Source organism: Veillonella rodentium (genome assembly GCF_900187285.1).
Classification (GTDB): Bacteria; Bacillota; Negativicutes; order Veillonellales; family Veillonellaceae; genus Veillonella; species Veillonella rodentium.
In genome coordinates this window covers 165,172-222,842 of the sequence record NZ_LT906470.1, presented here as the reverse complement: position 1 = coordinate 222,842, position 57,671 = coordinate 165,172, and the positions used below count along the sequence as shown (strand labels likewise).

At 45.7% G+C, this 57,671-nt stretch carries 57 protein-coding genes and 1 tRNA gene (2 of these 58 only partly in view); 12 read left to right on the top strand and 46 right to left on the bottom strand.

All coding sequences use genetic code 11. From position 1 onward, the window contains the following. The 3 genes in view from CKV62_RS00825 to CKV62_RS00820 are tightly spaced (each overlapping or abutting the next) and all read right to left on the bottom strand, a layout consistent with a single transcriptional unit that may run on beyond the window. Positions 1-1,673, bottom strand: partial view of a hemagglutinin repeat-containing protein gene (locus tag CKV62_RS00825; protein ID WP_231968340.1) — the 5' portion only. The gene continues 2,656 nt to the left of window position 1, outside the view; only the first 1,673 of its 4,329 coding nucleotides appear in the window; it begins with the start codon at positions 1,671-1,673; the stop codon falls past the left edge of the window. Beyond that, entirely contained in the window at positions 1,636-1,932 is a 297-nt protein-coding gene (locus CKV62_RS09525) for a ShlB/FhaC/HecB family hemolysin secretion/activation protein (RefSeq protein ID WP_231968339.1), read from the bottom strand. The genes CKV62_RS00825 and CKV62_RS09525 overlap by 38 nt, the downstream gene beginning before the upstream one ends. Next, positions 1,929-2,639: a POTRA domain-containing protein gene (locus CKV62_RS00820; protein WP_231968338.1), complete on the bottom strand. Its 711-nt coding sequence runs from the start codon at positions 2,637-2,639 to the stop codon at positions 1,929-1,931. The genes CKV62_RS09525 and CKV62_RS00820 overlap by 4 nt, the downstream gene beginning before the upstream one ends. Before the next feature lie 169 nt (positions 2,640-2,808). On the opposite strand from CKV62_RS00820, the gene CKV62_RS00815 reads away from it, so the two are divergent. Further along, positions 2,809-3,987: an MFS transporter gene (locus tag CKV62_RS00815; RefSeq protein WP_095064894.1), complete on the top strand. Its 1,179-nt coding sequence runs from the start codon at positions 2,809-2,811 to the stop codon at positions 3,985-3,987. Between the two features lie 51 nt (positions 3,988-4,038). Here CKV62_RS00815 and CKV62_RS09415 read toward each other — a convergent pair whose 3' ends face one another. The 18 genes from CKV62_RS09415 to queF form a co-directional block, all read right to left on the bottom strand. Then, a complete protein-coding gene (locus CKV62_RS09415; RefSeq protein WP_157728905.1) occupies positions 4,039-4,188 on the bottom strand; it encodes a hypothetical protein in 150 nt (49 codons plus the stop codon). Positions 4,189-4,255: 67 nt separating this feature from the next. Further along, positions 4,256-5,500 (bottom strand): M20 family metallo-hydrolase, encoded by a 1,245-nt coding sequence (locus CKV62_RS00810; protein WP_095066681.1) that lies wholly within the window; start codon positions 5,498-5,500, stop codon positions 4,256-4,258. 86 nt (positions 5,501-5,586) lie between these two features. Beyond that, entirely contained in the window at positions 5,587-6,885 is a 1,299-nt protein-coding gene (locus tag CKV62_RS00805; protein ID WP_095064892.1) for an amidohydrolase, read from the bottom strand. Between the two features lie 141 nt (positions 6,886-7,026). After that, positions 7,027-7,968, bottom strand: a complete 942-nt coding sequence (locus CKV62_RS00800; RefSeq protein WP_095064890.1) for a DMT family transporter — start codon at positions 7,966-7,968, stop codon at positions 7,027-7,029. A 200-nt stretch (positions 7,969-8,168) separates the two neighbouring features. Further along, positions 8,169-9,062: a DMT family transporter gene (locus CKV62_RS00795; RefSeq protein ID WP_095064888.1), complete on the bottom strand. Its 894-nt coding sequence runs from the start codon at positions 9,060-9,062 to the stop codon at positions 8,169-8,171. 107 nt (positions 9,063-9,169) lie between these two features. Continuing rightward, positions 9,170-9,640, bottom strand: a complete 471-nt coding sequence (locus CKV62_RS00790) for a NanQ anomerase/TabA/YiaL family protein (RefSeq protein WP_095064886.1) — start codon at positions 9,638-9,640, stop codon at positions 9,170-9,172. A 248-nt stretch (positions 9,641-9,888) separates the two neighbouring features. After that, on the bottom strand, positions 9,889-11,955 hold the full coding sequence (gene fusA, locus CKV62_RS00785) for an elongation factor G (protein ID WP_095064884.1): 2,067 nt from the start codon (positions 11,953-11,955) through the stop codon (positions 9,889-9,891). A 342-nt stretch (positions 11,956-12,297) separates the two neighbouring features. Beyond that, positions 12,298-12,963 (bottom strand): hypothetical protein, encoded by a 666-nt coding sequence (locus tag CKV62_RS00780; RefSeq protein WP_095064882.1) that lies wholly within the window; start codon positions 12,961-12,963, stop codon positions 12,298-12,300. Positions 12,964-13,033: 70 nt separating this feature from the next. Continuing rightward, entirely contained in the window at positions 13,034-14,152 is a 1,119-nt protein-coding gene (hydE, locus tag CKV62_RS00775; protein ID WP_095064881.1) for a [FeFe] hydrogenase H-cluster radical SAM maturase HydE, read from the bottom strand. Between the two features lie 4 nt (positions 14,153-14,156). Beyond that, a complete protein-coding gene (locus CKV62_RS00770; protein WP_095064879.1) occupies positions 14,157-14,879 on the bottom strand; it encodes a YaaA family protein in 723 nt (240 codons plus the stop codon). After that, on the bottom strand, positions 14,857-15,459 hold the full coding sequence (locus CKV62_RS00765; protein WP_095064877.1) for a hypothetical protein: 603 nt from the start codon (positions 15,457-15,459) through the stop codon (positions 14,857-14,859). Before CKV62_RS00765 ends, CKV62_RS00770 begins: the two co-directional genes overlap by 23 nt. Before the next feature lie 370 nt (positions 15,460-15,829). Beyond that, positions 15,830-17,089 (bottom strand): Nramp family divalent metal transporter, encoded by a 1,260-nt coding sequence (locus CKV62_RS00760; RefSeq protein ID WP_095064875.1) that lies wholly within the window; start codon positions 17,087-17,089, stop codon positions 15,830-15,832. Between the two features lie 20 nt (positions 17,090-17,109). Beyond that, a complete protein-coding gene (locus CKV62_RS00755; RefSeq protein WP_095064872.1) occupies positions 17,110-17,856 on the bottom strand; it encodes a hypothetical protein in 747 nt (248 codons plus the stop codon). A gap of 216 nt (positions 17,857-18,072) precedes the next feature. Continuing rightward, positions 18,073-18,163, bottom strand: a tRNA-Ser gene (locus tag CKV62_RS00750). 47 nt (positions 18,164-18,210) lie between these two features. After that, complete coding sequence (locus CKV62_RS00745) at positions 18,211-18,645, bottom strand: Dps family protein (protein ID WP_054674116.1); 435 nt, start codon at positions 18,643-18,645, stop codon at positions 18,211-18,213. Positions 18,646-18,916: 271 nt separating this feature from the next. Further along, on the bottom strand, positions 18,917-19,531 hold the full coding sequence (epsC, locus tag CKV62_RS00740; RefSeq protein WP_095064870.1) for a serine O-acetyltransferase EpsC: 615 nt from the start codon (positions 19,529-19,531) through the stop codon (positions 18,917-18,919). Between the two features lie 250 nt (positions 19,532-19,781). After that, positions 19,782-20,507 (bottom strand): hypothetical protein, encoded by a 726-nt coding sequence (locus CKV62_RS00735; protein WP_095064868.1) that lies wholly within the window; start codon positions 20,505-20,507, stop codon positions 19,782-19,784. Positions 20,508-20,528: 21 nt separating this feature from the next. Then, positions 20,529-21,026, bottom strand: coding sequence for a preQ(1) synthase (gene queF / locus CKV62_RS00730; RefSeq protein WP_095064866.1), 498 nt, complete (start codon positions 21,024-21,026; stop codon positions 20,529-20,531). Positions 21,027-21,216: 190 nt separating this feature from the next. On the opposite strand from queF, the gene CKV62_RS00725 reads away from it, so the two are divergent. Beyond that, positions 21,217-22,164 (top strand): copper amine oxidase N-terminal domain-containing protein, encoded by a 948-nt coding sequence (locus CKV62_RS00725; protein WP_095064864.1) that lies wholly within the window; start codon positions 21,217-21,219, stop codon positions 22,162-22,164. 157 nt (positions 22,165-22,321) lie between these two features. On the opposite strand, the gene CKV62_RS00720 is transcribed toward CKV62_RS00725, so the two are convergent. From CKV62_RS00720 to CKV62_RS00635, 18 genes are all read right to left on the bottom strand, one after another. Then, the gene (locus tag CKV62_RS00720; RefSeq protein ID WP_095066680.1) at positions 22,322-23,953 is read right to left on the bottom strand and encodes an AsmA family protein; all 1,632 of its coding nucleotides are present in this window, start codon (positions 23,951-23,953) and stop codon (positions 22,322-22,324) included. A gap of 141 nt (positions 23,954-24,094) precedes the next feature. Then, positions 24,095-24,457, bottom strand: coding sequence for a P-II family nitrogen regulator (locus CKV62_RS00715; protein ID WP_095064862.1), 363 nt, complete (start codon positions 24,455-24,457; stop codon positions 24,095-24,097). Positions 24,458-24,584: 127 nt separating this feature from the next. Beyond that, positions 24,585-25,862, bottom strand: coding sequence for an ammonium transporter (locus CKV62_RS00710; protein WP_197696279.1), 1,278 nt, complete (start codon positions 25,860-25,862; stop codon positions 24,585-24,587). A gap of 230 nt (positions 25,863-26,092) precedes the next feature. Continuing rightward, positions 26,093-27,925 carry a carbon starvation CstA family protein gene (locus CKV62_RS00705; protein WP_095064860.1) on the bottom strand — a complete coding sequence of 611 codons (1,833 nt, stop codon included), beginning with the start codon at positions 27,923-27,925 and terminating at the stop codon, positions 26,093-26,095. Positions 27,926-28,181: 256 nt separating this feature from the next. Further along, entirely contained in the window at positions 28,182-28,796 is a 615-nt protein-coding gene (hisH, locus tag CKV62_RS00700; protein ID WP_095064858.1) for an imidazole glycerol phosphate synthase subunit HisH, read from the bottom strand. 54 nt (positions 28,797-28,850) lie between these two features. Beyond that, the gene (gene hisC, locus CKV62_RS00695; protein ID WP_095064856.1) at positions 28,851-29,927 is read right to left on the bottom strand and encodes a histidinol-phosphate transaminase; all 1,077 of its coding nucleotides are present in this window, start codon (positions 29,925-29,927) and stop codon (positions 28,851-28,853) included. Positions 29,928-29,961: 34 nt separating this feature from the next. Beyond that, on the bottom strand, positions 29,962-30,288 hold the full coding sequence (gene hisE / locus CKV62_RS00690; RefSeq protein WP_095064854.1) for a phosphoribosyl-ATP diphosphatase: 327 nt from the start codon (positions 30,286-30,288) through the stop codon (positions 29,962-29,964). Between the two features lie 18 nt (positions 30,289-30,306). Next, positions 30,307-30,621 carry a phosphoribosyl-AMP cyclohydrolase gene (gene hisI / locus CKV62_RS00685; protein ID WP_095064852.1) on the bottom strand — a complete coding sequence of 105 codons (315 nt, stop codon included), beginning with the start codon at positions 30,619-30,621 and terminating at the stop codon, positions 30,307-30,309. A gap of 73 nt (positions 30,622-30,694) precedes the next feature. Further along, positions 30,695-31,453 (bottom strand): imidazole glycerol phosphate synthase subunit HisF, encoded by a 759-nt coding sequence (hisF, locus tag CKV62_RS00680; RefSeq protein ID WP_095064850.1) that lies wholly within the window; start codon positions 31,451-31,453, stop codon positions 30,695-30,697. A gap of 98 nt (positions 31,454-31,551) precedes the next feature. Further along, entirely contained in the window at positions 31,552-32,295 is a 744-nt protein-coding gene (hisA, locus tag CKV62_RS00675) for a 1-(5-phosphoribosyl)-5-[(5-phosphoribosylamino)methylideneamino]imidazole-4-carboxamide isomerase (RefSeq protein WP_095064848.1), read from the bottom strand. Positions 32,296-32,334: 39 nt separating this feature from the next. Further along, positions 32,335-32,925 (bottom strand): imidazoleglycerol-phosphate dehydratase HisB, encoded by a 591-nt coding sequence (gene hisB / locus CKV62_RS00670; RefSeq protein ID WP_095064846.1) that lies wholly within the window; start codon positions 32,923-32,925, stop codon positions 32,335-32,337. Between the two features lie 137 nt (positions 32,926-33,062). Beyond that, positions 33,063-34,337, bottom strand: coding sequence for a histidinol dehydrogenase (hisD, locus tag CKV62_RS00665; RefSeq protein WP_095064844.1), 1,275 nt, complete (start codon positions 34,335-34,337; stop codon positions 33,063-33,065). A gap of 76 nt (positions 34,338-34,413) precedes the next feature. Then, positions 34,414-36,015, bottom strand: coding sequence for an ATP phosphoribosyltransferase (hisG, locus tag CKV62_RS00660; RefSeq protein ID WP_095064842.1), 1,602 nt, complete (start codon positions 36,013-36,015; stop codon positions 34,414-34,416). A 414-nt stretch (positions 36,016-36,429) separates the two neighbouring features. Beyond that, the gene (hisJ, locus tag CKV62_RS00655; protein ID WP_095064840.1) at positions 36,430-37,293 is read right to left on the bottom strand and encodes a histidinol-phosphatase HisJ; all 864 of its coding nucleotides are present in this window, start codon (positions 37,291-37,293) and stop codon (positions 36,430-36,432) included. Between the two features lie 112 nt (positions 37,294-37,405). Continuing rightward, on the bottom strand, positions 37,406-37,906 hold the full coding sequence (locus CKV62_RS00650) for a GNAT family N-acetyltransferase (protein ID WP_095064838.1): 501 nt from the start codon (positions 37,904-37,906) through the stop codon (positions 37,406-37,408). A gap of 97 nt (positions 37,907-38,003) precedes the next feature. Next, positions 38,004-38,675: an energy-coupling factor transporter transmembrane component T family protein gene (locus CKV62_RS00645; protein WP_095064836.1), complete on the bottom strand. Its 672-nt coding sequence runs from the start codon at positions 38,673-38,675 to the stop codon at positions 38,004-38,006. Positions 38,676-38,684: 9 nt separating this feature from the next. Continuing rightward, positions 38,685-39,497 carry an energy-coupling factor ABC transporter ATP-binding protein gene (locus CKV62_RS00640; protein WP_095064834.1) on the bottom strand — a complete coding sequence of 271 codons (813 nt, stop codon included), beginning with the start codon at positions 39,495-39,497 and terminating at the stop codon, positions 38,685-38,687. Continuing rightward, positions 39,490-41,037 carry a tryptophan transporter gene (locus CKV62_RS00635; protein WP_095064832.1) on the bottom strand — a complete coding sequence of 516 codons (1,548 nt, stop codon included), beginning with the start codon at positions 41,035-41,037 and terminating at the stop codon, positions 39,490-39,492. The genes CKV62_RS00640 and CKV62_RS00635 overlap by 8 nt, the downstream gene beginning before the upstream one ends. Before the next feature lie 565 nt (positions 41,038-41,602). Here CKV62_RS00635 and CKV62_RS00630 point away from each other — a divergent pair. From CKV62_RS00630 to rbsB, 9 genes are all read left to right on the top strand, one after another. Next, on the top strand, positions 41,603-42,124 hold the full coding sequence (locus CKV62_RS00630) for a cysteine hydrolase family protein (protein ID WP_095064830.1): 522 nt from the start codon (positions 41,603-41,605) through the stop codon (positions 42,122-42,124). Between the two features lie 121 nt (positions 42,125-42,245). Beyond that, a complete protein-coding gene (locus CKV62_RS00625) occupies positions 42,246-42,902 on the top strand; it encodes an NAD(P)H-binding protein (protein ID WP_038116657.1) in 657 nt (218 codons plus the stop codon). A 234-nt stretch (positions 42,903-43,136) separates the two neighbouring features. Then, positions 43,137-43,418: a type II toxin-antitoxin system Phd/YefM family antitoxin gene (locus CKV62_RS00620; RefSeq protein WP_095064828.1), complete on the top strand. Its 282-nt coding sequence runs from the start codon at positions 43,137-43,139 to the stop codon at positions 43,416-43,418. 4 nt (positions 43,419-43,422) lie between these two features. Next, the gene (locus CKV62_RS00615) at positions 43,423-43,749 is read left to right on the top strand and encodes a type II toxin-antitoxin system RelE/ParE family toxin (protein ID WP_095064826.1); all 327 of its coding nucleotides are present in this window, start codon (positions 43,423-43,425) and stop codon (positions 43,747-43,749) included. Positions 43,750-44,092: 343 nt separating this feature from the next. Beyond that, positions 44,093-44,983, top strand: a complete 891-nt coding sequence (rbsK, locus tag CKV62_RS00610; protein ID WP_095064823.1) for a ribokinase — start codon at positions 44,093-44,095, stop codon at positions 44,981-44,983. A gap of 187 nt (positions 44,984-45,170) precedes the next feature. Beyond that, positions 45,171-45,584, top strand: a complete 414-nt coding sequence (rbsD, locus tag CKV62_RS00605; RefSeq protein ID WP_095064820.1) for a D-ribose pyranase — start codon at positions 45,171-45,173, stop codon at positions 45,582-45,584. A gap of 132 nt (positions 45,585-45,716) precedes the next feature. After that, positions 45,717-47,198 (top strand): sugar ABC transporter ATP-binding protein, encoded by a 1,482-nt coding sequence (locus tag CKV62_RS00600; protein ID WP_095064818.1) that lies wholly within the window; start codon positions 45,717-45,719, stop codon positions 47,196-47,198. After that, positions 47,198-48,133 (top strand): ABC transporter permease subunit, encoded by a 936-nt coding sequence (locus CKV62_RS00595; protein WP_095064816.1) that lies wholly within the window; start codon positions 47,198-47,200, stop codon positions 48,131-48,133. Before CKV62_RS00600 ends, CKV62_RS00595 begins: the two co-directional genes overlap by 1 nt. A 9-nt stretch (positions 48,134-48,142) precedes the next feature. After that, the gene (rbsB, locus tag CKV62_RS00590) at positions 48,143-49,045 is read left to right on the top strand and encodes a ribose ABC transporter substrate-binding protein RbsB (RefSeq protein ID WP_095064814.1); all 903 of its coding nucleotides are present in this window, start codon (positions 48,143-48,145) and stop codon (positions 49,043-49,045) included. A gap of 360 nt (positions 49,046-49,405) precedes the next feature. Here rbsB and CKV62_RS00585 read toward each other — a convergent pair whose 3' ends face one another. The 3 genes from CKV62_RS00585 to CKV62_RS00575 all read right to left on the bottom strand — a co-directional run bounded on the left by CKV62_RS00585 (position 49,406) and on the right by CKV62_RS00575 (position 53,825). Continuing rightward, positions 49,406-51,163, bottom strand: a complete 1,758-nt coding sequence (locus CKV62_RS00585; RefSeq protein ID WP_095064812.1) for an S-layer homology domain-containing protein — start codon at positions 51,161-51,163, stop codon at positions 49,406-49,408. Positions 51,164-51,859: 696 nt separating this feature from the next. Continuing rightward, a complete protein-coding gene (locus tag CKV62_RS00580; protein WP_095064810.1) occupies positions 51,860-53,047 on the bottom strand; it encodes an oxygen-binding di-iron domain-containing protein in 1,188 nt (395 codons plus the stop codon). A gap of 235 nt (positions 53,048-53,282) precedes the next feature. After that, complete coding sequence (locus CKV62_RS00575) at positions 53,283-53,825, bottom strand: hypothetical protein (protein ID WP_095064808.1); 543 nt, start codon at positions 53,823-53,825, stop codon at positions 53,283-53,285. Between the two features lie 102 nt (positions 53,826-53,927). Here CKV62_RS00575 and CKV62_RS00570 point away from each other — a divergent pair, with 102 nt between their 5' ends. Next, positions 53,928-54,185, top strand: coding sequence for a helix-hairpin-helix domain-containing protein (locus tag CKV62_RS00570; RefSeq protein ID WP_095064806.1), 258 nt, complete (start codon positions 53,928-53,930; stop codon positions 54,183-54,185). A gap of 215 nt (positions 54,186-54,400) precedes the next feature. Here the strand turns inward: CKV62_RS00570 and leuB are convergent, their stop codons facing one another. The 4 genes from leuB to CKV62_RS00550 form a co-directional block, all read right to left on the bottom strand. Next, positions 54,401-55,471, bottom strand: coding sequence for a 3-isopropylmalate dehydrogenase (gene leuB, locus CKV62_RS00565; RefSeq protein ID WP_095064804.1), 1,071 nt, complete (start codon positions 55,469-55,471; stop codon positions 54,401-54,403). A gap of 398 nt (positions 55,472-55,869) precedes the next feature. Continuing rightward, positions 55,870-56,361, bottom strand: a complete 492-nt coding sequence (locus CKV62_RS00560) for a 3-isopropylmalate dehydratase small subunit (RefSeq protein WP_095064803.1) — start codon at positions 56,359-56,361, stop codon at positions 55,870-55,872. A gap of 1 nt (position 56,362) precedes the next feature. Continuing rightward, positions 56,363-57,622 carry a 3-isopropylmalate dehydratase large subunit gene (gene leuC / locus CKV62_RS00555; protein WP_095064801.1) on the bottom strand — a complete coding sequence of 420 codons (1,260 nt, stop codon included), beginning with the start codon at positions 57,620-57,622 and terminating at the stop codon, positions 56,363-56,365. Further along, positions 57,623-57,671, bottom strand: partial view of a 2-isopropylmalate synthase gene (locus tag CKV62_RS00550; protein WP_095064799.1) — the 3' end only. 1,490 nt of this gene lie beyond the right edge of the window; only the last 49 of its 1,539 coding nucleotides appear in the window; its start codon lies off the right edge, out of view; it ends in the stop codon at positions 57,623-57,625. It abuts the gene before it with no gap.

Sequence of the window (57,671 nt, the reverse complement as noted above, 5' to 3'; positions counted from 1 at the left end):
AATGTTTCTACCTGATTCGTATACTTTCCATCCAGTGTATCCGTTACTTTTTTACTGCCTATAGTAAAGCCTATACCGGCACTCATCAAACCTGTTTTCTTGCTGTGTTCATAGATATCATCGCGCTGTCTTTCTTCACCGGAATCTGTACGCACATCATGTCCCGCAGTAATGTTTACATCCTTCGTACCCAATACATTAGCCCCCGTTAAGGACACATCATGGTTGGCTTTCATATCAATAGCATTGCCACCGATGGTTGAAGATAAAACACCCGTATGTTCATGATCAGTACGTAGCGTACGCACTGTTTTAGATAATAAGCTCTTTTCCTTATACTTAATACCATATTCATCACGGCTATAGCTTTCACCGGGTGTCACATTCACATCATGTCCGGCCGCCATCGTCGTTGTACCCTGTTCACTATTTACGACACCGTTGCGAACAGATACATCATGACCGGCACGAATAGCCACATCACCATCACCTAGAACGGTCGTACCTAATTCAGTACGACGTTCCGTACGGTTATAATTATCGCCGTTGACGGTCATATCTTTTTTCGCAGCCAGCTGTTCCGTACCGAGATTCACATCATGGCCTGCCGTAATGTCCATCGTTGTATTAGCACCGCCCTGAACCAAGGCCCCTTTGAGATGTATATCACGATTAGCGGCAATAGATAATTGTCCACCCGGTTCAGATACACCTACTGTACCTTGACGACGAACAACATCCTGATTCGACAACGCCTTGACACGAGCGCCCACATTCACATCCCGGCCTGCACGCACCACAACGTGTGTATCGCCATGAATAGCCCCCGTAGTATTCACATCCTGTTTCGCTGCAACCGCCACAGTACGTCCGTCAATCATACCGGTATTATGGATATTCTGTCCATTCAATACAATGGTATCAGCGGTCATCACACCTTGGTTTCGTATATCAGCATCGGTCTCGCTTACAATCGCGCGACCGCTGATGAGACCGCCCATAGCATCCAGACTCTTTGCGGATTGTTTCGCTAAGTATACTTTTGGATAAAGAACTTGCTGTTCTTTGCCATTGACAACCATCGTTTTCGTTTCAAGCCATACCATGTCCGTCGTTATGGCCTGCATTTGTGCATCAGACAAGGTAATCCCCGGCGTTAAATTAAACTGTTTACCATAGGCAATGCCCGCCTCAAGAAGCGCTTTATACTCCGCTTCATTATCTGTATAACCGGTCAAATATTGGCGACCGGTAGCAGCGAGAATCTGCTGATTCACCAATTGTTGTTCGTAAAACCCGTCACCTAATCGCTTAAGACGACGGTCAGGATCCTGATTAAGGGCATCAATCATATATTGAGAGGATAAAAATTGTTTGCGGTCCGTGAAAGCCGGATCTGTCTCCACCAATGCATTGGCAGTAATCTCCGGATGAATTCTGTAGAGTGATTCCGTAGGTAATGAAAGCCCGTCAATCGTGCCGCTACGCTTACCGTTTCCTTTACCCAGACCATACGGATCTAAACTATCGTTCACCTTAGCCATCGTTGAAGTCGACAGCACATCCTCTGCATGATCTTTTACGACACCCACAGGTTTGACATTCTGTTCGGTAACAGACGGGGTCATAAACACTTCATCCTTCCAGTACCGACGGCGTTTTGGCACCATCATGATTAGCACTGATACGCAATACATCGTTCGCATTGAAAAGACGATCAATACCAATAGACGCATTCCATTGCAGTTTACCCGTATCCTTCATTCCCGAGTCATCCACAGAAATAACACCATGAATCGGTGGGCGTTTTGTTGTTTGTAAAACAATACGGGAAGATAGCGGTCTGGTTCCCGGCTCCAGCTCAATCGACACATCTTGGGAGCCGATTCGTTTCATCTGTTCCAGCCCTTGTTCAATATCCCGAATATTCAATATATCTCCTGGACGTAATGGAAACGCATTTTCCCATAATGGGAACTCTTTTCTTTATATACGACAGATTCGATACGACCTACCTGTAAATTAAACTGTAACTGCCCTGATGCTAACGACTGTGCAGGAATGCCAATTCGTGACGTGATATACCCATGAGAAACTAACGCCATATTTAACCGTTCTGCTAATGTATTAATATCCTCAATGGTCATTTTCCGATTGACAAATGGACGTGCCGTTTTACTTAAAAATGAAAACTCCTTAGGTGCATCCAGTACTAACGATGTATGCTGCGCGTCATAAAACAAAGGGCCTTTAATCATGCGCGTACTTGCCGGCACACTATTATCCAGGAAAGTTGTGGTCTCCATTGTGGAGGCCGTAATAGAATCACGGGATATAACGGTTTCCTCATGTATCGGCTCCTCCACAATGCGAATATGAGACACAAAAAAAGATGGTCCTTCCTGTACTGGCTGCTCTGCCGGTATAGTATGACCATCTAATGATGTACTTGACGATGCTATAGTATGCATAGCATCTTCTTGTACATGTATACGTTCTTCTCCTAGCCGCGCCTCTCTCGCTATCTGTTCTTCTTTTGCCCGTTCCAACGGTTCCATTTGGTCCATAGTTTGTGCTTGTATGGATAATGGAAAACTCATTACAGCTGTAATTCCCAGCAATAGTTGTCTATATTTCATAAACACTCTCTTTCTATAATGAGATATACATGAAGTTGCATTTATATAAATCTCATTGATTGATATTGTTTTCTCTTAAAAGATAGTAGTATACTGACAATAAATGTATCATGAAGATATCTCAATACATCCACACATATTTACCATTCAATACTAAAGGAGGTCCCGCATGGAAACGTGGAAACGAACTGTCTATATCAGTTTACTATGTGTATTCTGCACCTCCTTCGGTGTCAGTCAGTTAGCGCCGATTCTGCCGCTCTACTTTCACGATTTAGGCATTACCACACCGGAAGGCATGTCCCTATGGTCCGGTTTGGCGACGGGCGCCACCTATCTCATCGTGTGTTTGGCCGCTCCGTTCTGGGGGCGTATCGCCGACAGGAAAGGGCGCAAGATTACATTGATCAGGTCCAGTTTCGGCATGGCCCTGTGTAACATCCTAATCGCCTTTCAAACAACTCCGGAGGGTGTCGTTATCGTACGTTTGATTCAAGGACTGGTCAGCGGATTTTATACGGCAACGATAACATTAATCGCCTCTGAGACTCCAATCGACCGGACCGGTTGGGCCCTTGGCATGTTGGCCTCCGCCAATTTAGCCGGTTCATTAATCGGACCTCTTATCGGCGGCTATATGGCCGATGTAATCGGCATTCGTAACGACTTCATCGTCGTCAGCGTGCTCATGTTCATCGCCTTTATTATGGCGACCCTATTTATTCACGAGGATTATACGCCACAATCCAATGCCAAGAAATTGACACTTTCAAAACTGAAAGAAGAAATCCCCGAGTTCAACAGCATCATTGCATTATGCGTGGCATCTTTTATCTACGCGATCTGCATCATGTCCTTACAGCCTATCATTTCCGTTTATATTAAAAGTATCGTCCCAAGCGATACGGCAAATCTTGCATTCATCGCAGGCGCGGTATTTTCGGCCATGGGGATTGCACAATTAATCAGCAGTTCGCCTCTTGGCAAGCTGGTCGACCGAATCGGACCGCGCAAGGTACTCGTCATTTCTCTCATCTATGTAGGCCTGCTCAATATTCCTCAAGCCTATGTAGACAATATTTACCAGCTCGCTGTCATCCGCTTCTTACAAGGCTTCGGTTTGGGCGGAATGTTGCCGGCCCTAAATACATATTTATCCTCAAAAACGCCTCGCGAGTTTACGGGACAAATATTTTCCTATAACCAGTCGAGCCTGTTTCTGGGATATTTTTTAGGCGCCGTCGGCGGCTCCGGGCTCATGGCGGTATTGGGATTTACCACATTATTCTGGGTCAGCGGCGGATTATTTATACTTTCAGCCCTCTGGATCGGATTAAAATTAAAATAGAATACAGCATAACCATATATATTTTATATCACGCTGTATCAAAATATGACACTACAATAACAGCAACATAATAACCACAGTTGCCGCTACGCATGGAACGGCATTACGCTTTGCCAATTCCATCGGATTGATGCCTGCCAGTCCAGCGATGATGATGGCGATAAACGTCGCCACCACGATAATAAAACCTGTAATAACCATAGTTCTCTCCTGTCCACATATGAATACTGACAATAAACCGAATTAAAATCCTGATAATTCCCTATAATTAAACGAGCCTTGTTTCAACCGAGCTGAGGCTGCGCAAAACCGAATCCAGAACCTTCGCCCCTGTCACGATATCGTCCATTTCGGCGAATTCCGCCGGATTATGGCTGATACCGTCGCGACACGGAATGAATATCATCCCTGTAGGGACATCTTCCGCCCAATGCATGGCATCATGACCGGCTCCGCTCGGCATACACATATACTCTACGCCTAAAGACTGCGCAGCCTCCTGAATCTGTGCAATCATAGCCGGATGCATCGCCACCGGCCCGTCCTGAGCAATCGGCTCAATGGTATAGGTCAGTCCGCGTTTTCCGGCGATTACATCAATGTATTCTTTCACAAGGATCACCACGGAATCGCGAGCCACCTTAGACATACTGCGAATATCGACGCCCAGTTTCACAGCGCCCGGAATTACATTCATCGCACCGGGGCTAACATCTACAACACCGACGGTCCCCACAACAGGCGGTTCCTCCTGCATCGAAGTGATTTCCTCAATGCCGAGGATGATTTTCGCCGCACCGCACAGCGCATCGTGACGTAAATTCATCGGCGTGGCGCCGCTGTGGTCCGCATGTCCCCGAACGGTCACATAGAAACGTTCCGGCGCTGCAATACCTGTAACGATGCCGACTTTTTTCTTTTCGTGCTCTAAAACTTTGCCCTGCTCAATATGCATTTCTATGAAAGCTTTCACAGGTTTCTTATATTCCATCTGTTCAATAGCATCCGGATCGAGGTTGCGAGTCTGTAACGCCTCATACAGTGAGATACCCTCTTTATCAACTAAACGGTGTAAATCCTTTGCGGTCAATTCGCCTCGCATCGCCTTGCTGCCTAACGTGGCCGCTCCGAACCGGCTGGATTCCTCACACATGAATGACACCACAGCAATGGTATGATCGTGCTCAAAGCTGTCATCCGTCATACTCCGAACCGCTTCGATTGCGGACAATACACCGACAACACCGTCGTAATTCCCGCCGTCAGGCACGCTGTCCGTATGGGATCCGACCATCACAACGGGCAGGTCGGGATTCTTGCCGGCCTTATAGCCGATGATATTGCCAAATCCGTCGGTCTCAACCGTCAACCCCGCCTCAGTCATGCGGTCCATGATATATTGACGCCCGTCCCAATCCGCATCTGTGAAAGCAAGGCGATTGATACCTTCACCCGGCGCTGTAAAGGTCGCCATATTATTAAAGTCCTCAGCTAATCGTTCTCGTTGTATCATAGACGCTCCTTTACCGATATACTGCATTTCATAAACCATTCTTAGCCGTTTTAATCTATACAAAGAGTATGCTGATTCGGTCAGATTTAGCGTTTCAAATAGTATTCCGCTATAGCACCCAATGCGACAATTCCGTTCAGCATGTCTTCTTCATCGATATCAAAAAGAGGATTATGATGCGGCGCCTTAATGGCAGAGCCCAACACCATATACGTCGCCTTACCGCCGTTATCGATGACGCGATTGAGAAAATATGCGCAGTCTTCACTGCCGCCGCCACTATAGTCAAAAGGAACCTCTTTGAAGATACCTAAAGGCTCAATGATCTTTTGTACTTCTAAGGCTAACTCATCACTGATGCGGCCTGCCGGTGTCTCACCCTGTTTTGTAATTTCATAGGTACAGTCGTGCATTTCCGCAGCGGCTTTAATAATAGTTTTTGCGCGATTGATCATGTAATCGTTAATTTCCGTTGTGGCACCGCGCGTTTCAAGTTTAAGAACCGCCACGTCCGGTGTTACATTGCGGCCGGTACCGCTTTCAAAGACGCCCACATTCATGCGGGAAGCCCCCTGGCTATGGCGAGCGATGGCCTGTAAGTTAAGAACTGCCGTACAGCCTGCAAGCATCGCATTTTGCGCCTTTTCAGGGGATCCGCCGGCATGCGCGGAATAGCCATGAAATACCGCATCAAGCTTGGTAGTGGCCAGAAAGCCGTGATCACTGCAAGCAAAGCAGTTGGACAGGTTTTCGTTAAATCCGATATGCATGCCGAACATCAAATCAACATCATCCACCACACCGGCTTCCGCCATGGCTTTTGCACCGCGCACACCTTCCTCCGCCGGTTGGAATATGAGTTTAATCGTACCTTTGAATGTCTCCTTATGAGTAGCAACATATTCCGCCAGACCAAGACCCATCGTCATATGCGTATCATGACCGCATGCGTGCATCGCCTTGTCATGACGGGAGCGAAAATTCTTATCTGCGGGGATATGACCGGCCTCATTGGATTCGATAACATCATTTGAGTCCATATCCGCCCGAAATGCCACAGCAGGGCCGTCATCGTCGAATTTCATTGTAGCTACGATAGCCGTTTTACCGTAACCCATTTTTTCCACCAGTTCGGGATCGGCCCCTTCCTCAACGGCACGATTCATGGCGGCTTTCATAATCTCATCACCAGGAAGTCCCATACGTGCATCCAAATCAAGGACATCCGCCCCAATGGCCACATCATACCCCAATTCAATAAGACGCTCCGCCACCTTTGCCGCGGAACGATACTCAAGCCACCCCGGCTCGGGATACATATGGAAATCCCGTCGCATCACGATAAAAGCATCGCGCCGTTCCTCTACAAAACTCTGAACAGACATAGAAATCTCCTCTATAAACAAAGAATCCGCATATCTTTACTATATGAACAGATATGCGGATAGTCAACCGAGTACGGTCATATATACAATATATATAATTGTCTGCTTGGTACCTATTTATAAAAAAACAAGTTTAAGCGATTATGCAAGCTCCGTCTTATTGAGCTTCGCCAGTACCTCACGCTTGATTCGGCGGTGCCGTTCCCAGCCGATAATAAATACAGTGCTGATGATAAACACCATACCGAGAATTCCGGTAAGGGTAAATTCATTCCCTAACAACGCCCAGCCGAACATAGCCGCCGAAATCGGTTCCAGCGATGACAGGATCGATCCCTGAACGGCTCCGATGCGACGGACGCCTTCCATGTAGGCGTTAAACGACACCACCGTACCGAGAATGATGATGGTAAATAAACCTAACCACGTCATATGGTCCCAAACGGCTTTCGATTCGTAGGCGCCGAATATGGAAATGGATAAGATGCCGGATATGAGCATGGCGAATCCCACAATCGGACCCGTGCCATACGTGCGCAACAACTCAACCGGCTGCAAGCTGTAGACGGTGATTCCTAATGCGGATAACAGCCCCCAGAAGAGGACCCCTCCATTTACATTCTGTATATCCAGACCGCCTTGGAACATGATCAACATCGTCCCCAATATGGCGAAGAACACCGATACGACCTCTCCGGAGCTCGGCTTATTGTGATAGCGCAAAAATAAATATACGATAATCATCGTCGGCGCCACATATTGAAGCACCGTTGAAATCCCTACGCCGGCAAGAGCGATAGATCTAAAATATGTATACTGGCACATCGCCATCCCGAAGATGCCGAAGATGAGCAGCTTCATGATATCTCTCGGACTTTTAAAAACGTTAAATACGGCTGTTCCCTCTTTCATAAACGCCAATATAACCGTGATGAGGCCGGCCCCGATCAGCCGCACCTCCAGCAACCATTCCACGTTGACATGTTTCACGTCTTCAATAAATTGTACGGCCGTTCCCGACAACCCCCACAGCAATGCTCCTAATATGGTGAGCCCCATGCCGACCCATTGTTTCTGTTCCATCTCTCCCCCAATATCAAGCGAGATTCATCTTATAATTACGACTTATGGTGAAAGTCGACCACAATTTCATGACAATTAACATGCTCATGAGTTAATCATTAAACTTTCACAAACGTTCTACAAGAACCTATTGTAAAACAAAAAACAGCCCGAGTCTATACAGATTTCCAGGCTGATTCTCAATATTTATTTCTAACTGATTAAGATTTCTTTTCTAACGCGATGATGACGACGGTCGTAATGATAAGAGCCATCCCGACGATGCCTAAAATGCTGAACTGATTTCCCAAGAGGAGCCACGCAAAAAAGGCTGCCGAAATCGGTTCAACGGAAGATAAGATGGAGCCTGGAACGGCACCGATGCGCTTGACCCCTTCAAGATAGAAATTAAAGGATACGATCGTTCCGAGAAATATGACGGAAAAATATCCTAAGCCGGTCCAGACATCCCACGTTGCAGAGGACTCAGACTGATGAAATAAAATCCCTGCCGCAATGCCGCTGAGGAACATCCCGAATCCTACGATCGGCAAAGTACCGTAACGGGCCAGCAAATGTACCGGCGACACGCTGTAAACGGCTACGCCTACGGCAGATAGGAGTCCCCATACGAGTACATCCAGACAGATGCTTTCAGCGGAAAACCCGTTATTACCGATAAGGCAGATGATCCCCACCAACGCGAGAATAACGGATATGACCTCGCCCCGTGTAGGATGTTTACCATAGCGACACACGGCGTACAAAATAATCATGGACGGCGCCAGATATTGAAGAACCGTTGCAATGCCCGCACCGGCCAGCAGAATCGCGTTAAAGTAGGTATACTGACACATGCCCATGCCTAAAATACCGAAAATCAGCAGCTGCATCGTATCCTGGCGACTCCTGAATACGTCGAATATTCGGTTACCGTCGCGAAACCACGTGTAACATACCGTAATACATCCGGCCAAAATAAGCCTCGTCGTGACGAGCCACTCCAAGTTCATGCCTCGGCTGTTGCCGAGAAACTGGACGGCTGTTCCCGACACGCCCCACAAGGTGGCCCCCAGCAATGTCAATGCGATACCAACAACCTGATATCGGTTCATAATACTCCTCCTACCGGCCTAACGTAACAATTGATACACACGAGTTTATATAGGCGACACACATTACACACTGAATTTTGCAGGCAAAACAGTTGGAAAACTCAGTCTTATAACAAAGACACGTGAACTTTAACTACGACTTTACGAATGTCGATCGGTTTATCATTCGCAGCCAACAGAGGCCGATGTATATCCGACGGGAAAAAGACAGTGTAATAACCTTCCGGACAATGAATCATACCCTCATCGACGGCTTCATTAGGATAAAAATAACAGTCCCGATCCGGATAGGATTCAACAGGTTTAACTTTACCTCGGTCCACAAAGAATCCCATATGTTCCTCACCGCACACCATAAACTGTATATCCACATAGTTTTTATGTGACTCCGGCTTGGTTTCTTCAAATAACTTCGTTTTCACATCATCCACATTGGCGTACATCAAATCCCCTTCGATAGCATGACGCCCCCCGGATAATGATTTGAGGTCCGTATTCTTCAGAAAATCAAGGGCCCGGACGATAGCCGCGGGATATCCCATTTTTGTATAATCCGCTTCAATGGAGGAAAAAAACATATATAACATCCTTTCAAAGGGCAAACAGCAAAGCCGTATTACGCTCAATATAATATATTTATAGTAGCATATATACCGGCAAGGGACTAGCAAATTATTAATATAAAGCCCTCCATACGCTACATATATGGAGGGCCTCGTAAAATACTATTCAAATTTATGACTTACTGTCAATTGTTATGCTTATGAAATTGTGTATTCAATTGTCAGTTTAAAAACTAAAACTAAATCATGAACATAATCAAATCTTATTCTCGATTTTTGAAAGCAGCGATAATTTCTTCGGCTTGCTTATGCGGAACCTCTTCATAGCTGTAGAATTGTCGATTGAATACGCCCTGTCCTTGCGTCATCGAACGCAATACAGTAACATAATCCGACATTTCCGCCAACGGCACTTGTGCTTTGACCACGGATATACCGGTTCTTTCACTTTGTTCCATGCCTAATACACGACCTCGTCGACTATTCAAATCGCCCATGATGTCACCCATGAAAGCATCCGGTGCAAACACGTTGACCTCATAAATAGGCTCCAATAGGACCGGTTTCGCCTTCGGAATTACATCCTTGATGGCTTGTGACGTAGCTACTTTAAATGCCAACTCCGAAGAGTCTACACTGTGGTACGATCCGTCCAGGAGTGTCACCTGCACACCAATCATAGGATAGCCTGCAATTAGACCTTTATCCAGGGTTTCTTTGGCGCCCTTTTCCACCGCCGGAATATATTGCCGTGGTACAGCACCGCCAAAAATCTTGTCTACAAAAGCAAAGTCGCTTCCATCATATAACGGATCCACTTGAATCTTAACATGTCCATATTGCCCATGACCGCCACTTTGTTTTTTGTATTTAGATTCTGTTTCTGCAGAACCTTTTATCGTTTCACGGTATGGAATGTATGGAGGTACAAGTTTAGCCTGTACACCGTATTTACGGTCCATCTTATTAAGAATATGTTCCAAATGTACCTCACCCATACAGTCGATCTGTAATTGGCGGGCTTCCGCATCTTTCACAACTACACAAGTAGGATCTTCCTCTGCTACTTTCATCACCGCACTTGCTAATTTCTCCTCCTCACCCTTTTTCACCGGTTCCATAGCCACGGTGTAAAGTGGTTGAGGGAAGCGAATTGCATCGTACGTCACTTTGAACTCGGGAGCGGTCAATGTATCCCCTGTCTTAGCATTCGGCAATTTCGGTATCACTACGATATCCCCGGCTTTGGCAGCGGAAACAGGAATCTGTTGCTTCCCTATAAGGGTAACCATCTTGCCCCATTTTTCCTCTACTCCCTGGTTCACATCGAATAGTCTATCACCTTCCTTGAGTTCCCCTGAGAAAATTCGTACAAAGCTTTGTTTTCCTGCGAACGGATCTAACAGCGTCTTGAATACGAAAGCAGTTAACGGTTTATCTACATGTACTGCCCGCTGTTCACCGGTTTCCGCATCCGTCGCGGTCATCACTTTTTTCGTTGCATCCGGCATATAGCGGATCATCCGATCCAACACCTGATCTAAACCAATCCGAGATGTGGCGCTGCCACACATGATTGGGCATACACGGCCACTAATCATCCCTTCGCGTAGCCCCTGACGAATTTCCTCTAACGTTAATTCTTCACCTTCTAAATATTTCTCCAACAGTTCATCGCTACCTTCAGCCGCGGCTTCTACGGTTAACTCCCGTATTTCTTGAGCCTTTTCAATAAGATGAGCCGGTACAGCAATCTCTGTCGGTTGGCCGTCCTTGTAAGTAAACGCAGTCATTTTCGCTACGTCTACGACGCCTTCGAAATCGGCGCCTTCACCAATAGGAATCTGCAACGGCATGATGCCCTTGCCGAATAATTCCCGCATTCTTTCAATAGTACCGAAGAAATCGGCACCATCTACATCCATTTTATTGATAAATGCCATGCGAGGCATTTGTAATTCTACAGCATAATCCCACGCGCGCACCGTATCCGTTTCAACACCGGACGTAGAGCTCAATACCATCAACATACCGTCACAGGCGCGCAATGCGGCACGAACTTCGCCATGGAATTCATTGTAACCCGGCGTATCCACGAAATTAACCTTGTGGTCATGCCATTCACAAGGGGCCATGCCCAACTGAATGGTCACGTTACGCTTAATCTCTTCCGGTTCAAAGTCCATAATATGCTTATTATCTTGACCGCGGCCGACAAAATCGACGGCGCCGGAGGTTAATAACAAAGATTCCACAAGAGCAGTCTTCCCCGCTCCATCATGGGATACGACAGCTACATTTCGAATTCGGTCACTACTATACTCTTTCATCGGAATCGCCTCCTTATTGGCAAATTATGCTTTTGCTATACTATTTCGACGTTCCTTTGTGAAAGTCCTCTTTTCCGATCAAAATAATTTTTTATTGTGAAAATTATTTCTCATCGGTAATAATTTATGTAATCCAAAGATAGTAGAAAGGTCACCTATACGCGCTTACTCCTCATTCATGATATTACGGCACAAACATAGGTGATCTTTTTATAGCATAAACCAACCACTGACAAACACGACAAAAGACGATCCGTACTTATACCGCCACATCAGAAACGCGGAGCAAACAAGCACGAGCCGTCTTTTCAACAACAATACATCAAATAAAATTTTTTATAATTATCTACCTGCTAATGAGGCGCAACCGTTTAGTAAGGCTATAAATAATGCATAAATAATAAGAATGATAAGCGACGTAATCACACAGGCCAGGAATACTTTCAATTTTGTCAACATGACCTGTTTTCCCATCAGCGCCAAGGATACCCAGATCATGATGACAAGCATACCTATAAAGCTGATGGGGAATATAACCCCAAATAATGTGGGCGCATCAAAGAAGCCTACCAATATACCTGCGGAAATGGCAATCAGTACATAAAATGCCGTTCCCAATAATACGCCATAGCCTTCCAAATACCAGTTAACCTTCATAACCGCATTGACATTATCGGTACCGCCCATTTTCTTAACAACCCAATTAAAAATATAAGAATAAATAGCTACACCGATAAACGACAACAAAATTCCCAAAAACCAGATCAAAACGAAAGCTACCCCTGCAAAGGTAAGGACTATAAGAAAAGTATTCGTGATCTCGTTACGTGGCAACAGGGGAATGAGCATCGTGCCGAATAAAGCTAATAATAAATAAGGAATGGCCCAGAAGAAAATCGTAGCCCAAAAGCCTTTTTTCAAAGTACCGAATTCAACAATTTGATCAATCCCCTTGGAAAAGGGATGTACCAACAGCTGAAAAAAATCTGAGTACCATTTTGTTTCCATAGTATTCTCTCCTTTTATTCTATACACATAACATCATTGTCATGCTGTATATGACTCATATAAATAGGGCCTAAAATGTTCCGGTTCTTTTCCCGTAATGCTTGGAGTCCCCGTTCTGTTTCCATCCCACCGTATCGCCGATGGACATAACGCGGCGCGTTAAGCAGTCCTTACATTGTTCCGCATTATCGTCCACACATGGCTTGTTGTCGTACAGCAAGTATTTTGCTCGATGTTCGGGAATCGTGATGATAGGCATTAAAATATTGGCACCTGCGGCAAGGCCTTTTTCGCGCCCCAGTTTATCGAGGGCCTGAAGAGCCGTAGTGGCCGCAATATTTACGTCTTTCAAAAACAGACGCGTCAACGCGATCATCTTGAGGCCCAGTTGAACGCGGCGCAATTTACCCGCTTCGTCATCGATACCCATGGCAAGGGCCTCCTGACCGAGCGGCGTATCATGATGCACCACATAAGGCCCCATGCCGATCATGTCGATATCCATATCGCGATAAAACAGAATATCGTTGACTAAATCCTCTTCCGTCTGTCCCGGCAGGCCGATCATGACACCCGTGCCCACCTGGAATCCGACGCGGCGCAGACGGCGTAAACATTCCACGCGTGTCTCAAAAGAATGCAATTCATCGTGAGGATGAATCTTATAATATAACTCTTTGTTGGCTGTTTCAATGCGCAATAAATAGCGGCTTGCGCCGGCTTCGCGCATACGACGGTACGCCTCTTCCGACTGTTCTCCGACGCACATGGTAATCCCCAAAGAGCCGTCACCGATAGCTTTAATATCGCGAATAAGATCCACCACGTAGTCGACAAACACATCATCACAGCGCTCACCGGATTGCAATGTAATCGATCCGTATTCATGATCGTACGCCCATTGCGCCATTTTGATGATGTCCTCCCGATTCATATCAAATCGTTCGGCCTTATCATTTTCCCGGCGGATACCGCAATAGTTGCAATTCTTTATGCATCGGTTCGAAAACTCGATGAGGCCGCGATAATATGCCACAGGTTGTACATATTTCGACTTCACTTCGTAAGCTTTCTTATAGATCAATTGCAACTGTTCTTCATCGGTTACGGACATGAGGAACCGCAACTCATCTTCGGTCAGTTCGGCATCGCCGACGAGATCTTTCGCTAAAATATCCTGAACTTGCAATCAATCACTTCCTTTCATAACGAACCGTCATCGATTCGCTTGGTATCGTAATGGATTCAATATCCGTCACGCATGTAAATCCATTAATTTCACGAGGCAGATCACACACATGCTTCACCTCACGCATCAGACAATTATGCGCCATCATGCCGCGACTCATCTTGGACGATGTACTCATCTGCTTATAGGTATCGCCGCGAAGCTCCCAGAATTCAGCGGTCACAATCTTCGGATGATCCAGCATTTTAGCATATTCTTTCGATGCTAAATTCAATATCCAGTCTTCTTTGTGAAAGTAATCTTTCACCGCATCGCGCCACGTATCGTAAAGGTTGATACCGATTTTATCCACCATATCGAGGCGATAATCGCGAATTCCCATGTGGGGTTCCACGATACCATACAACGCGGACAGGATGACGAGATGACGTTCACCAAATCGCTTCGCCCGATCGGACAAGCCGGACCAGTCCAGATATTTAAATGCGATGCCGTCATAGCTTTCACCGGCATGACCCACCGGATACTCCTCATGCCGCTGATAAAAATCATGTACCGCCGCGGCCTTATCGCCTTTCAGTTTGAGCGCCTTACCCAGCGTTTCTACATCAAGGGTTTTCACGTGATCTAACACGAATGCGGTAATCTGCGGATGAAACTGAGCGCATACATCCTCCACATATGCGCTAATGGTCTTGGTTTTACTAGGAGAGAGGACGATTTTCATTCGCTATTTCCGCCTTGATAGATTCCTCTGTAAGATTATCGATAAGCTCCGGATTCCACAACATGAGCGGTACCGCTATCACGTGAGCCGCTTTCATTTCCTTACATAATTTAATACATTCTTTGAGGTATGGAGACTCGTCATCAAGAAGATCACAAACGATAACCACATGACGACCCTTGAGATTTACACCTTCATAATCGATGCTTTCAGCGGACACGGTGAGCATTCCTGTTTCCAGACGACCTTCGCTCATGTCCCCGAGGCGGGTCATCAATACATGTTCAAGCAAGGTCGATAGCGGAGTCACAACGCGACCGATGCCGATGAGCGCCTCCGGTTGAGCATGGACAATTATTGTCTTTTTACGCTTATCCGTTCTGAAATCAACGAGAGCCTGCTCAAGTGCCGCATAAAATACAAACAGCTGCCATGGGTCGAAGGAACCCGTCTGGAACATGTCGATAATCGTACCGTCATCATCCATATTGAGACGTGTCAACAATTCCTCCGCAATATCATTTACAACGATGCTGAAATCGGATTGAATAGGTTCTTGTACATTCTTTTGATCTGCCATTAATTCCTCCTGAATAGGATATATAATACTGCGCCGGCCAACGCCGTCACAAACTTTTCTTTAATCTTAATTGTAACATATTTCGCGTCATCGTTGGGATACCGAGGATACACTTTTCACATAGACTATGAGGTGACTACATGTCATGAATATATCTTTTGAAAGCACTCCTGCAAAAGAGCAAATATGGAGCGTAAAAATGGACCGCCGAAGCGGTCCATAAATTACTTGCACTTAAACATATACTTGAAATTATATGCACATAGCATTATATACTTAAAAATACACCTATTTGAAAGCACCAATAAATAAAATTACCTGTACTTCATGCTTTCACCGTTCCGAGCATTATCAATCGGTACATAATCTATCAACCCATTATGAGTAAATAGATATTCATAACAGTGACGATAATCCCGATACCCCACAGCACAATATTTGTAAATGTGCGATTTACATATTGGCCCATAATATGACGGCTGCTAGTCATGTACAGTTGCAGGAATATCGTGATAGGCAGCTGCAGACTCAAAAACATTTGAGACACCAGTAAGGCTTGGAATGAATCTGTTACAAATATGATGAGCAGCAGCGCCGGAATATACGTCAAAGACAATCCCAGACGACTGTGAAAGTCATTCATATCATAGGATTCGCCAAACATGCCCGCAAAAATACTCGCGCCGGCCATGCCCGCCGTCGCAGATGATGCAAATCCGGCAAACAACAGTGCCAATGCAAAAATGGTCCCCGCTGCGGGGCCGATTAAAGGCCGCAATAATTCCTCGGCCTGTTCCAGTTCCGTCACCTCTATGCCGTGAGCGAAAAAGACAGCTGCCGCCAATAAAATCATGGCGGAATTGATCATCCAGCCGATGCCCATCGAAAGCAAGGTGTCGAGGAATTCATAACGCAACTGTTTCTTTATCACCGTCGGATCCTGTGTGTTGAACTGGCGACTTTGAATGATCTCGGAGTGCAAAAATAAATTATGCGGCATAATAACTGCACCCAAGATACTCAAAATGACGAGCATCGATTCATCAGGAATTTGAGGATTCACCCAGCCGATACCGGCCGCCGCCCAATCCACATGGACCATATTGACCTCTACCACATAGGCCAATGCGATGAGAGACACAAAGCCGGCGATGATACGCTCCAGCTTACGATACGAATTGGTGATCAGCATAACCGTACAGATTAAAGCGGTCAAGATACTGCCTATCAGCAACGGTATGCCGAAAAGCATCTTCAAGGCTATCGCCGCACCGATAAATTCAGCCAAAGCCGTCGCCGCAGCAGCGATACCGGCCGTACTGAGCACAATACGCGAAACCCAACGCGGCAAAAATTCATAGGCACATTCAGATAGGCATTGGCCGCGAACTATGCCTAAATGCGCTACATTATGTTGCAGTAAAATGAGCATAATTGTGGACAGTGTCACCACCCACAAAAGTTGATACCCGAAACTGGCACCGGCCGCCAGATTGGCGGCCCAGTTGCCGGGATCAATGAAGCCGACGGTCACGATAATACCCGGACCGATATATTTAAAGACTTCACTCACATGCTGTTTACCGTTTTGATGAACGGTAAACAATTGTCGTTTTAAAAAATCAATCATCCTAACTCCCTAAGTAAGGATTATAGAGTGAACTTCATCTCCGTTCTTGCACGCGCATCGGTTTTAGACTTACCGTTTTTGGAATCGCTGTAACGGATGCGAACATCTCCGCCTACTTTAACGCGGGAATCATCAATTTTAAAATGTTTCATTTTTTCCTTGATCTGTTCATCCGTCAACGCGCGCTCTTCAGGCTTTGCCACTTCATCGTTAGCCTTATCGAGAGCCTCCTGTTGCGATTCGCTCACGCGATACTCCTTGCCCGACGCTTTAGCCTTGGCGGCACGTTTCTGGTCCGCTTTTTGACGGCGTTCGTCCGTAACTTTCTTATCCCGTGCGATACGATAGTCCATTACATCACGCATGTTTTCCTGATAAAGACGCAATGCAAACTGACGGTCGTTGTCATTCATCTGTTCCCGTTTTTCCACGACCTCATCGATAAGAGGCATCAATTCATCCTTTGTATAGCTCGTGCCATCAAAGGCCAATCCATGAGTATCTGTAATGGAACCATGTTTAATCAACGTTTTCAATGCCGTATACGTCCAATCGTTCGGAGTTACCACATCGGAGCTCACACTGTGTCTGGAGTCGGAAGCGCGTACCACCTCCGTGTCAGCGCTGACACCGTCCACCATAGGGCGAGCACTGGGAATAGCGATACTTTCAGCATGAACGGCCCCCAGAGAAGCGGTTAAACAAAAAGCCCCGACACCTAATGTGCGGCAAATCATTTTCAATCGACGTGTATATGTTGTATTCATAAGAGCCTCCTTAAATTAAATTTGATACAATCTATTATAATAACTCCCTTATGTATACGTCAACTCTATAACCCTTATACACTTCTGTCATGAGATAACAAGCCTTGCTATCGCCGTAAAATCCTAAGATAAATTAAAGCGACATCACAACCGATTACCCCATTACTACACAAATATACAAAAAGACCCCACATCAAGCGATGTGAGGTCTCAGCATGGCGGAGGATTAGGGATTCGAACCCTAGCGACGGTAACCCGCCCTAACGATTTAGCAAACCGTCCTCTTCAGCCTCTTGAGTAATCCTCCATGCTTTACTGAGTAATCATATCATACTCAGCAAAACATCGTCAAGATTATTTCAACATGGATTCGATGAACCAGATTTGTTTTACATAGTACTCAATATGGTCTTCCATCATGTTGGAAAGCAAGAAGTTATCTTCTTCACCTGCCGCTTCACGAATAGCCGCAGCCTGATCTTTCATATATTTGAAATCCTTCAACAGAATCTCGATTACCTTATGTTGAGGAACATCTTCCTGACCCAATTCGCCGATTTTTGCCAATTTAGCATATTCAACGGAGTTAACCAACGGGAATTCACCCTGCATTTTCACATGCTCAGCTACCGCATCAAAATAGTCAAACGCTTCATCATAAATGGATTCCAAATATTCATGGATAGATTTGAACTGTGGACCTGTTACATTGAAATGTAAGTTATGCAATTTTACGTTCCATACGGAAAGATCTGCTAAATATTGATTTACTTGTGCTACGTTTTTCATAATAAATTCCTCCATTCTTAATTAGTTCTCAATTACCATGTATAATAAAAGACTTATACATTCAGTTGGCGTCTATGCCATTAACTCTTTTTATTTAATTTGTAATCAATATTGATTACATTGTAAGTATAACAATAATAATTATCCGTGTCAATATATAAAAATCTTTATCATCAAAAAAAAATAACCTATTACTATAAGACTATTTAATCCTATAGCAATAGGTCAGTATATAACTGACAATAGATCAGTATATAATCATCTGCGTAATTTAAATATAGTATTCTATATAATCATCCGGCACCTTCTTTTCCTCCGAGGTCGCTTTATTATTCGTATTAAGTCTGGACTTTCGAACATACATGTTTTCAGGATCTGTTTCAAAGATGACCATATCCTGAGGTATATCGTGCTTAATGACAAGATTACAGCCGATTTTAGTGCGGGCACCGATGGTAATATCGCCCAGGATTTTCGTACCCGTACCGATGAGAACATCATCCTCAACCGTAGGATGGCGTTTCACCTTTTTTGATGACATACCACCAAGTGTGACCTGGTGAAATAATGTCACATTATCCCCGACAACAGCGGTTTCACCGATAACAACACCCATACCGTGATCGATAAATAAGCCGCGTCCGATGGTAGCGCCCGGATGAATTTCTATGCCCGTCACATGACGTGAGTGCAAAGCTATACGACGAGCTAAAATAGGCCATCCCGCCTTATACAGGCGATGTGCAAAGAAATGCCAGAACAGGGCCGTTATGTGAGGATATGTCCAGATGACCATCCACACGCTGGTTGCCGCAGGGTCCGAGTCCATAACACGCTGAATATTATATTTGATTTTTCCCCATAATTCGCGTAGCCCTTGCATCACAGGTACTCCATTTCTTCCTACAAATTTTTTCTTTACCGATAGATGATAAAAAACGTCCTCAGGAAAATCCCAAGGACGATATTGTGGTTCCACCTTGTTATCCACTATGCACAGAGCATATGCCTTCGTGCACTCTGATTACCCATACTCTAACACCTGAAAGCAACCATTGTCAAGAGAATGAGAAGTACTTTTAAAACCCTAAAAAACCAGGAAATAACTAGGTTAATCGATTAACTTGTAATTGTCGTTACATCGCAGTCCATGACACCGGTTTTATCAGCAACCACATTGACATAACTATCAATAGTATAGATGTCATGACGATACAAAAAACGGGAACCCCCGCAAGCCATCTGTAAAGACCGGAATCGGATAGTCTCTCAAGGGTCTGCGGGTCGTGAAGCATAATATGTCCCCATACATATCCCATGAGGAGATACGATACAACCTGAGGATCACCGAATAATATCCACACAAGATACGGCCAGGTGCTACGAATAGGCATACGCAACATATAAATACAGTCCGCTAACCCCTTTGCAAGATTGCAGCGCCCGTTCAACATGTACTTTTCTTCCCACGAAGGGCTTTGCAGGCCCTTATCAAGCTGTTCATAGCGAAATGCCAGATTACGCTCACCGTGGCTGAAGTCGACAATTCTCAACTCCTGCAGAATCAGAATGACAAATAAAATAATGCTGACGACTTGCCACCACTGACTGAACCCCCATGAAAAATCGATTGCTAAGGGCATATATACAGAGTAACAATCTGTCAGATAGGCCCCCAGCATATTAATAACAAATAATATGGCAATAAATAGACCATAAGAACTCCATGGTTTCCCGTTGTCTTTCATATATTGATTGCTGTGAATACCGGCCATCACCACTGCGGGCTTTAACGATAAGCCCAGCCCTATCAAAAAAAAGACTATAAATGATATGATTGCGGTTATATAATGTTCTAACATATTATCTGTACGCTACACGCTTTATCGGTACGCTACGCGCTCAGGCTGCATATCGTGAAAATGGAGACGCTCCTTTGCCGTCTTTTCCCACTCCGACCCGGGCTTTCCATAATTCGCATACGGATCGATGGATAAACCGCCGCGTGGCGTGAACTTTCCCCAAACCTCGATATACTTCGGATCCATCAGCTTCACGAGATCTTTCATGATAATATTGATACAATCCTCGTGAAAGTCCCCATGATTACGAAAGCTGAACAGATATAACTTGAGAGACTTGGACTCAACCATGCGCTTGTCGGGTACATAGGATATATATATGGTCGCAAAGTCAGGCTGTCCCGTCATAGGACACAAGCTGGTGAACTCCGGGCAATTAAACTTAACGAAATAATCATTGTCAGGATGTTTATTTTCAAACGCTTCCAACACCTGCGGTGCATAATCAGTAGGATAATCGGTTTGATGACCTAGCATCGTTACGCCTTGTAACTCTTGTTCAGATCTGCCGGATGCCATAAGGAACCTCTTTCTATATAACACAACTTAAGAAAACTAAGAAACAATTCATTTAATACTTAAATTATATCATATGGGTTTCCGACATAAATTGTATAAAATTTAAGTTTATAATTAAATATTCATCTCTTTATAGTACAGTACAAATGTATAATTTATCATAATATTTTTATACATAATGGAGGATCTCATGAAATTAAAACAACTTATTTTATCAAGTATAGCCTTAGGGACTCTTGCTTTCACGAGCGGTATCATGCAGCCTGCACAAGCGGCGGTCGGTACGGAAAAATCTGCTACAACGCAAAACATTGAATCATCTGCAACTACACAAACACCGACACCTGCAACGAAACAAAATATAGGAACACCTGCAGCTACACAAGCACCTGCAACAAGACAAAATACGGAAACGCCTGCAGCTACGCCGGCACCAACGCCAACATCGATGCAGAATACAGAAAAATCCGCAGCGGTAACGACACAACATCGTATCAATGTGGATGACAAGGTATTGGAACCGACAGCTAATAAGGCCAACGTCATTTATGTTGAAGGTCAACCTCTCGTGGCGTTGCGTCAAGTGTCTGAAGCTTTAGGATACAAGGTATCCTGGGATGCGCCTACTAAAACGGCATTAATCGATACGACCGTCGCAACTCTAGCGGTACAACCGGATTCCAAGCAAATACTACGAAAAGGTAAATTGCAAAACATCAACCTCGACACATCTGAATCCTTGCTGCCTGCTGCGCGTATAGTAGACGGAACACTTTACGTGAGCCCGCAAGCGTTCAAATTATTGCTGAATGATGTGAGTATAACAAAAGATGAAATTTATATCGCGCCTCAACGCTCTCAATCCATCGATAATCCGGCACAAAGCGGCCAGCAGAACGGTGTAGATACGTTCTTGCCGCCTGAAGAGGACAAAGTGATACCGTACGAAGAGGATACATCCGCTACTAAAGAAAAGAAACCTCTTGTAACGGTAAAACGGACTAATACGAAAGCGGATACATCTAAAACAGATACAGCTAAATCAGACACAGACGATACGAAAAATACAGTAAATACGAAAAAAACAGCAAACACAAAGACTTCCGGGGATCAACGATCCAACGGATTAAGCAGATAAATAAATTTCTGCCGGAGGCTGATTACATCACTCCCTATAAACAAAAGATGGCGACTCATCACATCGATGAATCGCCATCTTTTTTATTACTCATTACCAGTCTCTATTACGCCCCGCTTATTGTAACGACAGGGAATAGATTAATCTCATAACATTTTTATTGCTTAAGCCCTTTAGACATGGCATTTAAACTGTCCTTTGCCGAATCTATCCCCCGTTTCAAGTCCTTCACGGATTCCTTCATGTCCGGCGGCGGTGTGAGGCCCGATTTATCAAGATCCTTTGCAGATTCGGAGGTGCGCTTCATATTTTCGCCGGCTTGCCCCATGCCGCTCTTAATCCGGTCCATATTGGCATCCATCTTATCGATTTCATCTTCATCATAAATAAAGAAATTACTGCCCCCATGAGAGGTGATATTCAATGGCCCCAGTGTGAGCTCCCCATTATCGATACGCAGGGCATCCGTCGAAATTGTGGTGACATTCGTGTTAACCTTCACATCACTAAAGGATAAATGACGCCCCTTATTGTGAAAGTTTCCCGTAATGCTCTTAATCGGTATCAATACATAATGGCCCTCGCCGGACCAGAAATTCCCCCACACCTCCATATCTCGCGGCCTGCCTTCACTTTTAAAATTCAAATTCGCCGATACGGGAACGACAAATTCCGGCGTTTTCAGTGCCGCACTGCTGTCAAGATCCGATGCGACCCCTGTGATGGTATAGGCCCGCGTATCCAAATTGTATACGCCTTGAGCCTGTAATTTACCGCCATACACATTGGCGCTGACATTTTCAAAATTTAAAATACCGTCCTGATAGGTCACATCCCCTACAACCGTTTCAAAGGTAAGTGCAGGAATACGCAACACCGGCATCGTAACACGCCCCTTTGCAAAAGGACGATTTAAATCACCGGACACCTTTGTAAGCAGGGTCATCGCATCATGAATATTATCGCCGAAACCGAGCGACGACGGATCCATCCCTTTAATATCTAATTGTAAATCCAGTTGCGGCATACGATATTTCAACACATCTTTCAAATCGATGCGCCCCTTCATCACAAGACCGTCACCGATAGCGGTCCCGCCGAATTTACCGGTCTCCAAATCGATGCGCATAGCTCGATGGCTATCGAGGTCGATTTTCGCATTTACATCCTTCATCACATAATGCCTGTTTTTCTGAAAGATTTCCAGCTGATTATGGCGCAGCTCAATTTTCACATCCAGATGTTGTCCCTGCCAATTAAAATTGCGGACACGTTTACCCAATTCCTCCTGCCGTTCCTGCGTCGTTTTCTTCGGCGCTTTCGGTCGCGGTTCCACCTCATTGAGAGGTTTTGTAACATCCGGCGACATAGGCGCAAAATCCACGCGGTTATTGTCATCCAGATCGATGACGACCACCGCATCCTCCAACAGGATTTCACGCACCGCGGAGGCCTTAAAATTTCGAGTTACGATATCCCACATATTAACGCGAATCTTACCGCTCGGTGCATTGAGCAGTTCATGCCCTTCCGGATCCTTCCAGACGAGCTCTGTAAAGGACAACGTTCCCCACGGCGTGGCGGATAAGCTTTCAACGGTAACCGTACCTCGCATGATGGTCTGACGGGCCATGACCTCGTTGAAAATAACGCCCATGCCACGACTGGCAATTGCGGCAAGGATAAAAAATACGATCCCGCCGATGACAAGAAATAAAGCAATCCCCTTTATTCCTTTCTTATACAATTGTTTATATTTTATCCAACAGGAGCGAATGTAACGTATCATAAAACTATTATACCATTTAGTTTTATATTTTCCGTATTTCTCCTCGCGTTTCCGCATCACAGAAAAAGGAAGCCTGCACTTGTCAACCCCATCAGTTTCAATGTTGCCGTGTAGGTGCAGGTCTCCCTGTTTTATATGAACTCAAGCTTCATCGTCCGTAACGGCTTTTGTCCCGCGTGTACCCGTTCTGATACGCATAGCATCTTCCACATCATACACGAAGATTTTTCCGTCCCCTACTTCGCCGGTCTGCAAAGTATCTCTTGCCGTATCCATAACAAGATCCACAGGAACATCACAGACAACGGTCTCCACCTTGACCATAGGAATCAAATTCACATCGTATTGGCGCCCCCTGTAAACCTCGGTATGCCCCTTCTGAAGTCCGCAACCGAAAACTTGAGATACCGTCATCCCCTGAACACCGATGCGATTCAGCGCGCCCTTCAATTCCTCCAGTTGCTCGGCCCGAGCGATAATATCCACCTTTTTCATTCGTTTCATATGCAAATCCTCAACAATCCTTAATATAGAATCGGTTCAAATACCGATAAAAACGAAATCTTATTAATCCGCAATCGTTCACCGCCGGTTCCGTCATACTTCCATATAGCGGTTATAATGATAACAATTATAACGGAGAACTTTCTCCGGTGGTAATAAACCGTCCGCTGCTCTTGAATTCAGATTGATTATACGCCCCTTCACCATGTTCACTGATATCGATTCCCAAGGATTCGGAACTGATGCTGACGCGCATATCCATGCAGAAGCTGACGATTTTGAATATGACAAATGTTCCCGCCACAGCAAACACATACGCAATAATCAGGGATATCAGTTGAGGTCCCAATAAGGAACCGCCGTAAAAAAGTCCGTCCGCTCCGTCAGGATTAACTGTAACCGTCGCCCATAAGCCTGTTGCGACAGCTCCCCATGTACCGCCGATACCGTGAATACCGAAAGCATCAAAAGAATCGTCATAACCGAAACGATTCTTAACGACAGCCACAGCCACATAACAACAGATGGCCCCGATAACACCGATAGGAATAGCGGCCATCGGTGTTATAAAACCCGCCGCCGGCGTAATGGCCACCAGTCCCGATACGGCGCCGGATGCGGCGCCGAGCACAGTCGGTTTACCGCGATGCAATTTTTCCACAAGCACCCAGCCTACAATCCCGACGGCCGCCGCCACCTGAGTCGTAAGCATCGCATCGGCCGCCAAAGGTCCTACCCCCAAAGCGGATCCGGCATTAAACCCGAACCAGCCGAACCACAGAATAGATGCGCCGAGCACGGTCATGGGTAAATGATGAGGCAACATCGGCATACGTCCGTACCCCCGACGGCGCCCCAATAAGAAACACAATGTCAGTCCGGATACACCGGACAACACATGAATAACAAGACCTCCGGCAAAATCCAAAGCCCCCAATTCACTTAAAAAACCGCCGCCCCAAATCCAATGCGCCATGGGATTATAAATAAGGACGGACCACAGGAGAGCGAAGATTACAAACGGCACAAACCGCATGCGCCCCGTAACGGAGCCGCTCATAATGGCCGGTGTAAGGACCGCAAACATACATTGGAATGCCACGAAAGCGAATTCGGGAATATTCGTTGCCGGCAATACGGACGAATCCGCTCCGGCAAGTCCTATTTTATCAAAACCGCCTATAATGCCGTATATATCGTCACCGAAAATCAATGTATATCCGATGAGTACGAATTCTACGGAAATAATACCCAACAGAAAGAAGCTCTGCATAATAGTACCGAGTACATTTTTACTGCGCGCCATCCCGCCATAAAACAGCGCCAGACCTGGGGTCATAAAAAAAACTAAGGCTGCACACAGTAAAACCCACGCTGTATTGCCCGTATCAATCATAGTGACCATAATTGAACTCCTTTCCAATAAAAAAAGCGCCCTGTTCTACAGAAACTCTGTAAACAAGGCGCCGTTACCTGATTATGCTGTTGTTGTGATATATCACTTACCTACATAATATACTCATAAATTTCGTATGTCAATACATTCTATAGAATTTTATATTCTAAAATCATCGAATGTCCTTGCCACCGTCATGAACATACTCCACTTCACACATATATCACCGCGACAACAGATCAGATTTTAGCTTCTTTACCGTATTTCAGAAGGCTTTCAGCTTCAACCTCGGCCTGCGTACGATAGTCCTGAGGAATACCGGACAAGCGGATCCAGCTGCGGACAGCCTCGACCAGTACAATAAGGATCATGAGGAACATAGCCGCACTGAAGGCTACAAGAATCCATTTACCCGCAGGAATATAACTGTTGAATACGTTTTCAAAATCGGCAGTAATGGCAACGACAGCCATCAACACACACGGAATACCTGTTACCCATGCATACCGTTTGTGACCGAGACGCATGATAACGGTAGTCCCTACGGCCAATGTCATGGTGCCCAGCAATTGGTTGGATACACCGAATAGAGGCCAGATGATACCGATGTTGCCCTGCAATACGAGGTAACCCCATAATACACAAATCAAAGCGGCACATCCGTACACGCCGGGAGCCCAATGCTGATCGTTGAATTTATAGTAGAAATGACCGAGCAGTTCCTGAAGTAAATAACGACCTACACGTGTACCGGCATCGATCAATGTCATGATGAACAAAGCTTCAAACATGATACAGAAATGATACCAATAGCCCATCAAATGATCCATGTTAGGTAATTTGGAGAAGATGTGAGCCATCCCTACAGCAAGGGATACGGCACCGCCGGGACGATGCATCAAGTCTTCGCCGACCATTGCGGACAATTTAGGCAGTTCATGAACCTGAAGGCCTAACGCCTTAAAGGATTCTACAGTGGAGTTAATTGCGAAATAATCATCAGGATGCAATGCAGTCGCCGCGATCAAAGCCATCATGGCGATGAACGCTTCCGTCAACATGGCACCGTAACCGATAGGCAAAATTTCCCGTTCATTAGTAAGCATCTTAGGTGTCGTACCGGTAGCGATAACAGTATGGAAACCGGATAACGCGCCGCAGGCGATAGTAATGAAAATATAAGGGAATACGGAACCTTTCAATACAGGGCCGCCGCCATAGATATAAGGAGTGATGGCCGGCATCTGAATTTCAGGCATTACGATAATTATACCGAGTGCCAATGCACCGATAGTACCGATTTTAAGATACGTAGATAAATAATCACGAGGTGCTAACAAGAGCCATACAGGAAGTGCGGCTGCAAAGAAACCGTAAATAGCAAGCATGATTTCAATGGTCTGTAAGTCATACGTAAACCAATGCGCATATTCGCTGGCAGCCACATTCGGACCGTAAATAATAGCCGCAAAAATCAAAGCCACACCGATAACGGTAGCTTCCTGAATTTTACCGGGACGCAACCATTTCAAATAAATGCCGATAAAGATGGCAATCGGAATCGTGGCGAATACGGAGAAGAAGCCCCAAGGAGAATTGTGCAACGCGTTCGCCACAACTACAGCCATCCCTGCAAGGGTGATAATCAACAGGAACAATGTGGCAAGCATGGCACCGAAGCCGGCCCATTTGCTGATCTCCTCGCGTGCAATATCCGCAATGGACTTGCCGTCGTAACGGACGGATGCGAAGAGAATAACCATGTCGTGTACGGCACCGGCCACGACGGAACCGATAAGGATCCACAAAGCGCCCGGTAAATAGCCGAACTGAGCCGCGATAACAGGGCCTACGAGAGGACCTGCACCGGCGATAGCCGCGAAGTGATGACCGAATGTAACCCATTTATTGGTCGGTACATAATCATGACCATCGTTGTGAACCATAGCCGGCGTCGGACGATACTGGTCCAAGGTGAGCACCTTCGCCGCTATGAAAGCCCCATAAAAGCGGTACGCTAAAATTAGAATACACGCGGAGGCTATAACTAAGTAAATACCGTTCATAACCATATAAACACCTCCAATTGTCCCGTGACATGGTGCACATATGAATATAACAAATAAAACTATTTTTACCATGCCACTATGGCTCTCTATACTTTTGTACTTACAAGTTTATTGTATAACTAATCAGAAATGTGTCAATAATTGATTTCTCATTTTGAAAGTTTACTATGATAAAAACGCATTAAAAAGAGGCATTCTCCCGTTTCGGGAAAATGCCTTTTTCTTTACGCTTAACCGGTTATATCTGTCACTATACATTCTATTGTATCAACTTCGTAATGTTACCAAATGTGCGAAGTAAATCGAGTCCTACGGCTCCGCTCTTCTCCGGATGAAATTGCATACCGTATACCGAACCGCACTCGACAATCCCCGGCACGGCCATGCCGTAATCGGCGGTAGACGTAATGTATTTTGGGTCGGTATCCACATAGTATGAATGAACAAAATACGTATACTGTCCATCGATGCCCCTGAAAGCACTCTCCCGATGATGCACCGTATTCTGATTCCATCCCATATGAGGAACGCGAAGCCCCGTATCTCTAGGGATGGCTTTCACAACGCCCGGAATGATTCCAAGACCCGGCGTAGGTCCGTATTCCTCCGATTCGTCAAACAAAAGCTGCATGCCGAGGCAGATACCGAGGAGCGGAATATTTCGTTTTACCACCTCTAAAAGCGGCTCGACAAGGCCTCGTTCCTTCAACACGGTCATGGCCGCCGCATAAGCGCCCACGCCGGGCAGAATGACACCGTCCGCCTGTACGATTGTATCGGCATCGGCCGTCAATACCGCGTCAAGACCGATATAGGCCAACGCCTTTTGAACGTTGAATGTATTTCCCGCATCATAATCAATTATGGCAATCATGGTATGTTCCTTTCCGATGCCTACCGTTATATACTCACTTATACTAATTTCTGTTTATGCCATATACTCGCGCAAAATAGCCCGCATTCTATCTCCGTCCTGCGCGGCCGGAATGGTGAGACGCAGCCAATTCGGACGCTGCCCCCGGCGCACCTGATATCCCGCCGAAAGCCATACATCGGCTAATCCGTCCGCATCAGGCACGGTGAAGAAGATAAAATTCGCTTCGCTTTTATAATAGTGAATCCTCAGTTCATCAAAAAGCGATTCCCATATATCCCGTTCCGCCGCATTTTGAGACACCGTACGCGCTAAAAAATCCTGATCCGCAAAAGCCGCCTCCGCCGCCACCTGAGACAATGTATTGAGGTTGTACGGCAGGCGAATGGTCTGAATGTAATTCGCCAATTCCACCGGCGCCATCATATAACCTACGCGATAGTTTGCAAGGCCGTAAGCCTTTGAAAAGGTGCGCATAATCGCTACATTAGGAAACTCATCAAGCAGAGCCCGTGCCGTCGGCACCGCTACGGACGTGACAAAGTCGATATACGCTTCATCGATGATCACCAGCGTATCTGTCGGTATGGTTTCCACAAAGCGCCGGATATCTTCCACCGATTCATACGTCCCCGTCGGATTATTGGGATTACAGATCCAGACGAGACGTGTCGTATGATCCACCGCTTTCACGAGGGACGAGAAATCATAATGCCCCGTTTCAAAATCAGCGGGCACCTCACGAATTTCGGCGCCTTCCACAAGACCGTTCAAGGCGTATTCCGAAAAGGCCGGCGTGCTGACCACGACGGAGTCCCCCGCATTAATCAATGTCTTGTTGACCATGGCGATAACCTCATCGAGACCGACACCGATGACCAGCTGCTCCGGCTTAACCCGCCAATACTCCGCCAATTTCGCCCGCAAGGACGTCGCATTGCCGTCCGGATAGTAGTTCGCATCATTATGCGTCACATAGGACAAAATCGCTTCGCGCACCTCCGGAGATGTACCGTAAGGATTTTCATTCGCCGACAGTCGCACCAGACGGTCCACCCCGAGACGACTTTTAACCGCTTGCGCCGGCTCCTCCGGCACATATGGTTGTAATGTACGAATAATCTCTTTCATAATCCATCCTTTCCGACACCGTTACTGCCTATTTTTATAAATTCGTAATCTCCGGCCGATCCGTTGTCTTGCTCACAATCCCTTCACGGCTCGCCAATTCGGCTTCAATCGCCTCGTAAGGGATCTCTTTTTCCACCAACAGCACCAGCAAGTGATACAATACGTCAGCCGTTTCATAGATGAGTTCCTGTTTATTTTCGTTCTTCGCGGCGATGACAACCTCCGTAGCCTCTTCGCCTACCTTTTTCAGAATCTTGTCGAGTCCCTTATCAAAAAGATAATTTGTATAAGACCCTTCCTTCGGCGCCGCTTTACGCCGTCTGATAATATCGTATAATTCGCTCAATGTCTGCCGTGCCATCTATATTCCCCACAATCTCTACAACTCAACATCATTAAAAAAACAGCTGGTGCGTCCCGTGTGGCAGGCCGGCCCTTGCGGTTTCACCTGAACGAGCAGCGTATCGCCGTCACAATCAAGTGCCATCTTCACAACCCGCTGCACATGACCGCTTGTAGCGCCTTTATGCCACAACTCCCCACGCGATCTGGACCAGAACCACGTCTCCTTCGTTTCCAGGGTCTTGTGAAAGCTTTCTTCATTCATCCACGCCACCATGAGAACGTCCTTTGTACGGACATCCTGCACAACCGTCGGCAGGAGACCGTTACCTTTATCAAAGTCAGGTTTCATAAAGCCCTCCTCTTGAAACGCTTACTGTGAAAATAGCATTTATTAGTATACACTTTAAAATTTACCTTAAATTTTACCGTACGGGAATACCACATTTTCTCAGTTCCGCCTTGAGTTCCGGTATTTTGATCTCCCCGAAATGAAATATGGATGCTGCGAGAGCCCCCGTTACGCCGGTTTGTTCAAAGAGGTCTATAAAGTCCTGTACCGTTCCGGCACCGCCGGATGCGATAATCGGCACATCCACAACCGATTCGATGGCTTTGTATAACGCAATATCAAAGCCCGACTTTGTACCGTCCTTATCCATGCTCGTCACCAGCAATTCTCCGGCGCCGCGCGATACCGCTTCCTTCGCCCATTCAAGAGCCTTTTTCTCTGTTCGATTCCGGCCCCCGTGAGTATATACATACCATTCGCCCGTGTCTTCATCGGTTTTCACGTCAATAGCCACTACCATGCATTGATTACCGAATTTTTGAGCACCCGCGCTGATGAGCTGCGGATCAGCCAACGCCGCCGAATTTAAGGATACCTTATCGGCACCGGCTTTCAGCAAGGCAGTCATATCCTCAATACTCTTGATGCCTCCGCCCACGGTAAGTGGCATGAAAACCTTTGCGGAAATATTCTGCACAACATCGCGCATGGTCGTCCTGGCATCGACGGTGGCCGTAATGTCCAAAAAAACGAGCTCGTCCGCCTGCTGCTGTTCATAAGACGCAGCAATATCCACGGGACTTCCTACATCCACAAGGTTCACAAAGTTAACGCCCTTTTTCACGCGCCCGTCATCCACATCGAGACACGGGATAATCCGTTTTGCTAACATACCGTTCCTTTCTATTGAGCATCCATCTAATGATTACATTTATTCTCTACTCGTATTCACTAAATTTACTACACCATTCATATATCTGGTTATCTCATCTATTTACGTCTATTACTTCGCTTATTGCATTTATTTCGTTCCGCAATAGCCTCCAGCGTAATTGTCCCTTCGTAAAGCGCCTTACCTACGACACTGTCCATTATACCTCGCGCCTCCAAAGCCTCAATATCCGTCATATTCCGAATACCGCCGGATGCGATGATGCGCACCGACGGAAACTTCACCTGTAAGTCTCCCAACAAGTCTTCGTTGGCTCCTTCCATCGTACCGTCTCTATCCACGTCGGTAACGATAAAATACTTCGCGCCGGCTTCAGCCATGATTTCGATAAGATCAGACATTCCCACGTCCGACTGATCGAGCCAACCCTCGGCGGCGACCTTTCCGTTTTTGCCGTCCACGCCGATAACGATGCGCTCAGCGCCGTATTTTTTCAACATTCGCTTCGTAAATTCCGGATTCTTCAGCGCCACGGAGCCTAAAATAATGCGATTTACCCCCATCGAGAGGTATGCATCCACCGCAGCTTCATCGCGAATGCCGCCACCTATCTCCAAAATACCTGTGAAAGCTGAACGCACCGCTTTCACCACATCCACGTTAACGGGCTTGCCCGCCTTGGCGCCGTCCAAATCCACCAGATGCAGAGCCCCTACCCCTGAAGCTTCATACGCTTTGGCCTGCGCCACCGGATCGGGATTGATAACCGTCTCTTGAGTAAAGTCCCCCTTGTAAAGGCGTACACTGCGACCATTTTGCAAATCGATTGCCGGAAAAATCATAATGACCTCTATTCTTATATAAAACAAATTAATACGTTTTTATATGGTACCTTTTGTTGAATTGACACCGACGATATCAGGATTGATGGTTACCGCCTTACGCAAGGCACGGCCCGTCGCCTTAAACATGCTTTCAATAATATGATGCGTATTGCGACCGTACAGATTGTGCACATGTAAATTCATGGCGCCGCTCATGGCGAGGGCCTGAAAGAAGTCCTCCACCAATTCCGTTTCAAAGTTACCTCCCAGCACAGGCGTATTCCACTCACCTTGAAATACGAGGTACGGACGGCCGCTCAGATCGATGACAACCTGTGTCAAAGCCTCATCCATAGGCACCCACGCATCACCGTAACGCTCGATGCCGACCTTGTCACCCAGGGCTTTCACCAAGGCCTGCCCCAAGGCAAGACCCACATCCTCAACAGTGTGATGCGCATCAACATATGTGTCGCCGTTCGCTTTTACAACGAGCCCGAAGCGACCGTGTTTCGCAAAGAGGGTCAGCATATGATCAAAAAAGCCGATGCCCGTCGAAATACTGTTCGCCTGATTGCCGTCGAGGGCAAACTCCACAATAATATCCGTTTCTGCAGTCCTGCGCTGCACCGTTCCTGTTCGTATCATGATATCCTCTCAATAATTAATCTTTCACATAACAATCGGCAACTTCCGTTTAAACATATGCCTTGAATTGCTCGAAACCGCCTTAATGACAAGCGCTATGAACTATACTAATTTGCCTTAATGCGATATTTCCGCAATTACTCAAATCTCACTTCGATAGCGCGCGCATGAGCCTCAAGGCCTTCGGTACGCGCCAAGGTGGTAATGTGTTTCGACACTTCCTGTAATCGTTTCTTCGTAAATTGAGTGAAAGATGTGCGTTTCACAAAATCATATACCCCTAACGGAGACGAGAACCGCGCCGTACCGCTGGTAGGGAGTACATGGTTCGTACCGCCCACATAGTCCCCTAACGGCTCGGACGCATATGCACCGAGAAATACGGAGCCTGCGTTCTGAACCAGACTCATATAACTCATCGGATCCGGCAGCTGAATTTCCAAATGCTCCGGCGCCACTTCATTCATGACCGTAAACATATCCTCCACAGAATTCAGCACCGCAATATAGCTGTTGTTTTCAATCGCGGGACGCGCGATGCTTTCACGAGGTAACGTCTTAAGTTGACGTTCCACCTCATCCGACACGGCATTTGCCAAGCTTTCACTGGTGGTCACCATGATAGCCCGAGCCCGCGCATCGTGCTCCGCCTGCGACAAAAGGTCCGCCGCAAGATGCACCGGATTTGCACTGTCATCCGCAATAACACCGATTTCACTGGGGCCGGCGATCATATCGATATCGACCTGACCGAACACCTGGCGCTTTGCGGTAGCCACGTAGATATTGCCGGGGCCCACGATTTTATCAACCTTCGGAATCGTTTCCGTGCCGTATGCGAGGGCCGCCACACCTTGAGCGCCGCCCACCTGATACACCGCGTCGACGCCGGCTATTTTCGCCGCCCCCAGCACGGCCGGATTGATGCCATCCTTTTGAGGCGGCGTCACCATAATGATTTCCTTAACACCCGCAATCTTAGCCGGCAATGCCGTCATCATGATAGTCGACGGATATGCCGCCGTACCGCCCGGCACGTACAGACCGACGCGCGCCAAAGGAATCACCTTTTGACCGCGAATAATGCCCGGCGTATCCATGTCCACAAACCCTTGTTCAATCTCACGGCTGTGAAATTCCGTAATGTTTTCCTTTGCCTTGAGAAGGGCCGCCTTGAGATCATTCGGCAATGATTCATACGCCGCATCGATATCCGCCTGAGGGACTCTGAAAGTATCAATGCTGACACCGTCAAATTTTTCCGAATAGGCGCGTAACGCCGTATCTCCGTTCATACGCACATCGCTGATAATATCATACACTCGCCGCTCGATTTCCATATCTGTCGTCTGCTGCGTATAATTACGCACAATAGAAAGCATCGAGTCCAGCGATTCCTTATAAATTTTCATTTCCATCCTTCTTTCCGTTTGAGTGTTTTAAATAATACCTATTTAAGTATTATTTCACCATTGCTCGTTATCGCTACTATTGATTAATCTCCTCGGACAGTTGATCTATCAACTTAAAAATGGTATTTCGTTTTTGTTTCAATGCCAGCGGATTCGCCACAAGCCGTGTTGAAATGCGCTGCAACCGGTCAAAGATTTCCAAATTATTCTCACGCAAAGTTGTACCCGTTTCCGTAATATCCACGATGGCATCCGCCAAGCCTACAAGAGGCGCCAGCTCTACGGAGCCTTCAATCTTGATGATTTCCACATCCTGAGCTCCGAAATACTGTTTCGTCACTACGGGATACTTCGTGCCGATACGCTGACGACGCCCCTCTTTCGGATTATATCCGCCAAGCGATGCCAGGATAAATTGACATTGCCCCGTCTTAAGATCTAATAATTGATAACTCGTCTGTTCCTGCTCATCCAGCACATCACTGCCGACGATTCCGATATCTACGACCCCATTATTCAGATATGTCGTCACATCTCCGCCTTTCACCAAAATGATCTCCAGCTCATCTCCGAGCGGAATGATGAGCTTACGGGCTTTGTTCCGGAGCGGTTCACAATCGATACCGCATGCTTCCAGTAACGGAACAGCCTGTTCCTCCACGCGGCCCTTCGTGAGAGCGATACGAAGCTTCCCGGATCCACTCGTCACGGCAGATGTAACCGAGGCGCTCACGTCGGTAAGGACATCGATATTGAAAGCCATCCCCACCGCATGCACGGGATTACCGTCAAAGTTATTTAGCAGCTTATCATAACGACCGCCGCTGACGATATATTGAGACACACCGTCCACAAAACCTCTGAAAGTCAGCCCCGTATAGTAGGATTGAGGCGGCTGATTCGATAAGTCGATACGTACCGCTTGTCCGTCAGCCTCAACGGATTGACCGAACTCCATCAATGCGTCCCACAACCGCTGTGCGGGGGCCGGTAAAATAACACCGGACAATTCGGATAACACCTCATCAATGGTCCCGAACAAACGCGGCCACACTGCAAGGAACGGATACAGTGCACTATTTTCGTAAACCTTGATGATACTTTCATAAAGAGGAAGATTTTTCGCAAATAACGCATCCAGTAAAGGTGTTCGTTCATCATCGCTGAGCCCCAGCGCATCGGTAATAGCAAACGCAAATCGCGCATCCCCCAGCTCAAGTTGCAATGCGCCTTTCAGCTGTGTCTGATTGACCTCCTTGATGAGATCGATACATTCCTGTTCAGCCGCCATCGACTCATACCCGACGAGCTCGATTCCGCCCTGCGTCACCTGATTGATCCCGCCGCGATGCTTCTCGGTGCGTCCCAATACATCTCCGAGATAATAGAATTTACGCGGCAACTCGATATTCGTCGTCGCCAGAAAACGACCGATAGGCATGGTCAGATCAGGACGAACCACAATGGACTTAGCCGTACCGTCGAGGAACTCGTACATATGTTGACGCCCCATGGCATACCCTTGAAACACATCCTTGTACTCCATGAGAGGCGTCGAAATTTTCGTATATCCACGATTCCGACACAGATCCAGCACATAGCGGCCCATATCATCCTTGCGTTCCGCCAAAGCCCCTACATCATCGCGAAACCCCGTAGGCAATTGCTGCTGTACCATCGTTATCATCCTTTCTATCATTGATCTATATTATTTCTCATGTTTTTGAAAACTATATAACCTTTACTAGCCATTTAAATTATGTAACTGTTCGAGTTATATGGCTATTTAATTTGCTATGAGAAACAAATTACCATATAGGTATTTTTCTATTTTATTGCTTTATCTTATTAAAGTATGAAATCATAATATAACGGTTCTGCCGATATGTCAATAGAACCGTTAAAACTTCATATATTTTATATAAATGTATTTATTATTGCTTTTTGATGGAGTATTCCCTATTAGCCAAATGACAAAAGGAAGGTCTGTACTTGTGCGGCGACTTTGCGTAGAACGGAGCAAACAAGTATAGACCTTCCTTTTAACTAAATTATCGTAATATAACTACCCCAGCAAAAAGCAATAACACTGTTATCCCCATACGCGCTCTATATCCTTAACGCTATGTGCATCGGATCCCAATACGAACGGTACACCGATAACGGCAGCCATGCCCTGTATAAATCGACTCGGATACATTTCCTGACAGTCCGGCTTGAAGAAACCGCTCATGTTATAGTCCAGTTCACGGCCCTGAACGCGCATGATATGTAGGATATCACTCACCATTTGTGCGTTACGGCGGTCAAAATGATGCTCAAAGCCGAAATGATGTTGATATTTCTTGATTAAATCAAAATGACCGATTCGTTTCGGCGTATATTCGCCGAGATCGGCACGCACCGCCTGGTGTACGGTGGCAAAATATTTGTAATACAAATCAAACTGCTTTTGTATCCACGGACCGAAGCCCCGTTCAAATTCTTCAGGGCTGTAGTCAATGCAATAGAAAGCATTATCCACACCTTCCATAAAATGCACGGACAGAATATTCTCCTCCGTCAACGGACCATAGCGATCTAAAAACTCCTGAATATCCGCTTCATAGCCCGGAATGTAATCCACTTCAAAGCCCAGTGAAATATCAATATGCGTACCGTATGCCCGTTGTAACTGGCGTCCCAATTCAAGATAGGCATCCACTTGATTCAGTTTTAAGGAAGCCGTTTCGAGGGCTTTCATATCACCGCCGTATTCCGACGCAAATCCCACCGGCAACGGAGCATGTTCCGTAAGACATACTTTTTCAATGCGCAATTCGATGGCTTTTTCAATCATCATCGCGGTCCGATCCCCGCTGCCGTGCGGACATAGTTCCGTATGTACATGACCATCGACGAGACGGCTGCGATATGTGCTGTATCCCACGAACTGCCGTTCATATTTCATATTCATTCTATCACCCTATTCGCCTTACCCCACGGCGAACCCTTATAGATAATCTATCCCTTTGCATATATTATAAAATTACAGTTCACTCAACAGCTTCATTCTCTTCCAGCTTTTATTATACCAATAATGAGTATGTTTCGGTATCCTGATACGCACCATTTTTAAATCCTACCTGCGGCGTCAGTCCGCAATAGGTAAATCCGAAACGCTCGTGCAGTTTAGTACTGCCTTCATTACCGGCCGTAATCACGGACACCACATTATGTAAACTTTCATCACCCTTGGCCATATCCAAAATATAACTCATCAATTTCGTTGCGATACCTTTTCCACGGTAATCCTGATGAATATAAATGGACAGTTCCACGGTACTTTTAAATGCATCCTTCATTCGATATGGTGAAAGTGACGCATAGCCGGCCACAACATCATCAACGGTTCCGACAATGATCGGATGATGCTCATCACGATTGTGTTCTGCAAACCATTCATGCCACTCCGCTAACGTACGCGGTTCCAGGTCAAGTGTAGCCACGCCGTTGAGGACTTCGTAATTATAAATGTCTAAACAGGCCGGAATATCTTCAGGACAGGCTAACCGAATATATAACTGCATATGGTACTCCCAAATCTATTATCTTTATAATAAGTCTATTTTAGTGTACCATACATCAAAAAAGCTGTCATAGCATATCGCTACAACAGCTTAAGAATCAATTATATAATACGAAAATTAATATGGTAACAACTACCAATCCCGCTATAACGCCATAATCAAGTGAACGGAGTCCCACCGACGCCGCAAAGCTGTGCGTCGGTCCGCCAAAGCCCCGCAGTTCCAGGGACAGCGCCATGGTTTCAGAGCGTCCCAAGGATTTCAGGAGCAACGGCTGAATCACGGATGCATAGGATTTGATACGCTTGACAAAGTTTCCCTCCAAGGATAAGCCACGACAGGCCTGCGCCTCCTGTACGGCGTGGCTTTCAGCAATAAAATCAGGCACGAAGCGGAGCGCCGCGGTAAACATAAATGCGTATTCATAAGGAATTTTACATTGCGTTACGAGGGCCGCCGTCAAATCCTGCAATTTCGTCGTCGCCAAAAGAGCGATGAACACTAATGTCATAGCAAGCATTCGCAAGCCGGACACGATGGCCGATTCCACATCGCCGCTGCCGAGGAATTGGATCAGTCCTAAAAACACGGCAAATGAAATCAATGCAAAAACAGTTTTGTATTGTTTCACTAACAGACCGAATACGAGCAGAACTGCCGATTCGAAGATCACCAGCGCTAACAGGGACGGCCAGTCTCGAAGCAATATGGCCCACACGGATACGGCGAGGGTCATCAAAATTTTTGTTAACGGTACTAAACGTTCCATATGTCCCTCCTATTTTCCGCTCAACTGAGCCACTAATTTCGATTTCAATTCATCCATGGACTTGCAATAGCCTAATTTCGGTACCGCCAGTGAAAGTTCCACACTTGGCGGCTTCGTAAGTCCCAAGTCAAGTAATTCGTCGGTGGATTTCATAAATAAATCCTGCGGCGTACCGTCAAAGGCGAGAGTCTGATGTCCCATGATAAGGGCACGACTGCATTCACCGGCCATGATTTCCATATCGTGTGTGATAAGTAAGATCGTGATGCCTTCATTGTTCAGTTGACGCAACAACTTCAGTAATTCCTTCGTTTCCTTGCCGTCCTGCCCGCTGGTCGGTTCGTCAAGGATGAGGATTTTAGATTGCATTGCAAGTGCCGATGCAATGGCAACGCGTTGCTTTTCACCGCGTCGCAATGTCGGAGGATAAGCATCCTTCAAGTGAGAAATTCCCGTTTTGACGAGCACATCCTCAACGATGCGATTGACTTCGTCCTTACCGCGTCCGAGCGATTCCGGTCCGAAGGCAACCTCCGTAGCAACGGTCGGTCTGAACATCTGGCGATCCGGCTGTTGAAACACGTAACCGATGAACTGCCCGCGCTTTGATGCGGGCATCGCGGTAATATCCGTGCCGTTATAATACATATGGCCGCTCGTAGGACTTTCAAGGCCCACTAAAAGACGCGTAATCGTCGTCTTACCGCAACCGTTGCGACCGCCGATGGCGATATATTCGCCGCCGTCGATCGTGAAAGATACATTTCGGAAAATATCTACGGTCGGCACATAGCCGAAACTTACATTTTCAATCTTAAGCATGCGTGCCACCGTCCTTTCCGTTTACGATTTCATCAACGGCACTTTCACCATGAACCTCAACCTGAATGGCATGCGCCATTTCCAACTGATGCAGGCCCTTAATGGCGGATTCGATGCTGAGCCAAGGTTCATCACTGTGAAAGCCCGCCTGTTCCAGTTCCATATAGGTTGTAAACACGGACGGCAATGCATCAACGTGAATATTATGCTCGTACATGTAACGAAGCGTAGTAGGTACATCATCGTCACAAGCGATAGAGCCGTCCACCATGAGAGCCATGCGATTTGCGTACGGCAACACGGCATGAAGGTCATGATCGATAACCACAACAGTAATATTGTGATTCCGGTTCAAGCCGCCCACAATCCGATACAGTTCCGCGGTACCGTCCGGATCAAGAGAGCTGGTCGGTTCATCAAGCACCAATATAGACGGATTTGTAGCCAATACGGAGGCAATGGCCAGCCGTTGACGCTGTCCTCCGGAAAGGCTCGTAATCTTGCGATCCTCTAAACCTACAAGACCGACCTGTTCAAACACCTCTTGGGAACGCGCTTCAATCACATCTCGATGATATCCGCGATTTTCCATGGCGAATGCCACCTCTTCGCGAACGGTCATCGTTACGAGCTGCGTATCATAATCGGCGAGAACAACCCCGATATGATTCGCCAATTCAGGAATTTCAAGCTGTGTCGTCGCTTTCCCTTCTACAAAGACCATGCCTTCGAGACGACCGCCGTAAAATTTAGGCACCGCCCCTACCATCGCCATACAAAGGGTACTTTTACCACAACCGGCAGGACCCGTCACGACGAGAAAATCACCGTCATGCACATCGAGATTGATGTTCTCCAATGTCGGAGCGGTCGACTTCGGATGATAATAATTCATATGCTCGATGGAAATTTTCGCCTGCCGTTCCGGCAAAATGGTGAGTCCGCTATGATCCGATGTTAACTGATCCGCATCCGGCAACATGCCGCGCTTTGAGAACAATCGCTGAGCGGGAATATATAGAATCGGCGTAATGGCACCGTTCAACGCACCGACGATGAGTACCATAGGCCACATACCGTACATATATACATTATTCGGCAATCCTAGGATCTGCCACAAAATCGTTACGAAGATACCGCCGGACACAACGGTCGCCAGAAAGCCCGTAATAACCGGCGTAATATCAAAGCCGCCTATTTTACGGAACTTGACGGACATCATAGCACGCGCTACGAGGGCCGCCGTCAACGCGCCACCCGGTTCGGACAATAAGTTACCGTACGGGAATGCCGATTTAGACGTCAACACATTGATCAGCGCCGCCACAAGACCAACCCCTAAAGTTTGACGCAAGCTGGGCCGTGTCAATAAAATAGCCACGCAGTACGTAGCAATCATCCAGTTCGGCGTTACCCCCAATACACTGGGACTCACCAAATGTAAAATAGCCCCCAACGCCAGCATCAACGTGCTGACCGTGACCCACCTGAACTGACCACCCTGCACATGAGTATACACAAGATCCTGAATCCGTTCCATAATTGCCTCATTTCTATAAAAATATATATGGATTTATTTTATCATTGTTCCATCAGTTTTGCACGCGGTGTTCTATCAGTTTGATATGCCGTCCACCAAATAGATATGTAATCATTGTGTCTGGAAAGGCATATATATTCATTGTATAATTGAAATGTTACTACTCCATTCTGGTAACAGAAAGGAGGTGAAGACTCTGTTTGATATTTTCGTTTCCTTAGCAGTGTCTGTCATAGCAGGTATAACTTGTCACTATATCTGCAAGTGGCTGGACAGGCACTCTCGTTAGTAACCAGCACAACAAAAATAGCAGGGCGGCAACCCTGCTATTTTTATTTGTATGAAGACTCTATATCTCCACATCTTCGTTTCCTTTGTCATATATAGGATAGCATTCTATACAAAGATAGTCAACCGTAGTTGTTCTTACGCTAAATCAAGAACTGTCTAATAGCCTGCAATTAACATTAATCTTTTTCATTTACTAACAATAATTTTGACAACGTCGATATCCTAAAAATGTTAGTATATAATATATGTATATATCCCACCAAGGAGGTTCAGCATGACACAGGCATTAATCGTAATCGATATACAAGAAGGATTAGTTAAGGCAAACCCTTACGATGCGAAAAATCTTATCGCTAATACAAAAGCAATCATTCAACATTTCAGAAATCAAAATATAGAAGTAATTTTTATCAGACACTCTGAAGCTGAAGGTTTATTGGCAACGGGTAGCGATAATTGGCAAATCTATCACGAATTAAAACCGCAAGGAAACGAAAAGATCTTTAATAAATATTATAACAGTATCTTCAAAGATACTGAGCTAAAGGAATATTTAGACAACAAAAATATTACCGATTTAACATTCGTGGGAATGCAGGTGGAATTCTGTATCGATACCTCCGTGAAAGTAGGCTTTGAATATGGTTATAATCTCACCATCGTCGAAGATGCCGTCTCTACCTTTGACAACGAACATCTATCCGCCGATAAAATCCTATCATTCTACAAAGAAAAGATTTGGCGGGATCGATTTGCGCAGCTAAAAACAACAAAAGAAATCCTGGGTACTAATTAAACTTTCAGAACCTCAAAGCAATTTCAAGAAATTATTTCTCACCATTTTTTCTCACGTATTTGTCATATATGTATGTTAAAATTTCATCAAATATTTATGCCCGAACATAGGAGGTCTTTTTATGTATAAATATATTACGATTTTAGGAGCTGCGGGCCAAATCGCTCAAAAATTGACTGCTACCTTATTAACATACACAGATATGCATATCACATTATACGGTCGTCAATTAAAACGTCGTCTGGATCCCGAGATTTATGCACATGAACGTATCACCGTTATAGAAGGTTCCTTTCAGAATCCCGCGAAATTGGAAGAGGCCGTGACTAATGCCGAAGTTGTATATGTGAACGCTATGGAATCCGGCAGCGATATGGCCGCCATCGTAAAAGCCCTAAGTCGTAACAATGTACGCCGCATCATCGGTGTCTCCATCGCCGGTTTATCCGGTGAATTCCCGGCAGCTCTCGAAAAATGGACCTTTGACAGTTTACCTATCAGTTATGTACAAGGCGAACGCCAGGCTCGTAATGTGTTGCGCGAATCTAATTTAAACTACACTATTTTACGCCTCACATGGCTTTACAATGATCCGGAAAAGACCGATTACGAACTCATTCCTGAAGGCTCTCAATTCAACGATGCCCAGGTCTCTCGAGAGGCCGTTGTGAAAGCGATTTTTGACATCTTACACGCAGATGATGAAACTCCGTTTACCCGTGCCAGCATCGGTGTCGGCGAACCGGGTACACACTTTGATAAACCAAGCTTTCACTAATATATCACATTAAATTTAGTAGAAAAGAGAAAATACTATATACCAATATCAGACTATCTCCAATACATATGGAGATAGTCTTTTTATATATCATTATATGATTAAAGTATCTAGTTAAAACCCTTTAAATAAATACCTCATATATATTTATATACTGCAATTATATCGTTTAAATGATATAATTATGGTATATAAATAATGAACTAACACTTTTAAAACTATAAGGAGATAACTATGGGAATATTACGTGAAACAATACGTCCATCCTCTGATTTACGAAATAAGTATCCTGAAATTTCTAAATCCTTACAACTTAAAAATGAGGCTGCTATTATTACCGTAAATGGTCGTGGAGACACCGTAAGTCTCGGCTATAATACTTACAATATGTTAAAGTCAAAAATAGAATTACTATCCTCTCTTGTAGAAGGGCAAAACGATATCATTCAAGGTCGTACCACTACACTTGATGAAACTTTCAACAGTATTGATAAAATGCTAGAGCAAATGGGGTAAATCTGTGGAATCCCAAACCTACACAATCATTCCTGCTGAAAAGTTCAATAAAGAGCTACATCAGCAAATACTTTATGTAGCTATGCAGTTTTCAAAAGAAACAGCTATACAAGTCAAAGAAAATATTCAAAATTCAATTTCAAATCTTATGAATCATCCATATATGGGGACTACACCTAAAATTAGAGCGCTTAATGACAGTAACTTTCGAATGTTGATTTTAGAAAGGCTTATTATTTTCTACACAGTTGTAGAGGAAACTAGAACTATTTATTTAATCTCTATACTTGATCAACGACAGGATTATGTAAATATACTAAACGGATTATAACATTTGAACTAAACCAGTGTCTTTAAAAATTAAATACTCTTCAAAGTAGTATATCCTAAATCTAATCAGTACATTTTTACTCATGTAAAGCAATTTTAGGGTATACCTTTTTTATTCCCATATTTTATAGATATTTATATAGATAAACTCGCGTATTTAGGCTATACTAATAAATGATTAAGTTATACTAATAGATATGTGAAAGTAAACGCCTATGCGATTATCGATTACATTAATATAATATATACATTTTATTGTATAAAACATCTCAAAGTTTGTGTATAAAAATAAATGATAAACATTTTTAGTCCCACTAAGCGCTGAGGCTTATTAAGGAGTTATTATGAATCACATTGTTGTTATTGGCAGTTGCAACATGGATATTGTAGTCCTCGCGGATAAACGTCCTGCGGCAGGCGAAACCATTATGGGCAACGACCTGCACATCGCCCACGGCGGCAAAGGTGCCAACCAGGCGGTGGCTGCTGCCCGTCTAGGTGCAAAGGTCACTATGGTCGGCTGCATCGGTCAAGATGCATACGGCCAGATGATTTTAGATAATCTGAAAGAAAATTTCATTAACACAGACTACATTGTCACTGTACCGGACACTACAACAGGTACAGCTCACATCACGCTGGCTGAAGGTGATAATAGCATCATCGTTATTGCCGGCGCTAACGCGAAGGTCGATAAATCCGTAGTAGATAATGCGTGGTCCGCTATCGAGCAGGCCGATCTCGTAATGGTTCAAAACGAGATTCCTGTTCCAACTATCGAATATATCGTGCGTCGTTGTCACGAGGCTGATGTGAAAGTCCTCTTAAACCCGGCCCCGGCGGCTGACCTCGATCCTGAGTGGTTAAAGTTGGCAACATACATCACTCCAAACGAACATGAGCTATCGGCCCTCTACCCTAACCAATCTACGGAAGAAACTTTGTTGGCTAATGAAAACAAAATCATCGTTACCCTCGGCAGCAAGGGCGTCGGCTATGCCGACAAGGGCGAAATCAAAACGGTATCAGGCTTCAAGGTTGAGCCGGTGGATACAACAGGTGCCGGTGATACCTTCAACGGTGCCTTTGCAACGGCTATCGTCAATGGTAAAAGCCTCGCGGATGCACTTCACTACGGTAATGCGGCGGCCGCCCTCTCCATTCAACGCCTGGGCGCTCAAGGCGGCATGCCGACAAAGGACGAGGTCGCTGCATTCTTAACGGAACACGTATAGATTGAACAGGCCTTTAAAAGCTTCACTGGCCGGGGTCGCCTTCGCAGGGCAAAAGTCGCTTCGAAAGGCCTGTTCAATCCAAGCTATACGTTCTTCAAGCAATAAATGCAACTGTCCTCTATAGCAGATAGAATTAATGAATGAGGTTCTAACGCCTCATTCATTGAAATAGAAAAAGGAGTTATCTATGCAACGACACGGCATTTTAAACAGCCATATCGCCAAGATTCTTGCAGATCTCGGCCATACGGATACAATTTGTATCTCTGACTGTGGCTTACCAGTACCCGAAGGGGTTCAAAAGATCGACTTGGCCTTAGAATTCGGAGTACCCGGCTTTGAGCAGGTGGTATCCATCATCGCTAAGCATATGAAAACAGAGGCGATTCACATCGCCCGGGAAATGGAACAGCAAAATGCTGATGCTCACCAGTTTTTAACTTCTACCTTTCCACCGAATCAATTCGAGTGGATTGAAACGAGTCATGACGCTTTCAAAGAAGCGACAAAGCAGTGTAAATGTATTATCAGAACCGGTGAAGTATCGCCGTATGCGAATATCATCTTACGTGCCGACTGTATTTTCAGCGACCGCCCGTAAATGATATAATCGATAAAGCCCTAAATATATGATGTAAATGCATAGTTTTAAATCATATATATACGTATTTAAATCATATATACATATGATATATACGATATCGATACTTTCACCAATAATATAGGAGTAGTTATGGAAATTGTTATGTCAGGCATTGCGAAGGCATTTGGTACGAACCAGGTACTGCGCGATGTGAGTATTACCCTCAAGGAGGGCGAGGTTCACGCCTTGATGGGCGAAAACGGCGCCGGCAAGTCCACCCTCATGAATATCCTCACCGGTATTTATAAGGCGGATGCCGGTACGATTACCATCGACGGCGTAGAACGCACCTTTCAAAATCCGCGGGAGGCTGAACTGAACGGCGTCGCCTTCATTCATCAAGAACTAAATATCTGGCCGAACTTAACGTTGTTGGAAAACCTGTATCTGATGAGACCGAAGCGCACACGGTTCGGTATGCTCGATAAAAAGGCCATGCTCAAGGAAGCACAGGATACATGCCGCGAACTGGGCATCGAACTACCGCTCACGACCGAAGCGGGCCTCTGCTCCGTCGGCCATCAGCAGATGACGGAAATTCTTCGTATACTGATGTTGGATGCGAAGGTTGTCATCATGGACGAACCGACAGCAGCCCTTACGGAACGTGAAACAGCAACCCTATTCAAGATGATGCGCAAAATGAAAGAACACGGTGTTGCCATCGTGTACATTTCGCATCGCATGGAAGAGGTATTCAGTGAATGTGACACCATTACGGTCATGCGTGACGGTCATACGATTATCACCAAGCCGACAGCGGATATTTCCGTAGACGAGGTGGTACGCCACATGGTAGGCCGCTCCATCAATGAATTTTATCCGGACCGCACCACAACACCGGGCGAGGTTGTCATGAGCGTAGATAACTTGCAACCGCACGGCTTCGACAATGATATTTCCTTCAACTTGCGTAAAGGTGAGATCCTCGGTGTGGCAGGTCTTATGGGTGCGGGCCGAACCGAAATCATGCGCGCCATCTTCGGTGTGGACAAACACAACGGTGGAACCATTACGGTAAACGGATCCGTCCTCAACTGTAAAAAGCCGGAAGATGCCATCAATGCGGGCATTGCTTTCATCACGGAAAACAGAAAAAGCGAAGGGTTGATCCTCGATTTTTCCATCGGTTCCAACATTACATTGCCGAACCTCGGCGAAATTTGCCCGAACCATGTGCTGAAAAAAAATAAATTAGAGTCCTTTGCTGACGAATTATCTAAAAAGCTGGGCGTTAAAACTCAGTCGATTCACGAGCCCGCATCGTCCCTTTCAGGCGGCAACCAACAAAAGGTTGTCATCGCCAAATGGGTCGGCAAAAAGCCGTCCATCATCATCATGGACGAACCGACACGCGGTATCGATATCGGTGCAAAACGTGATATTTATGATTTAATGAACGAATTAACGAACGATGGTGTGTCCATTATCATGGTGTCATCCGAACTGCCTGAAGTGCTCGGCATGAGCGACCGCGTCATGGTCATTCATGAAGGGCGCGTAGCAGGTATCTTGGACCGCAGTGATGCAACACCGGAATCGATTATGACATTAGCCACAGGAGGACAATAATGGACAGCAAAGCTCTACAATATGTAAAAAAATTAGGCCCCCTCATCGGCCTCATCTTATTATTTGTAATCATCTCTGTCATGAACGACAGTTTCCTTGAATTCTCTAACTTGCGTAATCTGTTGCGCCAAGTATCCATCAATGCGATCATCGCCTTCGGTATGACATTCGTCATCTTAACTGGCGGTATCGACTTATCGGTCGGCTCCATCCTCGCCCTCTCCAGTGCGGTGATGGCAAACCTCATTGTAACTGGTACTGACCCTGTATTGGCTATCGTGTTAGCCGCAGGTGCGGGCCTCGTATTGGGCGGCATCAACGGTCTCGTTATCACCTACGGCCGCGTAGCCCCATTTATCGCTACACTGGCGACGATGACGATTTACCGCGGTGCGACTTTGGTATTCACCGACGGTAATCCAATCTCCGGACTTACGCAGGCCCCTCTATTCCACGCCTTTGGCCAAGGGGATATCGCAGGCCTTCCGGTACCGGCTATCACCATGTTTCTGGCTTTCATCATCCTCTGGTTCGTATTGAGCCGCACCTCCTTAGGTCGCAAAACATACGCCGTAGGGGGCAGCGAAAAGGTCAGTTACATTGCCGGCATCAAGATTGACCGCGTTAAAATCTTCGTGTATGCCTTAACCGGTATGCTCTGCGGCATCGCCGGTGCAATCATCACATCTCGTCTTAACTCTGCACAACCTACAGCAGGTGCAGGCTACGAACTGGACGCTATCGCAGCGGTGGTTCTTGGCGGCACAAGCCTTGCAGGCGGTCGTGGTCATATCGTCGGCACTCTCATCGGTGCCCTCATTATCGGTACCCTCAACAACGGGTTAAATATTCTCGACGTTTCCAGTTTCTATCAACAAGTCGTAAAAGGTATTGTCATTTTATTGGCGGTTCTTGCTGACCGCAAGAAAGCCTAGGAGGTTCCTATGAAAAAACTATTATTACTTTTGGCGATGGCTATTATGGTTATCGGTCTTGTAGCGGGCTGTGGTAAAAGTTCCGATAACGGCGGTGACAAAAAATCCGGCACGATCGGCTTCTCTGTTTCCACATTGAATAATCCGTTCTTCGTATCTATGAAAGAAGGCGTTGAAGCTCAAGCCAAAGTTCTCGGTCTTAAGGTTAAAATCGTTGATGCTCAAAACGACCCTGCAAAACAGGCAAACGATATTTCCGATTTACTTGAAAGTGGCGTATCCGTATTGATCGTTAACCCTGTAGACTCCGCAGCAATTTCTACTTCCGTAGAAGCGGCAAACGCTAAAAATATTCCTGTAATCACAGTTGACCGCTCCGCCGATAAAGGCAAGGTAGTGGCTCACATCGCTTCCGATAACGTAAAAGGCGGCGAAATGGCGGCACAACTCATCGCTGATAAATTAGGCAACGGAGCCAAAGTAGCTGAGCTTGAAGGTATCCCCGGTGCTTCCGCAACGCGTGAACGCGGCCAAGGCTTCCACAACGTAGCTGACAAATCCTTAACAATCGTGGCAAAACAAAGCGCTGACTTCGACCGTACAAAAGGCTTGAATGTAACGACAAACATGTTGCAGGCTAATCCGGATGTACAAGCTATCTTCGCTCATAACGACGAAATGGCATTGGGTGCTATCCAAGCCGCTAAATCCGCAGGCAAAACAATCTTCATCGTAGGCTTTGACGGTACTGCGGATGCGGACAAAGCTGTTCAAGACGGCACATTGGCTGCAACAATTGCTCAACAACCGGACCAAATGGGTAAAATCGCTATTGATACAGCTCAAAAAGTCATCAAAGGCGAAACTGTAGAAGCTAAGATCCCTGTAGATCTTAAAGTTATAAAAAAATAAGACACTTGCCCCGCAAGTAGAAACGGGTAAACACCCCATCGATACAAATAAAATCATCGGAGTCAGACTGTAGTGGTTAAACGCCTGTTGATTTTAACTCGTATCTTGATGAATATATGGAAACTGGTATGAAAACAGCCGCAATGCAAATGCATTGCGGCTGTTTTATCTATCATATTTTCTCAACCTATAGCTATTCGCTATACTGTATTTCAGTATATTTGTCGATAGGTTTTCTTTCTAGAAACTCTTTAAAAAAGTTAATAAATACACAAAAAGCCAACCGCATCCGAAGGATACGGTTGGTTTTGAAAGGAGAATGCATCTCTTCTATAGATAACCAACGGCTGTCTATAGAAATTATTTTGTTGGAGTGGTTGTATCTGTTGTAGTTGTTGTACTTGTTGCAGAGATACGGGAACCATATACGTCACGTTCGTTTTTAGGTTCGTTATTAACACGAACACGTTCTGTCTTATGACGATCATTATCATCACCGGAAATACGGTCAATGCGATAATGGTTAAGACGGATATTCTGTAATTCAGGACCGAATTCATCCATTGCGCGACGCATATTGTCATCGATTGGAGCACCGTTTTGAAGTGCACGATACAACATAGTTGCGAATTCATAACGAGTCATCTTCACATCGCCCTTGAACGTACCGTCAGGATAGCCCACAAGAATACCATTACCAGCCAATTGGCTAATGTATTGGTAAGCCCAATGATTTTTAGGAACATCCGGGAATTCAGCAGTTTTGCTAGGATCGATAGCATGTGGATTCAAGATTTGTAACAAGTTATTGTATCTGTTTTCCATATCTTGAAGGCGTGCATTAAGTTCAGCAATTTCACGGCCCATAGCTACACGGGAACGGGATTCCGGAGCACGTTTACCAAGGCGTAAGGATATACCCGCATTCAATTGAGGGTTGCCGTTACCTACAGTACTTCCGATGGAAATCATTGTATCTTCATTAGGACGGTAGAAAGCACCTAAAGCGCCTGCATTCGCATTACGGTAATGACCGTAACCTGCAGCGATAGTCCATTTATCATCCGGATTGAAGTCCAATGGATGCAAGGATGCTAATGCAGCAGAACCGGCACCTACGCGATTAATACGTTTACCCAATTCACCGATACGGCCATTAACATTGGTAATTTCAGTACTGATACCGTTAGTGATTTGTGTTTGCAAATCATTTGCTACGGAGTACAATTGACTACCGTTTACAGCATCTGTGGATGTAGCGGAAATTTCACCGGCAGCCACATTATGAATTTGACGTTCCTGACCTTCTTTACCTACGGATACGGAACCTGTAGGAGAAGTACCGGCAAAGCCACCAAATGTGTGATTAGCAATACTTGCACTGGATACATTGGTAGCCGCACGTGTAGTGGATAAATGACCTAATGCAACGGAGTTTTCAGTAGTGGCTTCCGCTTTATCACCGATAGCAGTTGCATAATTTGCAGTTGCTTTAGTATCAGAGCCGAATGCATTGGAACGTTCTCCCTCGGCATTTGCGCCGGCACCATACGCCTGTGCATGCTCACCATTCGCATATGCGGAAGATCCCATAGCGTTAGAGTGATTACCGAAAGTGCGTGCATCAGAACCGATTGCATTAGCTTTATAACCACCGGAAAGTGCTTCATGGCCGATAGCTATAGAACGATCAGCAAGAGCCCCTGAACGCGTACCGATTGCCGTGGAGGATACGCGATCAGCCTGTGCATTATGGCCGATAGCTGTCGCTTCACTCAAGTTTGCGTGAGATAAATCACCGATAGCAATGGCGCTACTACCTCGTGCGATGTTCTCATTACCAATCGCAACAGAGTCGGAACCAAAGTTACCTTCCACGCGAGTCGACTCATCCGGTTCATTAATATAATTACGGTCACGGTAACTATGATCCGCAGGAATAACGCTATTATTCGTACCGATAACAGTAGCATTACTTGTACCTCCAGCTATAGTATTTCCTGTACCATAGTCAGTACTTGCCGCCATTGTCACACTCGCAGGCACTACAGTCGCACCGACTGCAACAGCAGCCAATACAGCATACGCTAAATTTTTTGAATGTTTGTTTTCTCTCATTCTTACACCTTCACTTTAGATTAAACTTATTAACCTGATATACAGTCAATATAAATTAATACCACGGCTCTCATGATAGAACAGAGATTCGGAAATATAAAATTTCATCTCCATTTCACCATTCTTGGTTTAAGAATAATTTATATTGTTTATTGCCCGCACATCATATCAGATATCAGAAACAGATACAAGTATTTTCTTTACATTGCCTCATTAAGATTTCTTCATGAAACCTGTAAATGCCTTTAAATTAAACTTTTCGACTATTTTTATCAAATCGGTAAATTCATGCTAAGGGTAGATTTTTCCTCATATTAAGAGTCATTTTTTACATATTATTTTTCTTAACTTATTAATAAACCAGTTAATTATAAGTTTATAAAAATACTATGCGCCGCAAATCACGAAATTTTCATTTAACAATTACCTATGAGCTGTGAATCTTTCAGCAGTTCTTCATAAATACACAGATATACGGGACTATATATGTTTATATAATTTGAATATAATTGCAAAAAGCCCTCTGTATGACCTGTGGTAGATATGTTCTACACCTCACTCATTAATAGTGCTATATAACAACTATTAAAAAATGAACTTCAGTATACAGAGGGATTATTATATTATATTATTTAATTTTACTGTTCCTAGAAAACGCTACGCAAAACCGTTAACCGTTACAAGATTAAATGATTACTATTTCAACAAAGCCGTTACGAGCGGTTCCGCCTTATCAAAATCGGCCTGTTCCGGATTCCAGTTACATTTAATTTCCGGCTCTACTACGGCAAAGCCGAATTTCGTCAATTCTTCACGCAAAACCTTCGTCGATTCGCCTGACCAGCCGTATGTGCCGAACACAGCGGCCTTTTTATTTTTAAACTTTAATTCACGCAAAAAATCGAGCCAGCCCGCTACGGATGAAAGCACGCTGTTGCCCACGGTCGGCGATCCCACGGCGATGGCTTTCGACTTGAAGACTTCCGTCATGATATCATTCTTATTCGTCTTGCTGATGTTAAAAATCTTAACTCGTGTATCCGGAGACTGTTTTGCAACTTCATCCGCAATTCTATGCGCCAATTTCTTCGTGCCGTCCCACATGGTATCGTACACTACGGTAATCTGATCTTCCTGATACGCCTGAGACCATTCGTAATACTTTTCTACGATTTGCATAGGATTTTCACGCCAGATGGCACCGTGACTCGTAGCGATGATATCGATCGGCAGGTTGAGCTTTTGAATTTCCTCAACCTTAGTTTTCACCAATGGAGAGAAAGGATTCAAAATATTGGCATAGTATTTCATGGCCTCAGCCCACAAACGGCACTGATCCGCCTTGTCCGCCCACAATTCCTCTACGGCGAAATGTTGCCCGAACGCATCGTTAGAGAACAAAATATTATCGCCCGTCATATATGTCGCCATCGAGTCAGGCCAGTGAAGCATACGCATTTCAACGAACACCAGGGACTTGCCGCTCCCGATATCCACGGAATCGCCGGTCTTGACGGTCTTGAAATTCCATTCCGGATGATGATATTGCCCTACGAGGGACTTCACCGCATTTTCCGTACAGTAAATCGGTGTATTCGGAATCCGCTCCATCAACGCAGGAAGCGAACCGCTATGGTCCACTTCACCGTGATTACATACGATGAAATCAATCGTATTCAAATCGATTTCAGACTCGAGATTATCGATAAATTCCGTAGAATGAGGCTTCCACACCGTATCGAAGAGGACCGTCTTTTCCTCTTCAATCAAGTACGCATTCTGACTGGAACCATTATTGATGGTGTAATCGGAACCGTGGAACTCCTGTAGTTCCCAATCAATTTTACCGACCCACGAAACATTATTTTTAATGTGTTTTCTCATAATAACCTCCATCTATCCCGTGAAAGTTGCACCTCTATGGCTACTTTCACGGGATTGTTCAACAACAATACATGGCCCATGTGTGCTACATCCATTAATACCCTAACGTCGCACATGATACATATTCTGATCATATTGCGGTGATTAATACTATGCATTTAACACATATAGGTTATCTGATTTATCCTCATTATACTGAAAGCACATAACTATGTCTGTATCTATAGGTACAAATTTATTTACTTTCATCAAGCAAAAACCGTTTAGGAATCGCCCGATAGATATATAGCGAAATATACCCGTCCACCAGGCTATGTATGATGGTGCCGCCACCGACAAGGCCGAATACGACGTACACGAGATCGATGTTCGGCAGAGTCGTCGTAGTGTAAAAGAGCAGACATGCCAGAACCTCGCCGACAGCATGAACAACGGCGCAGCCGAGGTTAAACAAGGCAAACGACAAGCCACCGGACAAAACGGCTTGATGGTTCCTGATATAAAGGGCCCCTAACATCGCAAATAGGATATGGGATGCGGCGCGCATAACGATGACAAGAGGAAAGCCGGCCACAAAGAATCCCAACGTCGACCCAAAAACTACGCAGGCCGTCATCTTGCGGGATAAAAACATGGCCAGAAAAATCGGCACGTGACTCGCCAATGTATACGATGCCGGCGGTATCACTACCTTCAAGGGCATCACGATAGGAATCATGATGGCTAAGGCCATCAACAATGCGGTAATCGTTAAATCTCTGTATGTAGATGATGTCATAGATCCCCCTTTGCGCTCAACAGAATCATTGCAAGTAATATTATTATGCTAAAATATAGAAAAAGCAATCCTTGAATTTCCAACAACTAGGAGTGATACGATATGAAAAAAGCAAGCGATTTAAAAACAATCCCCGGAATAGGTGTAAACATGGAGCAACACCTATTTAATATCGGTATCAAAACAATTGAAGACCTGATTGGTAAAGACCCCGAAGAACTCTATCTGAAAGATACTGCCTTTAACGGCCGACCGTCCGACAGATGCGTTCTCTACGTTTTTCGGCTTGCAGTCTATTACGCCGAAAATGAATACCACGATCCGGATAAACTGAAATGGTGGTACTGGAAAGACAAATAATAAGTTGACCGTCTATATACATATAGTAAAGCAAAAATAAGCCCTTTGGATCCGACTTGGCGCCACATAGTAGGGTTGCTCCCTTTTTTAGGTGATTGACGACTATAAATTCTAAGAATAGAACAACAAGGCTCCGATGAGCGACTTGGCGGCCTCGTAAAACGAGGTGGGTGGCCACTGGAGCTCTTCGGAGCCTTGTTGTTTACTATAAAGATTTATAGACGCTCAATCACCGCTTGCGCCATTTCGATTGTCCCCACCCGTTTGAAGCCTTCGCGGTAGATATCGCCCGTACGGTATCCATCGATGAGCACTTGCTCAACAGCGCTTTCAATAGCATCGGCAACTCGAGGTAAATCAAGGGAATGACGGCACATCATCGCGGCGGACAGGATTGTCCCCAACGGATTCGCCAAGTTCCGGCCCATGATATCCGGCGCGGAGCCATGTATCGGTTCATACAAAGCGGTCCCGGTCCCCATGGATGCGGACGGCAATAAGCCGATAGAGCCGGAGATAACGGCGCCTTCATCGGAAAGAATATCGCCGAAGAGATTCGTCGTTACGATAACATCGAACTGTGCAGGATTGACAACGAGCTGCATCGCCGTATTGTCCACATAGAAGTAATCCGTGCTGATATCCGGGTTCGCAGCCGCTTTCTCTTGCGCAATTTTACGCCATAAGCGGGAGGACGCCAATACATTCGCTTTATCCACGGATACGACCTTTTTATTGCGTTTGCGAGCCGTCTCCATGGCAATGTCCATAATGCGCTCTACTTCGTAACGGCTATATGTCTCTTTATCCCAAGCAAACTCGTCAGCACCTTCACCTTGTGCCTCTTCACGCTCACCGAAATAGATACCGCCCGTCAGCTCACGAACGATAACGAAGTCTACATCCTGTACAAGCTCCTTTTTAAGTGGAGAATACTCTTGTAAAGACGGATAAATTTTAACAGGACGTAAATTGCAGAACAAGCCAAGCTCTTTACGAAGACCTAAGATTGCCTTTTCAGGACGGATAGCAGGATCTACATTATCCCATTTAGGACCGCCAACAGCGCCCAACAATACGGCATCGGCCTTCTTACAAGCCTCAACCGTCTCCTCTGTCAACGGCACGCCGTATGCATCGATAGACGCACCGCCCGCCTTTTTATCAATCCAGTTAACCGCTACGCCCGCCTTTTCAAACGCCACGTCGCACACGGCCTTCGCCGCCGCAATAATCTCCGTACCGATACCGTCACCGGGAATCAATACAATATTCTTTTCGCTCATCTTACCTCTCCAAATCTCTATACTGAAAGCCCAAACAAATATCCAGGGACCTATCAGACTGCTACGGTTTATCTATATCAGACTACTGCAGTCTATCTATACCACACGGTCCAGTCCATCCCCTGTGCCACAACCCATTTAAGATTATAACCGCTAAAGGAATGTTACCTTTGCTCAAATCCGTAAAACACTTAACAGGATAAGAGCCGGCATATGCCTTGAGACCGACTTAGCTCATTCCCCTTATTTCCTTTGCCACAATCCAGTCAAGATAACAACGAGAAGGCGGGGATTAAAGTTTTGCTGCCCCGAAAGCAGAGTAGTTTGAAACGAAACACGTGTCGAAACCGACTTAGCTCGCTTTGGAGGCTTGAGATACGTGTTTCGTTTCTTCTATACTACTTGCGGTTTTTCGCAAAGCTCACAAGACCGCCGGCCGCCGCAATATCTTGAATAAATTGTGGCAACTCCGTTCCTTGGTATTGTTCGTTTTTCGTCAAGTTATACACAATCCCTTTAGACAAATCCACGCCGATTGCATCACCTGCATCGATTCTGTCCACCTGGTCTCCGATTTCAACAACAGGCAAACCGATGTTGATGGCATTACGGAAGAAGATTCGCGCAAAGGAATGCGCCACGATAACAGGCACACCTTTTGCTTTGATAACGCCAGGAGCATGTTCACGGGAGGAGCCGCAACCGAAGTTCTTTCCGGCCACCATGATTTCTCCGGCTTTCACATTGGGGGCGAAGGTCGTATCAATATCCTCCATCGCATGTTCCGCCAACTCGTTCCAGTCGGAAATCGCCAGATAGCGGGCAGGAATAATTACGTCTGTATCTACATCGTCGCCGTAGCGCCAGATTTTTTTGCTTTCAAAATCCATATTAAACCTCCTCAGGCCCTGCAATACGGCCTAGTACAGCACTCGCTGCCGCCACATACGGGCTTGCCAAATACACCTCGGAATCCACATGTCCCATGCGCCCGCGGAAATTACGGTTCGTCGTGGAAACGGTGCGTTCCCCTTCGGCCATGATGCCCATGTAACCGCCCAGACAAGGTCCGCAAGTCGGTGTGGACACGGCACAGTCAGCCTGAATGAAAATATCCAAGAGGCCTTCTTTCATCGCCTGATCGTACACATCCTGAGAGCCCGGGATCACGATACAGCGCACGAATGGAGCCACCTTGCGACCTTTAAAGATTTCAGCGGCAGCCACCAGGTCTTCGTAACGGCCATTTGTACAGGAACCGATAATGACCTGATCGATTTTGATATCTTTATCGATATCGCCGATGTAATGCGTATTGGAAGGCAAATGCGGGAATGCCACGACCGGCTGCAATTTGGACAAGTCGATGGTTACCGTTTGCGCATACACCGCATCAGGGTCGGGATTGATAGGCTCAACAGGTCGATGTACGCGACCTTTGATATACGCTTCGGTAATTTCATCATAAGGGAATACGCCGCATTTGCCGCCCGCTTCGATAGCCATGTTACAAATCGTCAGGCGGTCAGCCATAGTCATATGCTGTACGCCTTCGCCGGCAAATTCAAGGGCCATATAACGAGCACCGTCAACGCCGATGCGTCCGATTAATTCAAGAATGATGTCCTTACCGGTTACCCATTTGTTAGGCTTTCCGACGAGTTCAACCTTGATGGTTTCAGGCACCTTGAACCATGTTTTGCCTTCCGCCATCGCCACGCCCGCATCGGTGGAACCGACGCCTGTTGAGAATGCGTTAACCGCGCCATATGTACACGTGTGAGAGTCCGCACCGATCATCATTTCACCGGGACCGATTAGACCTTTTTCCGGCAAAATAACATGCTCAATCCCCATACGCCCCACTTCAAAGTAATTCGTAATACCATATTCGCGTACGAAGTCGCGCATCACCTTAGCCTGTGTAGCGGACTGAATATCTTTATTCGGTGTGAAATGATCCGGCACCAAGTAGATTTTATGACGGTCGAATACGGGTTTTCCGATTTTCAAAAACTCTCTGCGAGCCGGTGGAAATGTGATATCGTTCATCAACACCGCATCCAAATGACATTCGATAATCTGACCCGGCTTAACGACATCGAGGCCCGCGTGACGAGCCATATTTTTTTCAGTAATGGTCATTCCCATTTATTCTTCCTCCTGTTGTTCTAGCTCCATAGCTAGGAATACGGAATTC

Bases quoted from the DNA above. Each gene is read 5' to 3' on its own strand.
- CKV62_RS00580 (WP_095064810.1), bottom strand. From the start codon at position 53,047: ATGAGAAAACACATTAAAAATAATGTTTCGTGGGTCGGTAAAATTGAT.
- hisJ (WP_095064840.1), bottom strand. From the start codon at position 37,293: ATGAATATGAAATATGAACGGCAGTTCGTGGGATACAGCACATATCGC.
- CKV62_RS00735 (WP_095064868.1), bottom strand. From the start codon at position 20,507: ATGTTAGAACATTATATAACCGCAATCATATCATTTATAGTCTTTTTT.
- CKV62_RS00560 (WP_095064803.1), bottom strand. From the start codon at position 56,361: ATGGATTTTGAAAGCAAAAAAATCTGGCGCTACGGCGACGATGTAGAT.
- CKV62_RS00745 (WP_054674116.1), bottom strand. From the start codon at position 18,645: ATGAAAAACGTAGCACAAGTAAATCAATATTTAGCAGATCTTTCCGTA.
- hisG (WP_095064842.1), bottom strand. From the start codon at position 36,015: ATGGTACAGCAGCAATTGCCTACGGGGTTTCGCGATGATGTAGGGGCT.
- hisF (WP_095064850.1), bottom strand. From the start codon at position 31,453: ATGTTAGCAAAACGGATTATCCCGTGTCTCGATGTGGATGACGGGCGC.
- hisI (WP_095064852.1), bottom strand. From the start codon at position 30,621: ATGAAACCTGACTTTGATAAAGGTAACGGTCTCCTGCCGACGGTTGTG.
- CKV62_RS00755 (WP_095064872.1), bottom strand. From the start codon at position 17,856: ATGAATACAACATATACACGTCGATTGAAAATGATTTGCCGCACATTA.
- CKV62_RS00805 (WP_095064892.1), bottom strand. From the start codon at position 6,885: ATGTCTGTTCAGAGTTTTGTAGAGGAACGGCGCGATGCTTTTATCGTG.
- rbsB (WP_095064814.1), top strand. From the start codon at position 48,143: ATGAAAAAACTATTATTACTTTTGGCGATGGCTATTATGGTTATCGGT.
- queF (WP_095064866.1), bottom strand. From the start codon at position 21,026: ATGGCATCCGGCAGATCTGAACAAGAGTTACAAGGCGTAACGATGCTA.
- CKV62_RS00715 (WP_095064862.1), bottom strand. From the start codon at position 24,457: ATGAAACGAATGAAAAAGGTGGATATTATCGCTCGGGCCGAGCAACTG.
- hisH (WP_095064858.1), bottom strand. From the start codon at position 28,796: ATGATTGCCATAATTGATTATGATGCGGGAAATACATTCAACGTTCAA.
- CKV62_RS00800 (WP_095064890.1), bottom strand. From the start codon at position 7,968: ATGGAACAGAAACAATGGGTCGGCATGGGGCTCACCATATTAGGAGCA.
- CKV62_RS00795 (WP_095064888.1), bottom strand. From the start codon at position 9,062: ATGAACCGATATCAGGTTGTTGGTATCGCATTGACATTGCTGGGGGCC.
- CKV62_RS00630 (WP_095064830.1), top strand. From the start codon at position 41,603: ATGACACAGGCATTAATCGTAATCGATATACAAGAAGGATTAGTTAAG.
- hisE (WP_095064854.1), bottom strand. From the start codon at position 30,288: ATGGCACGGCAGACATTGAGCGAATTATACGATATTATCAGACGGCGT.
- hisB (WP_095064846.1), bottom strand. From the start codon at position 32,925: ATGATACGAACAGGAACGGTGCAGCGCAGGACTGCAGAAACGGATATT.
- CKV62_RS00625 (WP_038116657.1), top strand. From the start codon at position 42,246: ATGTATAAATATATTACGATTTTAGGAGCTGCGGGCCAAATCGCTCAA.
- CKV62_RS00770 (WP_095064879.1), bottom strand. From the start codon at position 14,879: ATGAAAATCGTCCTCTCTCCTAGTAAAACCAAGACCATTAGCGCATAT.
- CKV62_RS00760 (WP_095064875.1), bottom strand. From the start codon at position 17,089: ATGATTGATTTTTTAAAACGACAATTGTTTACCGTTCATCAAAACGGT.
- CKV62_RS00765 (WP_095064877.1), bottom strand. From the start codon at position 15,459: ATGGCAGATCAAAAGAATGTACAAGAACCTATTCAATCCGATTTCAGC.
- CKV62_RS00570 (WP_095064806.1), top strand. From the start codon at position 53,928: ATGAAAAAAGCAAGCGATTTAAAAACAATCCCCGGAATAGGTGTAAAC.
- CKV62_RS00820 (WP_231968338.1), bottom strand. From the start codon at position 2,639: ATGAAATATAGACAACTATTGCTGGGAATTACAGCTGTAATGAGTTTT.
- CKV62_RS00575 (WP_095064808.1), bottom strand. From the start codon at position 53,825: ATGACATCATCTACATACAGAGATTTAACGATTACCGCATTGTTGATG.
- CKV62_RS00790 (WP_095064886.1), bottom strand. From the start codon at position 9,640: ATGTTTTTTTCCTCCATTGAAGCGGATTATACAAAAATGGGATATCCC.
- hisD (WP_095064844.1), bottom strand. From the start codon at position 34,337: ATGAAAATTTATAAGGAATCGCTGGACTCGATGCTTTCTATTGTGCGT.
- leuB (WP_095064804.1), bottom strand. From the start codon at position 55,471: ATGAGCGAAAAGAATATTGTATTGATTCCCGGTGACGGTATCGGTACG.
- CKV62_RS00705 (WP_095064860.1), bottom strand. From the start codon at position 27,925: ATGGTTATGAACGGTATTTACTTAGTTATAGCCTCCGCGTGTATTCTA.
- CKV62_RS00640 (WP_095064834.1), bottom strand. From the start codon at position 39,497: ATGCTTAAGATTGAAAATGTAAGTTTCGGCTATGTGCCGACCGTAGAT.
- CKV62_RS00720 (WP_095066680.1), bottom strand. From the start codon at position 23,953: ATGATACGTTACATTCGCTCCTGTTGGATAAAATATAAACAATTGTAT.
- CKV62_RS00600 (WP_095064818.1), top strand. From the start codon at position 45,717: ATGGAAATTGTTATGTCAGGCATTGCGAAGGCATTTGGTACGAACCAG.
- CKV62_RS00810 (WP_095066681.1), bottom strand. From the start codon at position 5,500: ATGATACAACGAGAACGATTAGCTGAGGACTTTAATAATATGGCGACC.
- CKV62_RS00585 (WP_095064812.1), bottom strand. From the start codon at position 51,163: ATGAGAGAAAACAAACATTCAAAAAATTTAGCGTATGCTGTATTGGCT.
- CKV62_RS00725 (WP_095064864.1), top strand. From the start codon at position 21,217: ATGAAATTAAAACAACTTATTTTATCAAGTATAGCCTTAGGGACTCTT.
- CKV62_RS00620 (WP_095064828.1), top strand. From the start codon at position 43,137: ATGGGAATATTACGTGAAACAATACGTCCATCCTCTGATTTACGAAAT.
- hisC (WP_095064856.1), bottom strand. From the start codon at position 29,927: ATGAAAGAGATTATTCGTACATTACAACCATATGTGCCGGAGGAGCCG.
- CKV62_RS09415 (WP_157728905.1), bottom strand. From the start codon at position 4,188: ATGGTTATTACAGGTTTTATTATCGTGGTGGCGACGTTTATCGCCATC.
- rbsD (WP_095064820.1), top strand. From the start codon at position 45,171: ATGCAACGACACGGCATTTTAAACAGCCATATCGCCAAGATTCTTGCA.
- rbsK (WP_095064823.1), top strand. From the start codon at position 44,093: ATGAATCACATTGTTGTTATTGGCAGTTGCAACATGGATATTGTAGTC.
- CKV62_RS00635 (WP_095064832.1), bottom strand. From the start codon at position 41,037: ATGGAACGGATTCAGGATCTTGTGTATACTCATGTGCAGGGTGGTCAG.
- CKV62_RS00815 (WP_095064894.1), top strand. From the start codon at position 2,809: ATGGAAACGTGGAAACGAACTGTCTATATCAGTTTACTATGTGTATTC.
- hisA (WP_095064848.1), bottom strand. From the start codon at position 32,295: ATGATTTTTCCGGCAATCGATTTGCAAAATGGTCGCAGTGTACGCCTT.
- leuC (WP_095064801.1), bottom strand. From the start codon at position 57,622: ATGGGAATGACCATTACTGAAAAAAATATGGCTCGTCACGCGGGCCTC.
- CKV62_RS00650 (WP_095064838.1), bottom strand. From the start codon at position 37,906: ATGCAGTTATATATTCGGTTAGCCTGTCCTGAAGATATTCCGGCCTGT.
- CKV62_RS00780 (WP_095064882.1), bottom strand. From the start codon at position 12,963: ATGGAAACAAAATGGTACTCAGATTTTTTTCAGCTGTTGGTACATCCC.
- CKV62_RS00595 (WP_095064816.1), top strand. From the start codon at position 47,198: ATGGACAGCAAAGCTCTACAATATGTAAAAAAATTAGGCCCCCTCATC.
- CKV62_RS00710 (WP_197696279.1), bottom strand. From the start codon at position 25,862: ATGGTCACTATGATTGATACGGGCAATACAGCGTGGGTTTTACTGTGT.
- CKV62_RS00645 (WP_095064836.1), bottom strand. From the start codon at position 38,675: ATGGAACGTTTAGTACCGTTAACAAAAATTTTGATGACCCTCGCCGTA.
- fusA (WP_095064884.1), bottom strand. From the start codon at position 11,955: ATGAAAGAGTATAGTAGTGACCGAATTCGAAATGTAGCTGTCGTATCC.